This window comes from Cupriavidus sp. 86D6 (genome assembly GCF_057815095.1).
Genome location: NZ_JBYPSB010000002.1, coordinates 285,673 through 342,395, shown reverse-complemented (window position 1 = coordinate 342,395; position 56,723 = coordinate 285,673). Strand labels below are relative to the sequence as shown.

The window sequence follows — 56,723 nt, the reverse complement described above, 5'->3', positions numbered from 1 at the left end:
TTCGATGACCTTGGCCACCACGACCGACGCTTCTTCACCAGCGTTCAGCACGATCTGGCGCAGCGGCTCTTCCATGGCGCGCAGCACGATCTTGATGCCGGCGTTCTGGTCGGGGTTGTCGCCTTGCAGCGCCGAGATGGCAGCGCGGGCGCGCAGCAGGGCCACACCACCGCCGGGGACGATACCTTCTTCCACGGCAGCGCGCGTCGCGTGCAGTGCATCTTCCACGCGGGCCTTCTTTTCCTTCATTTCGACTTCGGTGGCAGCGCCAACCTTGATCACGGCAACACCGCCGGCCAGCTTGGCCACGCGCTCTTGCAGCTTCTCGCGGTCGTAGTCCGAGGTCGCTTCTTCGATCTGGGCGCGGATCTGCTTCACGCGGCCTTCGATCGCAGCTGCGTCACCGGCGCCGTCGATGATGATGGTGTTTTCCTTGCCGATCTCGATGCGCTTGGCCTGGCCCAGGTCCTGCAGCGTGGCCTTTTCCAGCGTCAGGCCGATTTCCTCGGCGATCACCGTGCCGCCCGTCAGGATGGCGATGTCTTCCAGCATGGCCTTGCGGCGGTCGCCGAAGCCCGGAGCCTTCACGGCGGCGGTCTTCAGGATGCCACGGATGTTGTTCACCACCAGCGTGGCCAGGGCTTCGCCTTCCACGTCTTCGGCGATGATCAGCAGCGGGCGGCCAGCCTTGGCCACTTGCTCCAGCACCGGCAGCAGGTCACGGATGTTCGAGACCTTCTTGTCGAACAGCAGAACGAACGGGTTGTCCAGCTGAACAACCTGCTTTTCCGGGTTGTTGATGAAGTACGGCGACAGGTAGCCGCGGTCGAACTGCATGCCTTCCACGACTTCCAGCTCGTCGGCCAGCGACTTGCCGTCTTCCACCGTGATCACGCCTTCCTTGCCGACCTTGTCCATGGCTTCGGCGATGCGCTCGCCGATCGAGGCGTCGCTGTTGGCCGAGATCGCGCCAACCTGGGCGATTTCCTTGCTGGTCGTGGTCGGCTTGCTCAGCTTCTTCAGCTCTTCCACGGCCGAACCCACGGCCTTGTCGATGCCGCGCTTCAGGTCCATCGGGTTCATGCCGGCGGCCACGAACTTCATGCCTTCGCGCACGATCGACTGGGCCAGGACCGTAGCGGTGGTGGTACCGTCACCGGCGTTGTCGCTGGTCTTGGAAGCCACTTCCTTGACCATCTGGGCGCCCATGTTCTGCAGCTTGTCCTTCAGCTCGATTTCCTTGGCCACGGACACACCGTCCTTGGTCACGGTCGGGCCGCCGAAGCTGCGCTCCAGCACCACGTTACGGCCCTTCGGGCCCAGCGTCACTTTCACTGCGTTGGCGAGAATGTTCACGCCTTCAACCATCTTGGCACGTGCGGCGTCGCCGAACACTACGTCTTTTGCTGCCATGTTCTGAATCTCCGAATCTGGGAAGACCGCCCCGCGCATCGGGCTGGGCGGTCAGGAATCTGGGTATGTCTGGAAGGACGGGCGTCGATTACTTGTTGACGACAGCCATGATGTCTTCTTCGCGCATGACCAGCAGCTCCTGGCCATCCACCTTCACGCCCTGGCCGGCATACTTGCCGAACAGCACGCGGTCACCCACCTTCACGTCGAGGGCAATGTTGTTGCCCTTGTCATCCTTCTTGCCCGGGCCAATGGCGAGCACTTCGCCTTGATCCGGCTTTTCGGCTGCATTGTCGGGAATCACGATGCCGGAAGCGGTCTTCGTTTCATTGTCCAGACGCTTCACGATCACACGGTCGTGCAGAGGACGCAGGTTCATACGGACTCCTAAATACAAAAAAAGTGAGTTTTAATTCACAAAACGGCCGTTATCAGGGGGTGCCCTGGCACCGGTCGGCAACGGCCATCGGGTTTTCGGGTATACCGCAGGGAAGGGGCAACAGCTGGCTGTTAGCACTCTCCCCCAGCGAGTGCTAATTATAGGGACGGGGTATTTCGTTTTCAAGACGCGGGCTGAATGGGGGTTTTCCCGTACCCTGCGGTTTTTTTCTTCGCCGTGCGCCAGATCGCCACTTTCTGGCCGCATCCCCTGACAATGTCCACGAAAAGTTCCGCTGCCACGTTGGCAGACGGGTTCCCCACCGTTGTCAGCCCTTTCCGAAGTGACCGTCATGTTTCGCCAAGCCATTGCGCCGCACCGAGCCCCGCCGGGGTGGGCTGTCCTGTTCGGTCTGTTCCTGCTCGGCTTGCTGTCGTGGCAGCACGCCCATGCGGCATGCGCCGCCGGGCCGGCCAGTGGTCCCGACGGTGCAAATGGCGCCCCGTCCGCCCGGCCGCGCATCGGCCTGGTGCTGTCCGGCGGCGGCGCGCGGGGCTACGCCCATATCGGCGTGCTCAAGGCGCTGGAGCAGATGCATATCCCCGTGGACTGCATTGCCGCGACCAGCATGGGCGCGGTGGTCGGGGGGCTGTACGCGAGCGGCATCGGCGCCGACGAACTGGAAACCCGGCTGTCCCGGGTGAACCTCAGCGACATCGTGTTCGACCGCAACGAACGCGCGCAGCTGCCGCAGACGCTCCGGGAGGACAGCTTCCAGTATCCGATCGGCATTTCGGCGGGGCTTGGCAAGGATGGCGTCAAGCTGCCGATCGGCCTGGTGCAGGGCAACAAGCTGCTGACGCTGCTGCAGGACTGGACGTCGGCATGGCCCGGCGACGTCGATTTCAATACCCTGCCGGTGCCGTTCCGCACGATCGCCACCGACCTCGGCTCCGGCGCGCCCGTGGTGCTGGACCACGGCTCGCTGCCCCGTGCCATCCGCGCCAGTGCCGCCGTGCCCGGCCTGTTCGCGCCGTTCGCCGTGAACGGACGCACGCTGGTCGATGGCGGGCTGGTCAGCAACCTGCCGGTGCAGATGGCGCGCGACATGGGCGCCGACATCGTGATTGCCGTCAACGTGGCCACCCCGCTCGACGATCCGGCCACGCTGGACTCTCCGGCAGCCGTCACCCAGCAGATGGTGACGATCCTGACCAACCAGAACGTAGCCACGCAAAAGGCGCTGCTGGGCCCGCGCGACGTCCTGCTGGAGCCCGATCTGGGCAAGCTGTCCTTCACCGATTTCTCGCACGCCGGCGACGGTATCGGGCTGGGTTATGCCGCCACCACCGCCATCGCGCCCCGGCTGGCCGGGCTGGCCCTGCCGCGCGAGGCCTGGGACCAGTACATCGCTTCGCGTGCCGCGCACGTGGCCACCGCGGAACCGCGCCGGGTGGACGCGATCGAGGTACACACCTCGGGCCGCATTCCGGCGTCGTACGTGCGCCAGTACCTGCGCGTGCGCGAAGGTGACCGCTACGACACGGCCGCCGTCAACCACGACCTGACCCAGTTGTCGACCAGTGGCGATTTCGAGAGCGTGACGCAGGAACTGGTGACCGAGGACGGCCGCTCGGTGCTCAAGGTCGATGCGCACGAAAAGTCATGGGGCCCGCAGTTCCTGCTGTTCGGCTTCGGACTGTCCACCACGTTCGATGGCAAGGGCGCCTTCAACCTCCAGCTCGGCCACCGCTACCCGTGGCTGACCCAAGGCGGGCTCGAATGGCGCAATGACATCGTGCTGGGCAGCAACCAGGCGAAATGGCATACCGAACTGCGCCAGCCCGTGTTCGACCGGCTGGGCTTCTATATCGCGCCCTATCTGGAATACGCCCGCAAGCACGTGGACATCTACCCGGACAATGGCGACAAGCGCAATGCCACGCCGCTGACGGCCGTGCGCGTGGACACCGCTCAGGCCGGTATCGACTTCGGGCTGCCCATCGGCCGCCTGGGCGAGTTCCGCCTCGGCGCGAACTACCAGCAGGTGCGCTACGCCTCGGATTACCTGCTCGCCGGCGCGCCCAACGGCCGGTTCAGTGCCCGGGTGCGCCAGCCCGTGGTGCGCGCCCAGCTGACCATCGACCAGCTCGACGACCCGCTCTTCCCGCGCAAGGGCTATTACCTGTACGCGGTGAACCAGCTGTCGTTCGGCGGGGCCGACAACAGCTTCGACGACGTCCACGCCAAGGCGCTGTGGGCTGGCAGCTACGGCCGCCACACGCTGAACCTGGCCGCCGAAGGTGCCATGACGTACAACGACCACCGCTCGAACAACAGCGTCAGCGGCGGCCTGGGCTTCACGCTGGGCGGCTTCCAGCGGCTGTCGGCCTATGCGCCGGACCAGTTCTCGGGCAACTACCTGCTGTATGGGCGGCTCACCTATCTGAACGAACTGCGCGAGTTCACGCTGCCGGGGCTGCGCAGCACGGTCTTCGGCACCAGCCTCGAAATCGGCGATGTCTGGCTCAGGCGGCGCAACTTCGGCAGCGGCCCGTACAAGTCCAGCGCCAGTGCGTTCATCGGGGGGAACAGCGTGATCGGCCCGCTTTACTTCGGCTTCGCGGCGGCCCCGAAGGGCGTCTGGAACCTCTATCTGCAGCTGGGCCGCGTGTTCTGACGGGTGCCTCCCGGCATGCTCAGACGGCCTGGCCCGCCAGCGCCGCCGGGCTGGCGACCGCCATCGCCGAGCGGTATTCGACGGCCGCGATGCGGCCATTGCGCAGCTGCAGCGTCTGGGTGCCATGGCCCTGCATCGGCGTGCCGTCGAACAGATACGACACGCTGATATCCACCTCCACGGTCTGCCCGTCGATACGCGGCGCGCCCGCCACGTCGATGCGGATCGTGTCGCCAGCCAGTTGCGCCAGGCGCTGGAACAGGCCGATCACGGCATCGCGGTCGCCATACTCGCCGGCCAGCGGGTGGTCGCCCACGTGCCGCCAGACGATGGCCGGATCGAGCTGCGGATAGATGGCCTCGAAATGGCGCGACGTCAGCGCGGCCAGGTAATCCTGCACCAGCGCCTGCACGGCCTCCGCTGCCATCGGCGCCTCGACGGCGCGGCGCGTGCGCGCGCGGCCGGCGCCAGCGTCGAGCCCGAGGAATCCGGCCACGCTGGCCATCACCTGCTCGCGGTCGTTGTCCACGCAGATCATGTGGTAGCTGTTCTCGACCACCACGCCTTGCACCTGCGGCACGTTCGCCAGCAGGAAGTCCGCCGACCGCACCGACGTCAGTTCGTCCTCGCGGGCATGCACCACCAGCGTCGGGCAGGCCACGCGCCGCGCGCCGTCGAGCACCCAGCGCCGCAGGCGGTCCACCTGGCGGATGCAGGTCAGCGGCACCCATCGGTAGTGGAAATTGTCGCCGCGCTCGAACTTGGCCTTGACGATGGCGCGCACCAGATCGTTCTTGATGCCGAACGGCTCGTTTTCCTCGACCTTGATGCGGCCCGGCAGCACGGGCAGGTGGTAGACCACGTGCCGCAGCCAGCGGTACGGCGGGGTTGACCAGCCGTCGATATAGACCGGCGCGGACAGCGCCACGAGCTTGCCTTTGCGGTGCTGGCGCCGTTCGGCCAGCGCCACCGCCAGCAGCGCCCCCATGCACATGCCGATCACGTGGAACGTGTCGTACTGGTCGACCAGCGCGTCGTAGGCCTGCGTGACCGACGCCATCCACTGCTCGGCCCGCACGTGCAGCAGGTCTTCCGGCGTACCGCCGTGGCCCGGCAGCGTCACGGCGTGGGTTTCCACGCCGCCGCGCCGCAGTACCTTGTGCATCGGCCCCAGGTCATACTGGGTGCCGCCCAGCCCATGGATCAGCAAGGCCCCGACGCGCGGTGCCTGTTCGGTCGTCATGCTGCGCGCCGCCCCTCGGTGTCGTGGCTGGCGACGATGCGCCAGGCCCCGGCGATCAGCGCCACGGAGTCGTCGCCGTCCAGCAGCGGGCCGCTCATGTCCACCACCGTGGTGGTGGCGCCCGCCGGCAGCAGCAGCCGGAAGGTCAGATCCCCGCGCACTTCCCCATCGCTTTCGCGCAGCCAGCGCCGGCGTACCTCGGCGCGGTCGTCGGGATGCACGCAGGCCAGCACGTCGTCCAGCGTGGAGAAGGCCGGCTCGGCCATGCCAAACGCCTGTTCGACACTGCCGCTCCAGCGCAGGCGGCCGCTATGCGGGTCGAGGTTGTACACCAGCTGCCCGCTGGCGGCCAGCGCCAGTTCCACGTCGTTCTGACGGCTCGCCGCCGCCTCGTGCAGCTGCTCGCGGGCCGTGCGCAGCGTGCTGATCAGCAGCGTGAGCAGCGCCGCCACGGCCAGGTAGAGCTGGGCCACCAGCAGCGAATTGCCGTGGTAGACCGCCGTGTCGGCGAACGGGCCGTCGCCCTGGGCGGTGTTGACCAGTACCAGCGCCGACAGCAGCGCCACCGCCACCGAGCCGCCCCGTCCGCCCAGCAGCAGCGCCGCGATCGCCACGAAGAACAGCGGGATATAGGTCAGCGCATAGGCCACGTCCAGCGACAACTGCACGATGCGGGTGCCGTCGAACACCACTGCGGCGGTCACCAGCACGGCCAGCAGCGCGGCGATACCGGCCAGGAATTCGCCCCGGCGCCGGCCGCCAGAACGGGCCGCGCTGAAGCGCGCCCAGCCCGCGAATACCGGTGTGACGATCAGTACACCCACGAAGTCGGCGGCGGCCCAGACCTTGGCGGTGGCCCAGAATGGCACGTCCAGGAACAGCCAGAACCAGCCCGCCCCGAACACCGCGCCGCCCACGCTGCTGACCACGGCGGCCACCAGCACGCCGCGCAGGAAGGCCAGTCCTTCGAGCGAGAACCGCATCATGTGGACCAGTGCCACGGCCAGCGCCGCAAAGCCGATCTCGTCCAGCGAGAACAGCACCATGCGGAACGGATCGCGTCCTTCCACCACGCCCAGCAGCATCTGGGCGGCCAGGAAGGCCAGCCCCAGCGGCACCCAGCGGCGGGCCGGCGCCAGCATGAAGGCGGCCACGGTCACGCCGGCCGGCAGCCAGATATAGCCGGTGGCAGAGAACGGCCCGTTGATCTGGTGCGACGCGTAGCCGAAGACGAAATACAGGATCGCCCACAACGGCAGCGTCACGATCCGGTTCGAAAATTTCACGGTGGATTCCTGATGCAAGGCGCAACCGGCAACGGCCGGTCGCCCTGAATGAACGGAGAACCACGCCGGCCAGTTGACCGGCGCCCTCAAAAAAGCGCCTGAAGCAGCACAGTCAGTTCAGGCCGCTGCGATCGACGAATTCCAGCGCCTCACGCACCGCCCGGCGCGCCTTGAGCGCATAGCAGACCTGGTGGTCGCGGATGACCAGCGCCAGCACCTCGGCCTGGACCATCTCCTGGAAATGGTGGGCAGCGCGGCGCAGTGTCACGCCGGACGCTTCGGCCAGCGCAATGGCGGGCAGGCAATCGTCGCCGGCCTCCAGCAGCGCGCGGCAGATGGCCGCGCGGGCCGGCACCGTCAGCAATGCGAGGGTCAGGGTGCTTTCCTGGGTTTCCATGGTGGTCTGCCTGAGAGAAGTTGGCCGCAAGCCCGATGATGCACGACTGCCCTGGCATCGTACGCTGAAACAGGCAGTCATACGCCCTTCGTATCCCCGCATGTCGCGGGGCAAGGTGCGCATCGTATCCTTGTCGAGTCAGGCGGTGGATGTCCCACCCAGGCCTGCAATGGTCCCGCCCCGCCGCCAAACGTGCGGCGCCGCGCGGGGGGTACGACGACGCCCGGGCGCTCTCCCTCTCTCCCGTCCCGGCTCCCGACCGCTACGCCACGCTGATCGTGCCGCTCATGCTCTCGTGGCCCGAGCCGCAGAAGATGTCGCACAGGAAGGTGTAGGTGCCGCGCTGCTTCGGCGCGGTCATCCGCACCTCTACCGCCTTGCCCGGAGGGAGATCGGCACGGACCGAGAAGTCCGGGGCCGAGAAACCCATGATGACGTCCTCGGCGGTCACCGCCAGCACGACGGTCTCGCCGGGCTTGAGCGTCAGCTTGTCGGGGATGAACACGAAGCGCCGCGCGCGCATCGGAATCACGCGCGGCGCGGCGGCCCCGCCCATCGCGGGCACGACGGCGGCGGCCAGCACCAGGCCCATGACCTGTGCCAGCATCCGGCGCCGGCCCGCGACGGCGGGCGGGGCGGCCTGGGCGGCCTGGTCGGTCGGCTCCGCCGGATCGGTCGGATGGTTCGTCATCACGCGCTCCCGATTACCGGCTGCTCGGCCAGCTGGAATGCATCCTTGCCCGGCGACGCCGTGGCGTTCACCTCGCGCCAGCCAAGGCCCTGGTACGGATGCGCGGCATCCCAGGGCACCGGCAGCCGGCGCGGCTGCGACCCCGCCACCGGCAGCGGAAACATCAGCGAGCGCGCCGCGTGGTGCGCGATATGCCCGGTCATGCGGTGATGTTCCTGGTGGATATGCCCGTAGAACACCGTCACGTTCTGGTACGGCATCAGCTGGTCGATCACCTTGGCGCCGTCGCGCGTGGCCCAGTCCCACTGTGGATACAGGTCGAACAGCGGCCGGTGCGTGAAGAGCACGATACGCGCGTCGCGCGGCTGCCTGGCCAGGTCGGCGGCCAGCCAGGCCAGCTGGGCCTCACCCACCTGCCCGGCCGGGTCCGACACGTTGTCCAGCACGATTGCGTGCAGGCCCTTGTGGTCGAACGTGTAGTGCGTGGGCCCGAACAGCTCCTGGTAGGCCGCGCCGTTGTCCAGGCTGGCATCGTGCTCGCCCGGCATCAGGTGGACGGCCCCGGCGCGCAGCGGGGCGATGAGGTCGCGGAATTCGCGCATGCGGCGGCGGCGCTCGGCCGGGTCGTCGGTCGTGTGGGTCAGGTCGCCCGTGAACATCACGAAATCGGGCGGCTGCGGCAATGCGTTGACCGCCGCCACGGCCTTGGGCAGCGTGCCGCGCGCATCGGGATTGGGCGGCCCCTCGAACCCCCAGTGCGCATCGGACAGCTGGACGAACACGAAGTCGTCATCGCGCCCGGCTGCCCAGCCCGGCAGGGCCGATGCGAACACGGCGCCGCCGGCCGCACCCGCCAGGCGCAGGATGTCGCGCCGGCTCCAGTTTCCATTCATGACCGTCTCCGTTGGGTGGATGGTGACTGTCATACCGGCGCGGCCCGGCGTTTATTCCCTGCGGGTCTGCCCCGTTGGCGCGCGGCGGCCGGCGGGAATAGAATCGGCCCAGCGCCGGTAATACACGGGAGACGCCCCATGCCGCAGTGCCCTGCCGATCCGCCCCTAGAGGACTGACTTGGACGCCGCCAACACGCGCCGCAGATTCGACACCCTGGTGCTGCCGCACCTGGATGCCGCGTACAACCTGGCCCGCTGGCTGTGTGGCAATGCGGGCGATGCCGACGACGTGGTGCAGGAGGCCTTCCTGCGCGCGTTCCGGCTGTTCGGGGGCTTTCGCGGCGACCAGGCCCGGCCATGGCTGCTGGCCATCGTGCGCAACACGTGGTTCACCACCTGGCAGAAGCGCCGCGCGGCGGCGGAAACGGGCTACGACGAATCGCTGGTCGATGCCGACCTGCCCGACTGGCACGGCGCGCCGGGCGATCCGGAACAGTGGCTGCTGCGCGACGAGGACGTCCGGCTGGTCCACGCGGCGCTGGAGCGGCTGCCGGTGGCGTTTCGGGAGGTGCTGGTGTTACGCGAACTTGAGGAACTGCACTATCGCGACATCGCGCGCATTGCCGACATTCCGGTAGGCACCGTGATGTCGCGGCTGGCGCGCGGCCGCCGCATGCTGGCCGCCGCCGTGGTGGCGCTGCGCGATGGCGCGCCGCAGCCGGCGGCCAGCGGCTTGCCGGCCGCCACCGGCCTGAACCCCGACGACCCCATTCCCCCCGCAGGAGACCGGCGCCATGGATTGCAATGAAGCCCGCCAGCTGCTGCACGCCACCGCCGACGGCGAGGTGGGCGCGGCCGACAGCGTGCGGCTGGAACGGCATCTCGAAGACTGCGACGGTTGCGTGGACGCGCTGAGCCACCTGCAGGCGCTGCACCGTGCCACGCGGCGCGGCGCCACCTACCACCGCGCCCCGGCCGAACTGCGCGCCCGCATTCTCGACGCCCTGCCCGACTCCGCCGACAGCGCGCCCGCCGATCCGTCATCCGACGCACCGGCCGGCTGGCGGCGCTGGTTCGCGTGGTCGCCGCCGGTCAATGCCGCGCTGGCCGCCGTGACGGCGGCGGCCGTCGGCCTGAGCCTGTTTCAGTACAACACCGCGCCGTCGCCGGACGACCTGCTGGCCAGCAGCATCGTCGCCAGCCATGTGCGCGGGCTGATCTCGAACCGGGCCAGCGATGTGGTCTCGACCGACCAGCACACGGTCAAGCCGTGGTTCAACGGCCGCATCGACTACGCGCCCGATGTCCGCGACCTGGCTTCGGCCGGTTTTCCGCTGGTCGGCGGCCGGGTGGACTTTGTCGACGGGCAGCGCGTGGCCGTGCTGGTCTATCAGCGCCGCCAGCATCCGGTGGACGTCTTCGTGATACCGGGCGCGGGCGCCCGCGTGGAGGAACGGGTGCGGCAGGGATACCAGCTCGAAAGCTGGACGGCCGGCGGCATGCGCTACGTGGCGATCACCGACGCGTCGGCCGGCGACCTGCGCAAGTTCGTGCAGGCGTGGCGCAATGCGGGGGATCAGTAGTAGCTCGAATCACCGCTATCCGGCTCCCCTCTCCCACGCAGTGGAAGAGGGGTTGGGGGTGAGGGCAACGCGGCTCATCCCGCGACACAACGCAATTTGAATCGCTGCGCCCTCTCCCCCTGCCCCTCTCCCGCCTTGCGGGAGAGGGGAGCACACAAGGGCAGGAAGAACCCGCCTCAGGCCATCACGAACGGCAGCTGACGCTGGCGCTTGCCCGTGAGGCGGAACAGCGCGTTGGCCACGGCCGGGGCAATGCCGGGCGTGCCCGGTTCGCCAAGGCCGGTCGGGTTGTCGTTCGACGGCACGAAGAACACGTCCACCACCGGCGCGTCAGGCATGCGCGGCGGCGGATAGTCGGGGAAGTTGCTGTTCTTGACCATGCCGTTTTCCATCTCGATGGCAAAGCCCGGCTTGATCATCGACAACCCGAACACGCAGCCGCCCTGGACCTGCGCCTCGGCGGTCAGCGGATTGACCACGCGGTTCGCATGCACGCCGGCCGTCACGCGATGCACGCGCGGCTCGCCCTTCACCACCGACACGTCGACGATATAGGCCACCACCGAGCCGAACGACTCGTGCACGGCCACGCCCCAGGCATGCCCCTTCGGCAGCTTCGTCTTGCCATAGCCCGACTTGTCCACGGCCAGCTGCAGCGCGGCGCGATGGCGCGCGTGCTTCTTCTCGTCCAGCCGCGCCAGGCGCCAGGCCACCGGGTCCTGCCTGGCGGCCGTGGCCATCTCGTCGGCCAGCGTTTCCTTGACGAATGCCGTGTGCGTGTTGCCCACCGAGCGCCACCACAGCACCGGCACATCCACCTTCGGATGATGCACGTGCACCTGCAGCGGCAGGTCATAGTCGTTCTCGACGATGCCTTCGGTCATCGTGGCGTCCACGCCGTTCTTGACCATCATCGGCTCGAACGGCGTGCCGGTGATGATCGACTGGCCGACGATGGTGTGCTGCCAGCCCACGACCTTGCCCTGGGCGTCCACGCCGATGCGGGCGCGATGCACGTGCAGCGGGCGGTAGTAGCCGCCCTTGATGTCGTCCTCGCGGCTCCACATCACCTTGATCGGCTCGGTATGGCCGTTGGCGACCCAGGCGCGCAGCACGTTGGCCGACTCCACGAGGTAGTCCGACGTCGGCACGGCGCGGCGGCCAAAGCCACCGCCGGCCATCATCGTGTTCAGCGTGACCTTTTCCGGCGTCAGTTGCAGCGTGCGCGCGATGGCGCCCTGGTCGATGGTCTGGAACTGCGAGCCCACCCACACCTTCACGGCGGTCACCTTGTTGCCGGCCACCTCGGGCTGCAGCGTGCAGTTCAGCGGCTCCATCGGCGCGTGGGCCAGGTACGGCACGCGATACTCGGCGTCGATGACCTTGGCCGCGCCCGACAGCACGGTGTCGATATTGCCGCCTTCGAGCGGCCTGGCCACGATACCCGGCTGCGCGGCCAGCTTGCTGAACTGGTCGAACAGCGCGGCCGTGCTGACCGTCGAACCGGCGTCTTCCCAGACGATCTCCAGCGCGTCGCGCGCGGTCTTGGCCGGCCAGTAGCCGTCGGCCACCACCGCCACGCCCGAACCGCCGCGATCGGTGTTCACCAGCATCACATCGGCCACGCCCTTGATCTTGCGCGCGCGGTCCGCGTTAAACGACTTGACCTTGCCGCCGAAGCGCGGCGGGTGCGCCACCACGGCCACCTTCATGTCCTTGAGCCGGACGTCCATGCCGAACACCGGGTCGCCGTGCAGCTTCGATGCGGCGTCCAGGCGCGGCGTGGGCTTGCCGACGATGCGGAACTGGGCCGGGTCCTTGAGCTTGACCTGGGCCGGCACCGGCAGGCCCATGGCCGCCTGCGCCAGTTCGCCGTACGTGGCGCGGTTGTTGCCCGACGTGACCACGCCCATCGACGCGGTGCAGCTGGCCGGATCGACCTCCCACTTCTGCGCGGCGGCGCCGATCAGCATGGCCCGCGCCCGGGCGCCCAGCTCGCGGTACTGCTCGAACGAATGGTTCAGCGCCGTCGAGCCGCCGGTCATCTGGATACCGAACATCGGGTCCTTGTACGCATCGCCGGCCGGGGCCAGGATGGCGCGCACGTTCTTCCAGTCGACGTCCAGTTCCTCGGCCAGCGCCATCGGCAGCGCCGTATGCACGCCCTGGCCGAATTCGAGCCGGTTCACGGCGATGGTCACCGTGTTGTCCGGCGCGATGGTCAGGAACGCCTGCGGCGGTGCCGCCGGCCTGGCCGGCGCCTGCTGGGCCAGCGCGGCATCCACGCCGACGATGCCGAGCGCAAACCCGCTGCCCGCCAGGCCCGATATCTTCAGAAAGCTGCGCCGCGACAGCGTGGCCGCCGCTTCCGGTTGCGCAGCGGGCACGCCGCTGCCGCCCGCCAGGGCTTCAATCCCTCGAATACGCATGGCAGCCCCTTATGCCTTGACAGCGATGGCGCGCGAGGCGTCCTTGATCGCCGCACGAATCCGTTGATAGGTGCCGCAGCGGCAGACGTTGCCGGCCATGGCCTGGTCGATATCGGCATCGGTGGGCCGCGGCTTGCTGCGCAGCAGGCCCACGGCGCTCATCACCTGCCCGTTCTGGCAGTAGCCGCACTGGGCCACGTCGTGCTTGAGCCACGCCGCCAGCACGGCCTTGCCGACCGGGTCGTCGCCCATGCTTTCAATGGTGTTGATCTTGCTGCCGGCCGTGGCCGAGATCGGCATCACGCAGCTGCGCGTGGCCTGGCCGTTGATATGGACGGTGCAGGCGCCGCACGCGGCCATGCCACAACCGAACTTGGTGCCGGTCATGCCGAGGTTGTCGCGCAGGGCCCACAACAGTGGCGTGGACGGATCGGCGTCCACCTCCACGGTCTTGCCGTTGAGGGTGAGGGTCGTCATTTGGGGGTGCTCCTTGGGTGCTTGGCCCAGTCGGTTATTCGCGCGTCACGCCGGGTCAATGGCAAAAGATCCCTGGCCACCCGGCGAACCCGTGGAGCATAGTAGAAATATGAAAAGCTTGCGCAGTCCCGCTCACATCATGCGGTGCGCACCATAACCGGGATTATTTCTGGCTCAGGAACAGATAGAGCGCCTGCAGGTCGGTGTCGTTCATTTTGGCGAAGGCGGTGAACGGCATCACGCGGCTCACGTCGGTGCCGTCGGGCCGTTTGCCTGTGCGCATCATGGTCACGAACTGGTCGGCTGCGGGGTAGTGCTTCATCGCCCCGCCCGGCTGCAGGTTGGCGGCAGGCGGCCAGTCGGGCGGCGCGCCGGGGATATGGCCGCCGCGCAGTTGGGTCCCGTGGCAGCCCTTGCACGAATTGGCCACGTATGCGCCGTACTGGGCGTTCACGGCGGCCACCACCGGCGCGGCCGGCGGCAGGCTGTGGTCGATCTTCCCGGCGGCGTCCTGGATCACGCCGGCGCCATACATGCCCCGGATGAACCATGGCAACTGCACCTCGCCGGGACGCCCCGGGCCGGGTGGCAGGCTCTGGACATAGGCCACCAGCGCGCCAAAGTCTTCGTTGGACAGCCGGTTGTAATCCTCGCTGGGCATCACCAGCAGCGGCCGGCCCGACGGCGCCACGCCATGCCGGATGGCACGGTCCCAGTCCTGGGGCTGGAATCTGGCGATATCGGGGTTGGCGCGGGTCAGGTCTGGGGCGAATACCCGGAATCCGTTGGATTCATCGAACACCTGGCGGCCGTTGCCCTTGGCGCCGTGACAGTCCGCGCAGCCGCGCGACTCAAATAGATACCTGCCATGGGCGATGGCCGTGGCGTCGGTCGGGATCGTCACCGGCTGCACGGCCACGTCGATCTTGCGCTGGAGCTTGCGGCCGCCCCACCAGTACGTGCTGCCCACGGCCAGCACCACGAACACCACGAAGGCAACCAGCGCGGCGCTGGCAATGCGGAAGAATCGCTTGACGTCCATGGGTATCCCCCGTGAGCGGCCATCGAGAAAGCGCAGATTGCGCCGCCCGATTGAAACGGGCGCGCGCTTCGCGTTCCGTGCGGGATCGTACAGAAGCTGCGCCGGCGCCGCCAGTCCGGGGGATACGCGCGGCGGTCAGCCCGCCAGGCCGGCCGGGGCGCGGTCGATGAAGCCGGTCATGCCGGCCAGGCGGCCATCGTCAGCAATCGTGGCAAAGTCGGTGCCCACCACCAGCGCGGCTTCGCCGGCCGGCCCCAGTTCCCAGGTAAAGCGCAGGTTGGCGCCGTGGGCGTCCACCGGCGATACGCGGCGGAACACGAAGCCGGGGAAGCGGGCTTGCACGCCGGCAATCATGGCGTCGATGCCGGCGTGGCCGTCGCCGCGCATCAGCGGGTCCACGTATACAGCCGACTCGGTCCAGGTCCGGCCGATCAGGGCGCGGCGGCGGACGGCGTCGGTTTCGTTCCAGGCGGCCAGGTAACGGTCGGCCAGTTCTGCCAGGTCGGTCGTGGCGGCGCTGGCGTTCGGGGCGATGGTGGCGGTCATGGCGTTGCTCCTTGTGGTTGAGGACCTGCAGGGGGTTGATCACGTCATGGCCTCATCATGGATGCCCGCCGGCCGCAGCACGATTACGCCTCAGGTAATCGCCACGATTCCTCCGCCAGGCGCCGCCCACGCCGCAAGGCGCCGCCCGCCATACCAGCTTTCGGCCTGCGGCGCCAGTCCCAACAAAGCCATGCAGATGCCCCTATCCCGGCCGTCAGATTCCGCCTGGCGCGACTACAGTGCCACCTACGCTGGGCAGGGTGCGGCCATTGCATTCCTGCCGGCATGGCTTTCGGCGCGCCAGGCGCGCCCCAGGAAACCCAAATCTGATGACGCCTGACAGGGCCGCGCCCCCTTCGAACCTTCCGTCCATCGCACGCCTCGGCAACTGGCGTCCGCTGCTGCTGGCGGCTGCAGGCTACTTCGTGCTGGCGCTGGCCGGCCTGTGGCTGGCGCGCGTTCCGGGTCACGCGGCGGCCGTGTGGCTGGCCAACGCCTTTGGCCTGGGCATGCTGCTGCACCGCCCGACCCGCGAGGCGCCGGCGCTGCTGGCAATCATGCTGGCTTCCAATATTGCCGCCGACATCGTCGTCGCCGGGCATCCGCTGGGCGCCGCGCTGCTGCTGTCGGCCGCCAACCTGGCCGAACTGGCCGGGTCGGCCGTGCTGCTGCAGGTCATGGTCGGCCGCCATGCGCTGGCCCGTCCCGGACAACTGACCACTTTTGCATTGACGCTTGGCATTGCCTCGACCGTCGGGCCGGCCCTGAGCGGGCTGCTGGGCGCCTCGGTCATCTCGGCGCGCTATGGCACGCCGTTCCCCACGGTCTGGTGGAACTGGTGGAATGCCGGCGCGGTCGGCATGGTGATGCTGCTGCCGCTGATGGTGTCGCTGTCGCGCGAACGCGTGCGCGCCACCTGCCAGCGCCCGATGCTGCTGCGGCTGGCCGGGCTGTTCGCGCTGTGCGTGGGCATCGGCGCCGGCGCCATCCGCGCCGGTCACGACCCGTTCGTGGTGATGTCGTTGCCGCTGGTCATCGTCGCGCTGGCCAGCAACCCGTTTGCCACGGCCCTGCTGGCGCTGCTGTCGGCGGTGGCCGCCGAATGCATCGGGCTGGTCTCGGGCACGGAATTCCTGGCCTCGCGCTCGGTGCCGTTGTCGGGGGCGCTGGTCATGGTGTTCCCGGTCTGCATTGCGTTCATGACCGAGCAGAACCGCAAGGGCCGGCTGGAACTGCGCAGCAGCGAGCGGCGCTTTCGCCAGGCGCTGGAGCATTCGGCCATCGGCATGGCGCTGGTGGGCATGGACGGGCGCTGGCAGATGGTCAACCGCGCCATGGTGGACCTGCTCGGCTACAGCGCCGACGAACTGCGCGACCTGCCGTTCCAGCTGATGACCCACCCCGACGACCTCGCGGCCGACCTCAGGCTCGTAGAACGGCTATTGGCCGGCGAGATCGACTCGTATCGTCTGGAAAAACGCTACCGCCACAAGAGCGGCCATTACCTGTGGACGCTGCTGGCGGTGTCGCTGGTGCGCGACGACAACACCGGGCGGCCCGACCATTTCATCGCGCAGGTGGAAGACATCCACACGCGCAAGCTGGCGCAGGAACAGCTGGAACAGCTGACGCGCCGCACCCAGCTGGCCGTGGAAGCGGGCGGCGTGGGCATCTGGGAATGGGATTTCACGCAGGCGGCGATCACCTGGGACACCCGCATGCACGCGCTGCACGGCACCGCGCCCGAGCTTGGACCGCCCACGCTGGCCCAGTGGATCGCGATGGTCCACCCCGAGGACGTGAGCCGCGTCAGCACCGAAATGCGCCAGGCCATCCGCGGCGTGCGCCGCTTCGACACCGAATACCGCGTGGTGCGGCCCACCGGCGAGATCCGCCACGTGCGCGCCATGGCCACCATCTCGCGCCACGAGGACGACACCACGCGGGCGCTGGTGGGCACCAACTGGGACATCACCGAGCAGCGCAACCTGAACCGGGCGCTGTTCGAGGAGAAGGAACGCCTGCAGATCACGCTGCGCTCGATTGGCGATGCCGTGATCTGCACGGACCGCGTGATGCGCGTGACCTTCATGAACCCGATTGCCGAGCAGCTGACCGGCTGGAACCTGGACGCCGCCATGGGGCAGCCGCTGGACCAGGTGTTCCGCATCGTCGACGAAGACACCGACCTGGCCATCCCCAGCCCGGTCGAGCAATGCCTGGAAACGCTGCGTCCGGCCTATCTGCAGGAAGGCGCGGTGCTGCAGAGCCTGACCGGCGAACGCCATGACGTGCAGGATTCCGCCGCGCCGGTGCTGGCCAACGACGGCAGCGTGCTGGGCGCCGTGCTGGTGTTCCAGGACATCACCACGTCGCGGGCGCTGCAGCGCGAACTGGCCCACTCGGCCACGCACGACGCGCTGACCGGCCTGCCCAACCGTGCCTGGTTCGAAAAACGCCTGCGTGAAGCCTGCGAGAGCGCCCGGCTGCACGGCCATCGCGCCGCACTCTGCTTTATCGACCTGGACCGTTTCAAGATCGTCAACGACACGGCCGGCCATGGTGCGGGCGACGTGCTGCTGCGCGAACTGGGCTACGTGATCCGCCACCAGGTGCGGCCCGACGACCTGCTGGCCCGCCTGGGCGGCGACGAATTCGCGTTGCTGCTCAAGGACTGCAGCATCGAACACGCCGAGCAGGTCTGCATGAAAGTGATCGACGCCGTGCGCGAGCGGCGCTTTCCATGGAACGGCCGCGTCTACGACGTGGGCGCCAGCATCGGCATCGCCGCCATCGACAGCGACGTGCCGCCTGTCAGCGAACTGATGAGCCGTGCCGATGTGGCCTGCTACGCCGCCAAGGCGGCCGGGCGCAACCGCGTGTCGGTCTATCGCCGTGACGAAAGCGACGCACGCCGCCATCACCGCGAACTGGAGGTGGCCGCCGGCATCCATTCGGCGCTGGAAGCCAACCGCTTCCGGCTGTACGCGCAGGAAATCTGCTCGCTGCGTCCGGGCGAGGACGATTCGCGCCACGTGGAAATCCTGGTGCGGATGGTGGACGAACAGGGCACGCTGATCATGCCGGGCGCGTTCATCCCGGCTGCCGAACGCTACGACCTGATGGGCCATATCGACCGCTGGGTGATCCGCAACGTGCTGCAGCAGTACGGCGACCGCCTGGCCAGCGTGCCGGGGCTGTCGGTGTCGATCAACCTGTCGGCCAATTCGCTGGGCGAGCCGTTCCTGCTGCCCTTCCTGCACGCCGCGCTGGAAGACTCGGCACTGCCGGCCGACCGCATCCGGCTGGAAATCACCGAGACCGCGCTGATCAACAACATGACCGCCGCCAGCCGCGTGGTGGCCGACATGCGCAGCGCGGGCTGCACCGTCGCGCTGGACGATTTCGGCGCCGGCCTGTCGTCGTTTGCCTATCTGAAGCAGTTCCCGGTCGACTATCTCAAGATCGACGGCAGCTTTATCCGCAACCTGGCCAAGAACGCCGTGGACCGCGAGATCGTCAGCTCGATCAACGACATCGGCCATCGGCTCGGTGTGCGCACCGTGGCCGAATGGGTCGAGGACGAAAGCACGCTCCATACACTGCGGGCCATCGGGGTCGATTACGCGCAGGGCTACGCCATCGGCAAGCCGATGCCGCTGGAAGCCTTTCTCGACACCTGCGAGGGCCTGCCAGCCTGATCCTTCCCGCGCACGGCCCGGAGCTTGCGCACTGCAGCATGCGCCGGACACCACATTCACGCGCAACGCCGTTCGGAAATCCGGACGGTGTTTTGCGCCCGGCGTTCGGATTCCCGAACCGTGCGCCGGCGTCGCTTCAAAAATCCCTTTGTATTCATCGTTTTACATCTGTATCCAAGTGCAACCGGGCTGGCACGGCTCGTGCAATCTAGCCGCCGCCGTATGACATCCGGTCCCGGGTGCGCAGCCCTCCCCCAGGGCCGTTCGTGCGCCCGGTCCGGCACAAAGGAGGATGTACCCACGATGACAAAACGACTGCCAACCCTGATTTTCGTTGCGATGCTGCTCGGCGTGATCGTCGGCAGTGCCGCGCACAACATGGCCCCGGACGCGGCCATGGCCAAGTCGATCGCCGATCACCTGTCGATCCTGACCGACGTGTTCCTGCGGATGATCAAGATGATCATCGGCCCGCTGGTGTTTGCCACGCTGGTGTCGGGCATTGCCAGCATGGGCGACGGCAAGACCGTCGGCCGCATCGGCCTGAAGGCCATGGCGTGGTTCATGGCCGCATCGATCACGTCGCTGCTGCTGGGCCTGCTGATGGCCAACGTGCTGGCCCCGGGCCATGGCATGAACCTGCCGCTGCCGGCCGCCGACGCCGCGTCGAACCTGAAGACCGGCGCCCTGAACCTGCGCGACTTTGTCGCCCACATGTTCCCGAAGAGCTTTGTCGAGGCGATGGCCACCAACGAGGTGCTGCAGATCGTGGTGTTCTCGCTGTTCTTCGGCTTCGCGCTGGGCACGCTCAAGGACGGCGTGGGCAAGCCCGTGCTGGCCGCCATCGACGGCCTGGGCCACATCATGCTGAAGGTCACCAACTACGTGATGGCGTTCGCGCCGCTGGGCGTGTTCGGCGCCGTGGCGGCCGTGATCACCGCGCAGGGCCTGGGCGTGCTGGTGGTGTACGCCAAGCTGCTGGGCAGCGTGTACCTGTCGCTGGCGCTGCTGTGGATCGCGCTGATCGCCGGTGGCTACTACTTCCTGGGCCGCGACATCTTCAAGCTGATCCGCCAGCTGCGCGCGCCGCTGATGATCGGCTTTGCCACGGCCAGCAGCGAATCGGCCTATCCGAAGGTCATCGACCAGCTGAACCGCTTTGGCGTGAAGAGCCGCATCACCAATTTCGTGCTGCCGCTGGGCTATTCGTTCAACCTCGACGGCTCGATCATGTACACGTCGTTCGCCGCGCTGTTCGTGGCGCAGGTGTACGGCATCCAGCTGTCGCTGTCGCAGCAGATCACGATGCTGCTGGTGCTGCTGGTGACCAGCAAGGGCATCGCCGGCGTGCCCCGCGCATCGCTGGTGGTGGTGGCCGCCGTGCTGCCGATGTTCGGCCTGCCAGAGGCCGGCATCCTGCTCGTGCTGGGCATCGACCATGTCCTGGACATGGGCCGCACCGTGACCAATGTGCTTGGCAACGCCATTGCCACAACCGTTGTCGCCAAAAGCGAGAACGCGATTGGCGCGCCGGAACTGTCTGACGAGGCAGATACCTCGGCTGACGACGCCGGCCTGACACCCGTTCAGGCCCTGGCCAGCAAGTAAGCTGGCTGGAGGCGTGCCAGGGGCCCGGCTGCCGATCAGGCGGCCGGGCCTTTTTGCGTTTACGGATGCCGGCACGGCGGCAGGCAGCGTGACCCGAACGGGTGAACCCTCGGGGCGCCGCTTCGGACGGCGTGGCTGCCGGCTGTGGTAAAACGTCGCCTTGCCGAACCGCAGCGGGCAATTCGCGAGTGGCCCTCCGATCACATGCCCCGCCCCATACGCTACACGGCAACGTCCGCATTCCCGAATCCGCATGATCGTGTCCCCCTCCGACGGCGACCAGGCGTCCCTCTCGCCCTGGCGCCGCATGGCTCCCTTTGTCGCCCTGCTTGCGCTGGCCGTGCTGGTCACCGGGGCCGGCTGGCTGGGCTATCGCTATACCTACGATGCCGCGCTGACCCGCCAGGCCGAGCGCGGCCAGGTGCAGATGCGGCTGTACGCCCAGGCGCTGGAAAGCGAACTGGCCCGCTATGACTACGTGCCCAGCCTGCTGTCGCTGGACGCGCGCATCGACACCCTGTTGCGCCATCCCGGCTCGCCCGAGCGCGTCTCGCAGGCCAACGCCTACCTGGCGGCCCTGAACGGCCGCGCCGGCACCCGGGTCATCTATCTGCTCGACGCCCGCGGCAAGGTGCTGGCGACCAGCAATTTCCAGCGGCCGGACAGCTATCTGGGCGAAGACCTGAGCTTCCGCCCGTACTTCCGCACCGCGATCGAAGGCCAGCTGGGGCGCTTCTACGGCGTGGGCACCACGCGCAGCGAGTCGGGGTACTACCTGTCGGCGCCGCTGGGCGACCGCGATCATCCGGTGGGCGTGGCCGTGGTCAAGATCGGGCTGGAACCGCTGGAAAACCGCTGGCAGGGCAACGACAGCCAGATGCTGCTGGCCGACGAGAACGGCGTGGTGATCCTGGCATCGGACCCGTCGTGGAAGCTTGCCGCGCTGCGGCCGCTGTCGGACGACCAGCGCGCGCGGCTGGACCGCAGCCTGCAATACAACCGCGCCCCGCTGCCGCAACTGGCGCTCACCACGGTGCGGCCGCTGGCCAATGGCCCGTCGCAGGGTGGCGACGCGCTGGTGCGGCTGCGCCAGGGCCCGCCGATGCTGGCCCAGCACCTGGCCCTGCCGGGCACCGACTGGGACCTGACCCTGCTGACCAATACGTCCCAGGCGCGCGTGGCCGCGCTCAACAGCGCCGCGCTGGCCGGCGTGCTGGCCGCCTTCGTGCTGCTGCTGGGCGCCGCCTGGAATGTGCGGCGGCGCATCGTGGGCGAGCGGCTGGCGGCGCGCGCCGCACTGGAAGCCGCCAACAGCGAGCTGGAACGCAAGGTGGCGGAGCGCACCGCGGACCTGTCCGCCACCAACCAGCAGTTGCAGGCCGAGGTTGGCGAGCGCATCCGGACCGAAACCTACCTGCGCCAGGCTCAGGACGGGCTGATGCAGGCCGGCAAGCTGGCTGCCGTGGGACAGATGTCCGCCGGCATCGCTCACGAACTGAACCAGCCGCTGGCGGCCTTGCGCACGCTGTCGGGCAACACGGGCAAGTTCATCGCCCAGGGCGACTATGACACCGCGCAAGGCAACCTCGAACGGATCATCGGCCTGGTGGAGCGCATGGGCCGTATCACCGGCGCGCTGAAGTCGTTTGCGCGCAATCCCGCCGCTGGCCAGGGCCACAGCGCCCGGCTGGCCGATGCCGTGGACAACGCGCTGTTCCTGCTGGAAACGCGCGTGGCCGACGTGGGCCCGCGCATCGAGCGCGATATTGACGCCTGCCTGACCGTGCGCTGCGACCCGAACCGTCTGGAGCAGGTGCTGGTGAACCTGATCGGCAATGCGCTCGATGCGCTGAAGGGCCGGCGAGACCCGCGCCTGTCGCTGCACGCCTACGCGTCGGGCGGCATGATCCACCTGACCGTGCGCGACAACGGGCCGGGGCTTTCGGAAACCGCGTTCGCGCGGTTGTTCGAGCCGTTCTTCACCACCAAGCCCGCCGGCGAAGGCCTGGGGCTGGGGCTGACGCTGTCGGCCGGCATCCTGAGCGAAAACGGCGGCACCCTGACCGCGATCAATCACCCCGACGGCGGCGCCTGCTTCACGGTCGCCCTGCCGCGCGTTACCGAGGAACTGCGCCATGTCGGCTGAACCGGGCCACGTCATCGAAACGGCCGGCGCCCACGCCGCGCTGACGGTGCTGATCGTCGAAGACGATGCCGACGTGCGGCTGGGCTGCGAACAGGCGCTCAGGCTCGAAGGTATCGCCACGCGCGCCGTGGGCAGCGCGGAAGCGGCGCTGCGCGAGGCAGAGGCCGGTTTTGCCGGCATCGTCGTCAGCGACATCCACCTGCCCGGCGCCGATGGGATGGCCCTGCTGCGCGAACTCGGCGCACGCGATGCGGCGTTGCCGGTGATCATGATTACCGGCCATGGCGACGTATCGCTGGCGGTACAGGCCATGAAACAAGGCGCCTACGACTTTCTTGAAAAGCCGTTCTCGCCGGAGCGGCTCGTGGCCACCTGCCGCCGTGCGCTCGACAAGCGCCGGCTGGCCCTGGAAGTGGCCGACCTGCGCGCCCGTCTGGCAGGCCGCGAGGGCCTGGCCGCGCGGCTGATCGGCCATTCGCCGGCCATCGAGCGGCTGCGCCAGATGATCGCCGGCATTGGCGACACGGCGGCCAACGTGCTGATCCACGGCGAAACCGGTACCGGCAAGGAACTGGTGGCGCGCTGCCTGCACGAAGCCAGCGGGCGCCGGGCAAAACACTTCGTGCCGATCAACTGTGGCGGCCTGCCCGAACAGCTGTTCGAGTCGGAGATCTTCGGCCACGAGGCGGGCGCGTTCACGGGCGCGGCCAAGCGCCGGATCGGCAAGATCGAGCACGCCGAAGGCGGCACGCTGTTCCTCGACGAGATCGAGAGCATGCCGATGCCGATGCAGATCAAGCTGCTGCGTGTGCTGCAGGAGCGCGTGGTGGAGCGGCTTGGGTCAAACCAGCCGGTGCCGGTGAACACGCGCGTAGTGGCAGCCACCAAGGCCGACCTCCGCGCGCTGGCCGATGCCAGTCAATTCCGCGCCGATCTCTACTATCGCCTGAACGTGGTCACGCTCGAACTGCCGCCGCTGCGCGAACGCCGCGAAGACGTGCCGTTGCTGTTTGAACACTTTCTGGCGCAGGCCGCGTTGCGCTTCGAGCGCGAGGCCGTTCCGCCCACGCCGGCCGAAATGGCGGCCCTGGTGGCCTACCCGTGGCCCGGCAACGTGCGCGAACTGCGCAACCTGGCCGAACGGCATGTGCTGGGACTGGGCTGCGATCCCGCCCAGGGCGGCGCCGCCCCCGAGGCGCTGCCATTGCCCCAGGCCGTGGAGCAGTTCGAACGTGCGTTGATCGCCGATGCCTTGCGACGTCACGCTGGCAACCTGACGCGTGCCGGCGAAGCCCTGGGCGTGGCCAAGACCACGCTGTTCGACAAGGTGCGCAAGTATGGCCTGTCGAGCGGCGGCGCAAGCTGAGTACAACGCCACCGGCGCAAATGTGTCAAATGTATATAACCAGGGAACCTGAACGTCGCGTGCGCAGTCTGTTGATCCGGTACGCGACGCCTGCGGCATAAATGTCGGGCGTCATGCCGTTTGTCCATCGCTGTCTACCGAATTGCAACGATGTTCGTTAAACAACAAAAGTGTGACGCCAATCATTGCTTTCCCTGTAGCAACGAATCATCTTGAAGCCATACTATTGGCATCCGGCAATCGGGCGGCGCCACAAGCGTCGCGGCGATGACTGGCCAGGCGACAAAGATCGCCACTGCAGCAAGCGGGCAACGGCTACCTGAAGCCGTTGCTACGTCAACAGCAACAAAGCAACAAAGACCGGCCGGGGAGCGGGTCGACAGCAATCAGGGTCAGTAAAAACAGCAGCCCGGTCATTTGACCGACGTGGCGTGTCCGAGGACGCCCGTGCGGCACGCGCGTCGTGCTGTGCTGCTGATCGACACTACGGGTGATTGGATGAAACTGGATCCAGAACTGGCTGAAAAGCCGTACTACAGCACGCGAACCGCTGCAAAACTTCTCAACGTATCGCTGGGCACCGTCCAGAAAATGGTGGAACGCGGTGAACTTGGCGCCTGGAAAACCAATGGCGGCCACCGGCGCATCCACAAGGAAACCGTGCATCGCCTGCTGGCAAACCGTGCCATGCCGGATGTCGGCATCGAGCACAATCTCGACCTCGTGGTGTTCCACCCGAACCACACCGAAGCGCAGCGTATCAGTGCCCAGCTGGGCAAATGGTCGCTGCCGCTGAAGACCCAGGTACTGGAGGACGTGGTGGACACCGTCATTACTTCGGTCGATGCGCGACCTCGCGTGGTGCTCTACTACGTGGAGGAACTCAACGACGCGGAATCCGCCACGATCGAAAAACTGCAGAACTTCTTCTCGCGGCAGCGCGTGATCTTCGCGGTCATCACCAACCGCCAGGCCTACGACGGCGTGGCGGACGCCCTGCAGCAATGGGGCATCATGGTGTTCCTGAAGACACCGTCGCTGGAGGAAATCAAGGGCTTCCTGCGTGCCCAGCTGATGATGGGGCGCACCGGCGCTTAAGGTTTCATTAAGGTTCGACGTGCAACGGCCCGGACACACCGCGTCCGGGCCCTTTTTTTATGACGCGGCCATCAGGCGGATGCGACGGCCTCGCTCGGCTGCACAGACATCGCCCCGCTATCGGCCTGCATCATCCACCCATAGAGATCGCGCGGGTCCGGAGGCATGGCCACAAGCGCCACGAAGCGGCCCGCATCGCGCTGCGCCGCGGCCGCATGCAACCACCGCAGCGCCGCATAATCCTCCAGCGCAAAGCCGACCGAATCGAAAACGGTCACCTCCCCGGCATGCGCGCGGCCGGGCGCCGCACCCGAGAGCACCTGCCACAGCTCGCTGACGGGCGCCTCGGGCCACTGCTGGATCTCGCCTTCGATGCGTGACTGCGGCGCATACTCCACCACGATGCGCGCGCCACGCAGGATATCGACGTGCAACTCGGTCTTGCCCGGACAGTCGCCGCCCACGGCGTTCAGATGCATGCCCGGTTGCACCATGTCAGGCGTCAGGATGGTCGCGCGCGTCTTGTCGGCGGTGACCGTGGTCACGATGTCGGCACCGGCCAGTGCATCGCGCACCGATCGTACTGGCACGATCTCCAGACCTGGCACTTTCGCCAGATTGCGCATCAGCCGCGCCGTGGCCGACGGATCGATATCGAAGGCCCGCACGGTCGTGATGCCCGCGATGGCGTGAAATGCCAGCGACTGGAACTCGGCCTGCGCACCGTTGCCGATCAGTGCCATGGTGCGTGCCCCCGGCCGGGCCATGGCCTGTGCGGCCAGCGCGGAAGTGGCTGCGGTGCGCAGCGCCGTAGCCAGGGTCAGATCGGCCAGCAGCAGCGGAAAGCCGGTCTGCACATCGGCCAGCATGCCGCACGCCATGACCGTGGGCAGCGCGAACCGTGCATTGCGCGGATGCCCATTGACGTACTTGTACGCGAACCGCGTGCCATCGCTGACCGGCATCAGTTCGATCACGCCCACTGCCGAATGGCTCGCCAACCTCGCAGATTTCTCAAATTCGTGCCAGCGCAGGAAGTCATCGCGCACACAGCCGGCCATCTGCACGATGGCTTGCGGGACGCCCACGCCGCGCACCAGCGCCGCGACATCGTCTGCATCGAGAAAGCGCGTCAGCACGTTCGCTTCCCGGGTCAATTCCGTGTTCGTTCTCATGGCGGATCTCCTTCAGGCCGCAGCGGCACGCCGCATGGGCGTGCTGGCGCGGTCGAGCCGCAAGGTCATGCAGTACGCGCCGCCGCCCGACAGCATGTACGGCGTCAGGTCCACCTCGTGCAGCCGATACCCGCGCCGACCCAGTTCATGGCGTAAATGCGATGTGGTGCGCGTCATCACCACGTGGTCGTCCAGATTGACCGCGTTGACGCTGAAGTGGCGCAGGTCGTCCTCGGTGGCCTCGATGCGCTGGGCCATCGGGACGCGTGCGCGCAGCGTGCGCAGCGCGTTCTCGGTGAAGGCCGGCGGGTAGTACAGCACTTCGCCACCCGATAGCGGACAGAAGCACACGTCGAGGTGATAGCTCTGCTCGGTGGCCAGTTCCAGCGCCACCACCTCCTGGTCGAATTCGCGCGCCATGGCGTCGGCTGCCTCGCGCGACGAGCGCGGCCCGTAGCCGGCCCAGAAATGGCCGCGCCGCGCATCCCAGATGCAATCGCCGGCCCCTTCCTGAAAACAGCCGTCGGGCAGCAGCGCCACGCTGTCGATCAGGCCGCGCGCGCGCAGGTCGTCGAAGATCGCCGCGAACGGCTGTTCCTCGCCGCGCCGCTGCGGATAGCGAAAGCGCGCCAGCACCGCCTTGCCATCGAGCACCACGGCGGCATTGGCCGGGAACACCATGTCGGGCTGGCCCGCCACGCCCTCGGCCACTTCCACGGCAAACCCGGCACGACCCAGCGCATCGTGCAGCGCGTCGAACGACGCCAGCGCGCGCCGATGCATGCCGCCGGGGTCGCGCGCCCAGGCGTCGGGGTCCATCCACGGATTGATGCTGTATGACACGTCGTAGAACGTGGGGGCCACCAGCAGGATGGTCGGGCGCATAAGGGGGCGGATAGTCGGGGGATGTGTCATGGCGGCTCTCCTCTGTTCTGGATGAATGGCGATGTCGTGAGTGCATTGTCCTGCCCGTTGGCGCCAACGAATAGTTAGCAAACTGGACAAATCGCTATGTACGTTTGACAATTTGTCGGCATTGGATGGCAATCTGCCAAGACCTGCCGGAGAGACGCCATGGACGCGACCGATCGACAACTGCTGGGCCTGCTGCGCGACAACGCCCGCACGCCGGTGACGGCGCTGGCCCGCGCCCTGCGCGTCTCGCGCGCCACGGTGCAGAACCGGATCGAGAAACTGGAGAAGGAAGGCCAGATCGTCGGCTATACGGTGCGGCTCAAGCCGGAGGCCGAACCGCACCGCATCCGCGCATGGATGACGGTCGCCGTGGAGGGCAATAAGGCGCGCCAGGTGCTGCAGGCGCTACGTGGCGCCCCCAACGTACAGACGCTGCATACGACCAACGGCCGCTGGGACATCATTGCCGAACTGCGCGCCGATACGCTGGAGCAGTTCGACCGCACGCTCGACCGGATCCGGCTGGTCGATGGCATTTCGGCCACCGAGACCAGCATCCTGCTGTCGAGCTACAAGCTGTAGAGCCGGATCAGGAATCCCGACGCACCGGTGGCTGCGCCGAATATCATGCCGTGATACATTGCGGGCTCGGCCAATGCGCCACGACGCGCCCGCTCGGCCAATGCGCCGTGTCGCCCCCAACCCTCCAAAGCCGCCCCCGCTTTCGATGCCCGCTGCATTCGACCCGACCTCCACCGTCGCCGAGGCCCGTGCCTGGCTGCGCACTTTTGTCCCGATGCCGATCGCCGCCAACTGGCGCGAGCGGCTAAAGAGCTGCCTGGGCGCCCTGATCGGCCTGGCGCTGACTGAATGGATCTGCCGCCAGTTCCTGCTGGGATTCAACCCATGGTTTATCGCGCCGATGGGTGCGTCCGCCGTACTGCTGTTCGGCGTACCGTCCAGTCCACTCGCCCAGCCGTGGTCGATCATCGGCGGCAATATGGTGGCGGCTACCGTGGGCGTGGCCTGCGCGAAATGGATACCGGACCCCGGCCTCGCGGCGGGCGTGGCGGTGGCTGGCGCCATTGCCCTGATGTTCCAGCTGCGCTGCGTACACCCGCCCAGCGGTGCGGTGGCCGTCACTGCCGTATTTGGCGGGCCTGCGGTGCAGGCGCTGGGCTTTGGCTTCGTGGTGATTCCGGTGGCCGTCAATTCGATGCTGCTGCTGCTGACCGCCCTGGCCTTTAACAACCTCGCCCGGCGCCGCTATCCGCACCGCCCACCCGAGCCGGCGGCGCAGCACCACACCCGGGACGTGCCGCCCAGCAAGCGCGTGGGCTTCACCCGGGCCGACCTCGATGCGGTGCTGGCCGCGCGCGGTGAATTCCTGGATATCGAGGAAGACGACCTGGAGGCCATCCTGGTGGCGGCCGAGCTGCGCGCCCATTCGCGCCGCTTTGGCGAGGTGCTGTGCGGCGACATCATGTCGCGCGACGTGGTGGCGGTGCGGCCGGGCCAGCTGGCCGCCGATGCGTCCGCGCTGATGACGCGCCATCACATCAAGGCGCTGCCCGTGATGGATCGCCAGCGCCGTCTGCTTGGCATTCTCACGCAAAGTGACTTTTTCCGCGCCTATCGCGTGAACTCGCGCCGCGTGAATGGGGCGGTGCGCGACCTGATGACCCGTGCCGTGATCACCGCGCGCGCCGAGCATCCGATCGTCAGCCTGGCCCAGGCGTTCTCCGACGGCGGCCTGCACCATGTGCCGGTGCTGGACGAACGCAACCGCGTGGTGGGCATGGTCACGCAATCGGACCTCGTGGCCGCGCTGCTGCGCCAGAGCGACCGGGCCATGGACATGGCCGAAGCCGGCAAGCCAGCGGGGTGATTCGCCGCCGGGCGCCTCGCCCGGCAATCGTTGACCCGGCAAGGGATTACCCGGAACCCGCATCGAATTCCGCTATGCTTACGGCGTTCTCGCAACATGGGCGCCGGACTGGCGTGCAACGATGAGTTCCGGACAACTGATTGAAAAGCTCGCCGCGGTCTTTGCGCTGATCGCCCTGATCGGCGGGTCCCTGCTGGTACTGGCCCCGTTTGCCACCGCGCTGGTCTGGGGCGCGATCCTGGCCTACAGCTCGTGGTATCCCTACACCGTGCTCACGCGGTGGCTGGGCAACCGGCGCGGACTGGCCGCGCTGATCTGCGTGCTGATCGCCACGATCATCGTGCTGGGCCCGTTCGTCTATGCCGGCGCCAGCTTCTCGGCCCATATCGACGAACTGACCGGCCTGGTCAACCGCTACGCCGAACGCGGCATCCCGCAACTGCCTGAATGGCTCAGCAGCCTGCCCTATGTGGGCCCGCAGCTGCAATCGAACTACGACCAGATCATCCACGCCGACTCAGAAATGGTGGCCAACCTGCGCAAGCTGATCGCGCCGGTGGGCCATGCGGTGCTGGGTGCGGGGCTGTCCATCGGCGGCGGCCTGGGCCAGCTGGCCCTGTCGATCATCCTGGCGTTCTTCTTCTATACCGGCGGCGAACTGGCCGTGGACTGGCTGCGTGGCGGCATGCGCCGGGTGGCCGGCGAGCGCGCCGACCACCTGATGGCGCTGGCCGGCGGCACCATCAAGGGCGTGGTCTACGGCGTGCTGGGTACCGCGTTCGTGCAGGCCGTGCTGGCCGCCATCGGCTTCTGGATCGCGGGCGTGCCCGGCGCGGCCATCCTGGGCCTGATCACGTTCTTCCTGTCGGTGGTGCCGATGGGCCCGCCGCTGGTGTGGATTCCGGCCGCGCTGTGGCTCTATCACAGCGGCGACACCGGCTGGGCCATCTTCATGGTGGTCTGGGGCGGCGCGGTGGTGGGCATGGCCGACAACGTCATCAAGCCGCTGCTGATCAGCAAGGGCACCAGCCTGCCGCTGATCTGGATCATGATGGGCGTGCTGGGCGGCGCACTGGCGTTCGGCTTCCTGGGCGTCTTCCTGGGCCCGACCGTGCTCGCGGTGGCCTACGCGCTGCTGCGCGACTGGACCATCGGCTCGCAGGAACGCCCCGGCGTGACCGACGTGACGCCGGCGCCGCCCTCGCAATTGACGCCGGACGCATGACGCCGGACGCGCACGTCTCGTCCCCGCCCCCGGCGCAGGACCTGCACCGGCTTGTGGCCTGCGAGTATTGCGACGCGCTCTACGAGCGCACCGCGCTGGCGCCGGGCGAGCGCGCCACCTGCCTGCGCTGCGGCGGCGTGCTGTACCGCGAGAGCAGCCGCGCCTACCAGCGCCTGCTGCCGCTGGTGGTCACCGCGCTGATCCTGTTCCTGGTATCGAACACGTACCCGATCGTCGAGATGGACCTCAAGGGCGTGCGCACCGAGACCACGCTTTGGGGGGCGGTGCAAGCGCTGCACAGCGACCACATGACGCTGGTGGCGATGCTGGTGTTCGGCACCACGATCCTGTTCCCGCTCGCCGAGATGCTGATGATGTGCTACCTGCTGGTGCCGATGGCGCGCCATCGCATGCCGCCCGGCTTCGACCGGATCGTGCGCGGCATCCGCCAGACGCGGCCGTGGGGCATGATCGAGGTCTTCATGATCGGCGTGCTGGTGACCGTGGTGAAGCTGTCGACCATGGCCCAGGTGATTCCGGGCGTGGCGCTGTGGTCGTTTGGCGCGCTGGTGGTGGTGCTGGCCGCAATGCTGTCGTTCGATCCGCGCGACCTGTGGCACTACCTTGAGCCGGCCGGCGCCGACGAGGCCCCGCCCCGGGAGGACACCGCGTGACCGGCCCGCGCCCCTCGCGCACGGCCCAGGCCCGCGAACAGCTGGCCCGCTCGCGCCGCATGGCCGCCGACGTGGTGGCCGAGCTGACCGACGACGACGAACGCACGCCCCTGGCGCAGGTGCCCACGGCGACATCGCGCGGCCTGCTGTCCTGCCACGCCTGCGACCTGGTCAGCCCGATCGCGCTCGCGGGCCAGCCCTGCCCGCGCTGCGGCGCCACGCTCCACCAGCGCAAGCCGGCCAGCCTGGCCCGTACCTGGGCCTTCCTGCTGTCGGCGTTCATCCTGTATATCCCGGCCAACCTGCTGCCGGTGATGGTGACCGAATCGATCCTGGGCACGCAGCGCGACACGATCATGTCCGGCGTGATCTACCTGTGGCTGTCGGGCTCGCACATGCTGGCCGGCGTGGTGCTGATCGCCAGCATCATCGTGCCGCTGCTGAAGATGCTGATCCTGACGCTGCTGCTGGCATCGGTCCATTTCAAATCGACATGGCGCATCCGCCAGCAGACCCGGCTCTATGGCCTGGTCGAAATCATCGGCCGCTGGTCGATGCTCGATATCTTCGTGGTGGCCCTGCTGGCGTCTCTGGTACGCGCCGGCGCGCTGGCCACCATCATTCCCGGGGGCGGGGCGCTGGCCTTTGCTTCCGTCGTGGTCATGACCATGCTGGCGTCGCTGTCGTTCGACCCACGCCTGCTGTGGGATTCGCTCGACCCGTCCGCCCCTTCGAAATTGCCGGAATCCGACAATGCCCGATCCTGATACCCCTACCCCATCGCCCGGCGTACCCCAGCCCGCACGCAAGCGCCGCGCCCCGTGGCTGCCATCGCTGGTCTGGCTGATCCCGATCGTGGCGGCCGTGGTGGGCATCTCGCTGCTGGTCAACACGCTGACGTCGCGCGGCCCCGAGATCACCGTCACCTTCCGCACCGCCGAGGGCCTGACCCCGGGCAAGACCGCCGTGCGCTACAAGGACGTGGACATCGGGCTGGTCAAGTCGGTACGGCTCGCGTCCGACCGGTCTCACGTGCTGGCGTCGATCGAGCTGACCAAGGACGCCGAGAACTTCGCCGTCAAGGACACGCGCTTCTGGGTGGTGCGGCCGCGCTTTGCCATCAGCGGCGTGTCGGGGCTGGAAACCCTGCTGTCGGGCGCCTATATCGGCGTGGATGCCGGCAAGTCCCCGGAAAGCCGGCGCAGCTTCACGGGCCTGGAAGTGCCGCCGGTGGTCACCGCCGATGCGTCGGGGCGGCAGTTCGTGCTGCGTGCGCAGGACCTGGGATCGCTGGATATCGGCTCGCCGGTCTACTACCGGCGCGTGCCGGTCGGCCAGGTGGTGGCCTACCAGCTCGAGCCCAACGGGCGCGATATCACGCTGCGCGTGTTCGTCAACAAGCCCTACGACAAGCTCGTGACGGCCGATACCCGCTTCTGGCACGCCAGCGGCGTGGACCTGAAACTCGATGCCGGCGGCCTGAAGCTGTCCACGCAATCGCTGGTCACCGTGCTGCTGGGCGGCGTGGCATTCCAGGCGCCCGAGAACACCAGCGCGCATGAAGCGGCCGCCGAGAACACCCAGTATCTGCTGGCCGCCGACCAGGCCGAGGCGATGAAGGAACCCGAGGAACTGGCGCCGACGCTGGCCGTGCTGAACTTCGACCAGTCGGTGCGCGGGCTGTCGCCGGGCGCGCCGGTGGACTTCCGGGGCGTGATCGTGGGCCAGGTGCGCTCGATCGGCATCGAATACCAGCGCGACAGGAAGGCGTTCCGCATGCCGGTGGTGGTGGAGCTCTATCCCTCGCGCATGGGCTTCCGCGAACGCGACGTGGCCGACGAGGCGCGCAAGCGCACCATCGTGCAGGCGCTGGTCAAGCGCGGCATGCGCGCGCAGCTGCGCACCGGCAACCTGCTGACCGGCCAGCTGTACGTGGCGCTCGACTTCTTCCCGAAGGCGCCGCCGGCCAAGGACATCGACCTCGAAGCCCCGATGCCGGAATTCCCGACCACGCCGGGCACGTTCGACGAACTGCAGGCCAAGCTGGGCGATATCGTCAACAAGATCGACAAGGTGCCGTTCGAGCAGATCGGCCAGGATGCGCGCACGGCCATCGTGTCGATGAACAAGATGCTGGAAACGGCCGACAAGCTTGTGGCGCAGCTCAATGGCGACGTGGCGCCGCAGGTGCTGGCCGCGCTGCAGGATGCGCGCCGGACCCTGACGGCGGCCAACGGCACGCTGGCGTCGGATGCGCCGCTGCAGCAGGACACACGGCGCATGCTGCAGGAACTGACGCGCACGGCGGTGTCGCTGCGCGCGCTGACCGATTATCTGGAACGCCACCCCGAGGCGCTGCTGCGCGGCAAGACGGAGGACAAATGATGAAACGTTCGCTGACACTCGGCGCGACGCTGCTGGCGGCGGCATGGCTGGCCGGCTGCGCCTCGCCCGAGCCCCGCTACTACACGCTGGCGACCGGTGCCGCGGCACCGGCCGGCGCGCCAACCCCGGCCGCCAATGCCACCGCCACGCAGCCGGTATGGATAGAGGTGGCGCCGGTGCGCGTGCCCGAGCGCCTGAACCGCGCGCAACTGGTGGTGACCGATGGCAATACGGGCAATGTGAAGCTGCTCGACCAGTCGCGCTGGTCGTCACCGCTGCCTGACGAACTGCGCGATGCGCTGTCGCAGCAGTTGCAGGGCAACCTGGGGGCCGTGGACACGTACCAGCAAGGGATCTCGGATGTCTCGCCGGTGTTCCGCATCACGACCGAAGTGGTGCGGCTGGACGCCGATCCGGGCCAGCGCGCGGGGGCATCGATTGCATGGACGGTGCGCCGCCTGCCCGATGGCCGCGTGCTGAGCGGGCGCACCGAAGCCGACCTGCCCGCGCCGGGCCAGGTCGATGGCGTGGTGGGCGCCTATCGCCAGATCGTGGCCACCACGGCATCGGATATCGCTGCCGGCGTGCAATCGCTGCGCGTGCAGGGCGGCACGGCCGCATTTTCGGCCCCCGCCCCGGCCTCACCGGCCCGCCAGGCGGGCAAGTAGGCAGCTAGTCCTCCGCGTCGCCATTGGCCTGCGCCTGCGCACGACGCGCGGCGCGGCGCCGGTCGGCCCCGGCCATCTCGGCCAGACAGGCCTCGGCATCGCCCTTCACCAGCCGCACGCTGCAGGCCAGCATCAGGTTCATCGGCAGGCCGAAGTTCTCGACCACGTAGTCGTTGGCGTCGCGCGCATCGCCATCGTCGTCGGTCGACACGCGCACGCGGTCCAGCAGCGTGCCGGCATCGGCCGCGTAGCCCCACACCGGTTTCTGTAGCGCCACGGCAAAGCCGACCTCGAAGGCCGTGCCGCTGTCGGGCTCCCCGGGGCCGCGAAAGTCGTCCAGGTTCGCCATCACGATATCGGCCCGCCGGATCAGCGCGATATTGGCCTCGTAGATCCATTGCGCGGTGTCGGGCCCCGACAACCCCTTCGGGGCCGCCTTGTCCAGCGGATAGCACCCTTCGAAACCATACCGGGCGCAAAGCGCCTTCAGATGCTCGCCCCAGGCGAGCGCATCCTTGCGAAATACGTCGAAACCGGCGAGGTAGACGGTCTTCATGGCAGGTCCTCGGTTGGGGCACGCCGGAAGCATACCGCAGGCGGCATCGCCGTTTCGTTGGGTTGCCTCCTTCGTTGCGAACTAAGGAAATTTCTGATCATATATCGGCATCCCATTCAATGCCGGACGATGAATACGGCCATGGCAATTGGTTATCCGCCCAGGCCCGTAAAACCACGGCACGTTGTCCGCTCGGACGCTTCCGAAAATCAATAGAAATAGCCCCAAAAATCAAATAAATGTTTTCGGCAAATTCCAGAAAATAACGATTCAGCAGGATTATCCGTATCGGTACTGTTTGCTCCGTCAGGAAAGCGCGATGCGCAAGCCGCGTCATGCGCGCCGTGCCGGGGCGGATGCCTTGTGCATGGTTGCGCCTGATTCGCGGCATGGCTGTCCTTGCGTTTCGCCCGACCTTCCCGGTCCGGCCTGGCAGCGATCCCTCTCAACCCATGACATGAGGTCCACAGTGAACCACCATCGAACGAAAATCCTCGCAGCGTCCCTACTGCTTGCCGTGTTGAGTCCGGCCGCGTCCGCCTCTGACGGCACCATCACCTTTACCGGCCGGATCACCTCGAACACCTGCACGATCTCCGGCAATGGCGGGGGCACCGACTTCACGGTGGCCTTGCCGCCCGTTTCGGCGTCGACCCTGGCGACCGCGGGCAATATCGCCGGCCGTACGCCGTTCAACTTCCAGCTCACCGGCTGCACCCCCGCCACCGGCGACGTGGCGGTCTACTTCGAGCCGGGCGCCGCCGTGGACCTGGCCACCGGCCGCCTGATCAACACCACCGTCAGCGCGCCAGGAGTCGGCGACACCCCGGCGGTCGTGGCCGCCACCAACGTGCAGATCGGTGTGCTGAATGCCGACCTGACGAACGTCGCCGTGGGCGCTGCGTTTGCCTCGCAGAACACCCAGCAAGTGGCCATCACGGGCGGCACGGCTTCGCTGCAGTACTACGCGCAGTACGTGGCAACGGGCGGTGCGGCCACCCAAGGCACTTTCACCTCCGCGTTGACGTATTCGGTCGTGTACCCGTAACCAGCGGCGCCATCCGTGCTCGCGTCCGCCGGCATGCCCTCCCGCATGCCAGCACTACCGGCCGGCCTCGTGCCGGCCTTACTGCCCGCCGTTCATCATGCTCAAGACATCCCGCCACCGCGCAGCCATGGCTGCCGTTTTCCTGGCCTTGGCCGCGCCCGGCGCCCTTGCGTCCGTGGTCCTGAACGGGACCCGCGTCGTCTATCCGGAATCGGAACGCGAAGTCACCCTCAAGGTCACCAACGAGGGCGACACGCCATCGCTGGTGCAGGCATGGATCGACGACGGCGACGCGAACGCCTCGCCGGAGGAAGCGAAATCGCCCTTTACGCTGACGCCCCCGCTGTTCAGACTGGATCCGAAGAAGGGACAGACGCTGCGCATCATCCACCTGCAGCAGCCCCTGCCCGGTGATCGCGAGTCGCTGTTCTGGCTGAACGTGCTCGATGTCCCGCCGGTGGCGTCGGGCGCCACCGCGCAGCAGAACTCGCTGCAGTTCGCATTCCGGACGCGCATCAAGCTGCTGTTCCGCCCCGCCGGCCTGCCCGGCGACGCGTCCAGCGCGCCCGCGCGGGTCGCCTGGCGCCTGGTGCGCAAGGACGACGGTAGCCAGGTGCTGACCGCCCTGAACCCCACGCCCTATCACATCACCTACACCAGGGTGGAGGCCACCGCGCGCGGCCATGTGTACGCCGTTGACGCCGGTGCCATGGCGAAGCCCGGCGCGACGGTGGAGTTCCCGATCGACGGCACACACCCCGCCTCTGGCGAGCCGGACCAGGTGCACTACACGTTCATCAACGACTTTGGCGCCGCCGTCACGGGCACCCACAGGAAGCGGCCGGCCGCGCCAGCTGTCACGGGGCAATGACGATGCACAAGCCAAGACCAAGGCCGTCGCGCGTGCTGGCCGCGCACTGGGTACTGGTCACGTCGCTGCCGGCGGCGGCACTGGCTGGTGAGTCCGGCAAGGCGGCCACGGTCGCCACGGTGCAGTTCAACGCGCAGTTCCTGAAGCGGTTGGACGGCTCCACGGTCGATGTCAGCCGATTCGCCAACGGCAACCCGGTCTCGGCCGGCGACTATCCCGTCGACATCTACCTGAACGGCGCGTGGATTGCGCGCGAGACCGTGCGGTTCCGTCCGCAGGACACCGGCGTCGCGCCCTGCATGGACGGCGCGGTCATTGCCCGGCTCAACCTCGACGAGCAGGCGTTGCCGTCCACCAGCCGCAACGCCATTGCCCGGGCCATCCGGGGCCAATGCACCCAGCCCTCGGCGATCTCGGAGGACATCGGCTGGTCGTTCAACCTCAACGATCTGCGCCTGGACCTCAGCATTGCCCAGGCCCTGCTGCGCCGCACGCCGCGCGGCAGCGTCAGCCCCGAACTGCTTGACGATGGCGTGCCGTCGGCCACGGTTGCCTACAACCTCAACACGTTCCACACCACCGGGCATGGCGGGGGCACGTTCACTTATCTGGGTCTCGATGCAGGTCTGAACATCGGGCCCTGGCACTTGCGCCAGCGGTCGTCGATGAGCTGGCAGTCGGTCGGCAAGGACAGCTACAACTACCAGAACATCGCCACCTATGTGCAGCGGGACATTTCCGCCTGGCGCAGCCAGCTCACGCTGGGCGACGCCTATACCGATGGTGCCGTCTTCGACAGCTTCTCCGTGCGCGGCGCGAACCTGGCCAGCGACGACCGGATGCTGCCGGACTCGTCGCGCGGCTATGCGCCGCTGGTACGCGGCGTGGCACGCTCGAACGCGCGCGTCACGGTCACGCAGAACGGCAACAAGCTCTACGAGACGACCGTCGCCCCCGGCCCGTTCGAGATCAGGGATCTCTATGCCACCGGCTACGGCGGCAACCTGCTGGTCACGGTGACCGAGGCCGATGGCAGCCAGAGCAGCTTTACCGTGCCCTATGCGTCGGTCGTGCAATTGCTGCGCCCCGGCATCACCCGCTATTCGGCGGCGGCAGGCGAATACCGCACCGAGTCGAGCCTCCAGAAAAAGCGCGAGAAGCTCGTGCAGGGCACGGTGCAGCACGGCTTCAACAATCTCGTCACGGGCTACGCGGGCCTGGTGCTCTCGGAGGGATACCAGGCGGGGCTGCTTGGCGCGGCCTTCAACCTGCCCGTGGGCGCCTTCGCCCTGGACGCCACGCATGCGCGCGCCATGATCCCCGGCTTCGAGGACAGCAGCGGGCAGAGCGTGCGCATCAGCTATAGCAAGTTCGTGCCGACGACCAGCACCAACATGACCATCGCGGCATACCGCTACGCGACCCGCGGCTTCTGGACGATGCGCGATGCATTTGCCGCGCGTTCCAGCGGTGGCAACGCCCGCGCGGTGGACCGCCAGCGCAGCCAGATCCAGCTCACCTTGAACCAGGGCCTGGGCGATCGATGGGGCAGTCTCTATCTGACCGGCACGTCTGCCGAGTACTGGAACCGGCGCGGCACGGCGCTGATGTTCCAGGTGGGCTACAGCAACGCAGCCAACCTGTTGGGGCTGCCGATGACCTACAACATCGCGGCGTCGCGCCAGCGCGAACTACTGACCGGGCGGTTCAGCACGCAGGTCTTCGCCAGCCTGACCGTCCCCCTGGGAAAGGGCAGCCATGCCCCGATGCTGTCCTTCTCGGGGACGCACAACAGCGGCAACGAGTCGTCGCAGCAGATGCGGCTGAGCGGCACGGCGCTGGAAGACAACGCGGTGACCTACGGCCTGAACGTCGACCGGATGCCGCACGCGACCACGGGCGGCGGCAATGTCCAGTACCGCACGCCGTACACCACCGTATCGGCGTCGGTCAGCGGCGGCAGCCAATACACCCAGTACTCGGGCGGGCTGCAAGGGGCACTCGTGGCGCACCCGGGCGGCGTCACGCTGGCCAACTACCTCGGCGACACCATCGGCATCATCGAGGCCAAGGGCGCCTCGGGCGCGCGGGTTGCCAACGCGCCGGGCGTCAGGATCGACGCGTTCGGCTACGCCATCGTGCCGTACCTCCAGCCCTACAACATGAACACGATCGAACTGAACCCGAAAGGCCTGCCGCTGGACGTCTCGCTGGACGCAACCAGCACCCAGGTGGCACCCCGTGCGAACGCCGCAGTGAAGATCACGTTTGCGGCGCTGACCGGCCGTTCGGCCATCGTGTCCGCCACCCTGCCGAACGGCAAGCCGCTGCCGTTCGGGGCGACGGTGTCGGACGACAAGCAGGCCGATATCGGCGTGGTGGGCCAGAGCGGCATCATCTTCGCGCGCGGCATCGAGCAGGCCGGACAGTTGCAGGTGACATGGGGCACGGAGAGCAGCCAACGCTGCACCATTGCATACGAACTGCCACCACGGGACAAGAACGCCACCACGTATGCCCAGGTGCGCGCCGTATGCCAGCCTCAGCCCGATACGGAGGTCAAAGCGTGACAAGCGTGATGCCACACCCGCACCGCAGCCCATGCGTGGGCAGAGTCATCGCGTCCGGACTGCTGGCCTGCCTGCCGGCCATCGTCCACGCGCAGGATCGACCGGTTCGACAATGCACAATCCAGTCGGATGTGGCCTCCATCGCGTTCAGCGGCTTCAGCATCCCCAGGGACGCCGTGGTGGGCACCGCATTGAGCGAAGTCGTGACCACCGCTGCACACGTGACGTGCCCTGCCAATCCCGCTGACTATGGCGGCCCGTCCGTCGGCGGCCCCGGCTTCTATCTGCAACTGTTTCCCAGCCTGCGGCTTGCCACCGGCGTGACAGGGGTGTGGGCCACGGGCACGCAGGGCGTCGGCGTGCGCGTGATCTCCGTGGATTTCCGAAACTCGGTGGTGTCCAGTGTCGGCACAGGCAGCAAGACCGATTTCGGGCCACGCGTCGCGCGTCGGGCCCCCTACACGGGGACTTACCGCTTCTCGTACCAGTTGATCAAGACGGGGCAGATCGTCGGCACGGGGCATATCTCCACGGGCAACATGTTCGCCCTGCGCAGCCACAACATCCCCGCCAACACCACCTCGGCCGCACAGGCACAGGTGTTCCTGCGCGACTCGGCGTTCAACGCACTGACTTGCCGGGTTACCACGCCCAGCGTCGATGTGCCGCTGCGCAATGTCAATGTGACGGAACTCCGGACCCGGGGCGACAGTGCCGGTAGAACCAACTTCCTCATCGCGCTGCAATGCGATGCCGGCTCGGACGTCCATATCACGCTGACCGACGCGACAAGACCTGCCAACCGCACCAACCTGCTCACGCTCACCAGCGCCTCCACGGCACGCGGTGTCGGCATCCGCATCCGCAACCCTGACGACAATCCCGTGCGTTTCGGGCCGGACTCGCCCGTCGCGGGCAACACGAATCAATGGCGGGTGGGCACGTCGGACGCCACCGACAGCATCGCGATGAGCGCCGAGTACGTGGCCAGCGGCACAGTCAGCCCGGGCACGGTCCGGGCGCTGGCCACCTTCACGATGAGCTACCAGTGATTGGGGAGTAGATGCCCGTCCCGCCGGGGCGGCAACGCTGCCGATGGACGAGGGGCATTGCCCGATGGGGGTTTCAGCGCCCCCCTGTTCTTCGGTGACCGCCGAGCTGAAAACAAACAGACGTGCCGCCCCAACAGGGTCGATGTGGGGCATGGCACGCGGGCGGCGGCACCACACCTGCTGCAACTTTGCTCGATGGATTTACTGCTACCCAGCCGCTCTCCAGCGGGCGGAAGCCAGTACATGAGGGATAACATGGCAACACTTCAGACCTGTGCGCGTCGTTCTGGACGACTTCTCTTCGCAATGCTGCCGGGGCTCGTCGGTGGCCTGCTCGGCCTGACGCCGGACCGCGTCCTCGCCCAGCAGTGCACGCTCGGCCCCCAATCGTCCAGTTTCGCCTTTTCGAATATCAACGTTTCGCGCGATGCGCCGATCGGGGCCACGATCAGCGAACAAAGAACGCTGACGATTTCAGTCGGATGTCCGCGCATGAGATACAACAGCCAGGGCGTATCCGTCCAGCTGATGCCCACGCTGAATGTATCCACCACGGTGCTGGACGTGTGGGAATCCGGCATTCCAGGCATCGGCATCCGCGTCAACGCGCGCCGAACCGGCCGGGGCGGCGCGGGTGGCTATGGCGCGGCTTCCGACACGTCCGCAGGCACTTACAGGACGCTCTCCACGTACGCTTACTCGCTGACGAACGGCTACACGGGAACCTTGATCATGACGCACCAGCTGGTCAAGACCGGGCAGATCAACACCAATGGCCAGATCAACATCGGCCCCATCTACTCGCTTCGCAGTCTCAACCGGGACAACGGCAGCGCGTCGGGCACACAGGCAACCGTTTCGATGGGCAACAGCACCGTGGCATCGCGCTCCTGCCGCGTCACCACGCCGAGCGTTGCGGTTCCCATGGAACCCGCACATGCCATGGCACTGGAGGAAGCTGGCGCCACCACGGGACGCACTGGCTTCTTCATCGGCCTGCAGTGCGATACCGACACGAACGTCTTCATCACCCTGACAGACGCCACGATGCCGGGCAACCGGACCGACCTGCTTACGCTGGCCAGCGATTCCACGGCGCAAGGCGTGCGCCTGCGCATCCGGAATCCGGACAACGAGCCTGTCAGGTTCGGTCCCGACTCGGCCACGGCAGGGACGGTGAACCAGTGGCGCGTCGGTCAATCCAGCGGCGTCACGAACATCCGTATGAGCGCCGAATACGTCTCCACCGGCAACGTCATGGCCGGCACCGTCCGTGGCCTGGCGACGTTCACGATGAGCTATCAGTAGCGGGGGCCGGCGGCGGAGCGCCCGGGTGGGCGGGCCATCAGGGATTGATGGCCGGATGCTTGAGCGCGTGCGCCGCCTCGGCCATGTGCTGGCGGTAACTGCGGTCGTCCTGCACGAGCCCTAGTTCGCCGTTGCGATAGGCCATGGCGAGCGTCTGGATCGACGCGGGATGCTCGCGTTCGGCCGCCGCTTCGTACCACGCCACCGCACGGGCATCGTCCTGCGCCACGCCCTCGCCTTCGCGATAGGCATTGCCGAGCAGGAACATGGCCTGCGCCACACCGCCATCGGCGGCCACCTTGAACCAGCGTGCCGCGCTGGCCGGATCGGGCGTGCGGCCATGGCCGCCGCGATACAACAGGCCCAGGTAGTAGGCCGCGCCGATGTCGCCACCATTGGCCGCCGCATCGAGCAGGCGCCAGGCCAGCGGCAGGTCTGCCCGGCCGCTGGCCAGCGTGCCGAGCATCGCCGCCTTGCCGAGCACGAACCGGGCATGCACATGGCCGCTGTCCGCCGCCATGCGCAGCCAGCGTTCGCCCTCTGCACGCGTGGCCGCGTCGGTGCGCGACATCATCGTTTCGCCAAGTGCGGCCCGCGCGGCGGTTTCGCCGGCGCGGGCGGCCTGCTGCAGCTGATCCAGCGCGCCGGCATCGTCAGCCGATGTCGCCAGCCACTGCCACTGCGACAGTTCGGCGTGGCGCGTGTCGGACTGGTGCCGCCACATCGCTGCGCCGGCCACGCCGGCTGCGGCCACCGTCACCGCCAGTGTGGCGGCCACGAACAGCGGATGGATGCGCAACAGGCGACGCAACAGGCGGCGCGATGCGGCGCGCGCGGGCGCGGGCGCGGGCGCGGGCGAGGGCGTGGCGGAGGCGGTAGCAGAAGCTGGCATCGTGGATGGATTACTGGTTCAGATCGATCTTGTACTTCGACAGGTTCTTGCCCGAGCCGTCGTCGGCCGCGACCAGGGACACGCCGGCCACGCCGCCCGCCGCTGCCTGCGCCAGCATGCCCACGCCCGAGCTGAACACCACGTCGCCGGCGGTCGCCACTTTCGTGAAGTGCCAGCTGCGGGCGCTGCCGTTGGCGGCGCGGGTCACGTTGGCGACGGCCTTCACGTACTGGATCAGCACGTCGCGGTTGGCGTCCGGCGACGCGTAGACCGTTTTGGTACCGTCCAGGCCCGGGAAGTTGCCGCCACCGCTGGCGCGGTAGTTGTTGGTGGCCACGATGAAGTCCATGGCCGACGTGACCGGCGCCCCCTTGTAGGTCAGGTTCTTGATGCGGTTGCCCACCGTCTGCGTCACGTCGATCTCGTACTGCATGTCCGCGTCGGTGAACATGTCGAAGTTGTAGCCCGGGAACGAGCTGATCAGCGGCTGCTCGGCGGCCAGCGCCGGGTTGATCTGGTTGAATCGCCTGGCCGCGGTTTCCAGCCAGGCCTTCAGTTCGTCGCCATTGACCTTCACCGCGTAGACGGTGTTCGGATACAGGTAGAGATCGGCCGCGTTGTTGATGGCCAGGTTGCCGGACGCCACGTCGGTATAGTCGTTGCCGCCGCCGAAACCGCTCTTGAACGGTGCCGACACCGACAGCACGGGCAGCGAGGCCAGCGCCGGCAGGTTGGCGGCGATGTAGTCCTTCACGTACTTCGCCTGCGCCTGGTTCACGATCTGGATCGCGCCCGGGTCGCCCACATCGGCAAAGTAGCTGGTCATGCGGTAGTTCGTGCTGCCGATCGGCGTCTTCACGTACTGGATGGTGGCCTGGTGTTCGGTGTCGATGGCCGGTGCCACGCTGGCGTCGGCGGCCACGTAGGTCTTGTCGGCATTCTGGATCGAGCGGGCCTCAACCCTGGTGTTGGCACGGTCCACGCTCCAGTTCTTGCCGTCGTAGTTCAGCGCCAGGTTGACCACGCCCAGGTGCTTGCCCCAGTAGTTGGCCATCACGGTCGGCACGCCGTTGACCGTGCCGCGGGCCTTGTCCACGCCCGGCAGGTTGAACTGGGCCACCGTACTGGTGGCATCGGGGAAGATCTGGTGCGAGTGGCCAATCAGCATGGCGTCCACGCCCTCCACCTTCGACAGGTGATAGCTGCCGTTCTCCATCGTCGGCGAGTACGTGGAATTGTCCAGCCCGCCGTGCGAGATCACCACCACCAGGTCGGCGCCCTTGGCGCGCATTTCGGGGATGTACTTCCTGGCAGTCTCGACCACGCCTTCGGTGTAGACCTTGCCGTCGAGCCAGCGTTTGTCCCAGCTCAGGATGGCCGGCGGTGCAAAGCCGATGATGCCGACCTTGATCGGTGCCGACACGGTCTTGCCGTCCGGGCCCGTCGCCGTGATCGTCTTGTTCAGGATCGCGTACGGCTGGAACAGCGGCTGGCGCGTCTTCACACTGTAGACGTTGGCCAGCACCTGCGGAAACTTCGGCCCGGCGCAGGTCTGCTGCGCGGACGGGTCCGGCAGCCCATCGACCTGGAAGCGGTTGCCCGTGACCTGGCTCAGGTATTGCAATCCGTAGTTGAATTCGTGGTTGCCGATGCCGCCGCCGTCGAACCCGGCCGCGTTCATCACCTTGTACATGGCCAGCGTCTCGCCGCAGCCGATCGGCTTGACCAGCGCCTGGTAGTCGGACAGCGCGGTGCCCTGGATGGTGTCGCCGTTGTCCAGCAGCATGCTGTTCGGGAATTCGGCACGTGCCGCCTTGATCAGCGTGGCCACGCGCTCGAAACCAATCGACTTGTCCTCGGCGAGCTTGAAGTAGTCATAGCTGAGCACATTGGTGTGCAGATCCGTGGTTTCCAGCAGCGCCAGCGTGGACTTCGTACCGGCCGGGATCGACGTGTTGCCGTTGCCGCCGTTGCCGCCGCTGTTGCCGCTGTCCGCGTTGTTGTTGTCGTCGGCGCCGCAGGCGGCCAGCACGGCGGTGGCCACGGCCGCCAGCATGGCGGCGCGGATGCGATGGTTTTGCATGGTCTCGGATTTCCCTGTCGTGTTCTGTTTATGGTGCAGCCAGGGGAATTGTCGGAAGCCGGGATGGCAGGGAAGTGGCGAAATCGCGTCACTACCGTGACAATCCGCGCACATATGCCAAAAACGTCATATTTATACGGCACCCGGGAGCTGCCAGGACGATTTCGATCCGCTGAAGACCCTTATTCGTTGGCGCAATTGACGCTGCGTTATATAGGCGCTTATATTGCGGATGCAAACCATCGAGCACTCCACACCCTTCCGCCGCATCTGCCATGAGCCTCTATCCCTTTGCTCCCCTTGCGCGCCGCGCGGCCGCCGGCGCCGCCCTGCTTGCCCTGACCCTGGCCGCGCCGTCGGCCTTTGCCGCCGATCTGGTGGTGTCTGCCGCTGCCAGCCTGACCAACGCGTTCAAGCAGCTGGGCGAGCAATTCGAGCGCGCCCATCCCGATACCAGGGTGGTGCTGAACTTTGGCGCGTCGGACGTGCTGATGCAGCAGATCGTCAAGGGCGCGCCGGCCGACGTGTTCGCCTCGGCCGACCAGAGCGCCATGGACAAGGCCGAGACCGAAAAGGTCGTGCAGGCCGCCACGCGCAAGGACTTCGCGGCCAATGCGATCGTGCTGATCGTGCCCCATGACAGCAAGCTGAACATCGCCGCGCCGAAGGACCTGACCCGCGCCGATATCAAGCGCGTTGCCTATGGCAACCCGTCGTCGGTGCCGGTGGGCCGCTACACCAAGGGCGCGCTGGCGTCCCAGGGGCTGTGGGATGCCGTCGAGGCCAAGGGCGTGCCGGCCCAGAACGTGCGCCAGGCGCTGGACTATGTGGCGCGCGGCGAGGTCGATGCCGGCTTCGTGTTCGCCACCGACGCCGCCGTGATGCCGGAGAAGGTCAAGGTCGCCGCGCGCGTGCCGGCCGCCACGCCGGTGACCTATCCGATCGCCGTGACCACGCAGAGCAGGCAGGCGCCCCAGGCCAATGCGTTCGTGCAGTACGTGCTGTCGCCGGAAGGCCAGGCCACGCTGGCGCGGTACGGTTTCCAGAAGCCCTGAGTTTCCACGGCTTGCCCCGGGTCACCCGGTTCCCCCCAATCACCGTCTGAAATCATCGCCATGGATGCTGTCTGGGTTCCGCTGCTGCTGTCGCTCAAGGTGGCGGGGTGGGCCACCTTGCTCAATGCCGTGCTCGGCGTGGCCGCCGCCTATGCCATCGCGCGCTGGCGCTCGCGGGCGCGCGATGTGGTCGATGCCATCCTGACGCTGCCGCTGGTGCTGCCCCCTACCGTGCTGGGCTACTACCTGCTGGTGCTGGTGGGACGGCGGGGCGTATTCGGGGCCTGGCTGGAAAACCTGGGCATCGAACTGGTGTTCACCTGGCAGGGCGCGGTCCTGGCTTCGACCGTGGTGGCGTTTCCGCTGGTGCTCAAGTCGGCACGCGCCGCGTTCGAGGGCGTCGATCACCAGCTTGAAAATGCGGCCCGCGTGCTGGGCGTCTCCGAATCCGCCATCTTCTTCCGCGTAACGCTGCCCATGGCGTTGCCCGGCATCGTGGCCGGTGTGCTGCTGGCCTTTGCGCGGGCGCTGGGCGAATTCGGTGGCACGCTGATGGTGGCCGGCAACCTGCCGGGCCGCACGCAAACGCTGTCGGTCGCCATCTACGAGGCCGTGCAGGCCGGCAACGACGACACGGCGAACCTGCTGGTGCTGGTGACGTCGCTCACCTGCATCGTGCTGCTGGTAGTGGCCGCGCGGCTCGTGCCGCCGGCCCAGCGCGGCACCGGCGCCGTGTTCGAGCGCCGCAGGTTCCGGCGCGACGCCATCAGCGGGTGAGATCGACATGAGCATGCAGATCACCGTCCGGAAACGCATGGCATCGCAAGATCGCCAATTCGCGCTCGATATTTCGTTCGAATCGGATAGCCGGCGCATTGCGCTGTTCGGCCCGTCCGGCGCCGGCAAGAGCCTGACGCTGCGGGCCATTGCCGGTTTGATGGCGCCCGACAGCGGCCGCATCGTGCTCAATGGCCGCACGCTGTTCGACAGCGACACCGGCATCGACGTTCGGCCGCAGGAGCGCCGCGTGGCCTACCTGTTCCAGGATTACGCGCTGTTCCCGCACCTGACCGTATCGCAGAACATTGCGTTCGGGCTCAGGCGGGGCTGGCGCAATCCGGCGCGCCGCGCGCTGCCGCCCGAGGCCGCGCGCTGGGTCGAGGCATTCGGCCTGGAGGAGATCGTCAACCAGTATCCGTCGCAGATTTCAGGCGGGCAGAAGCAGCGCGTGGCGCTGGCCCGCGCCCTGGTGGCACGGCCCGACATCCTGCTGCTGGACGAACCGTTTTCGGCGCTGGACCCCGCCTTGCGCACGCGGATGCGCGAGGAACTGCGCGCGCTGCAGGAAAGCCTGGATGTGCCGATGCTGATGATCTCGCACGACCCCGAAGACGTCGAAGTGCTGGGCGACCACGTGCTGGAAATCCGCGAAGGCCGCATCCACGCCAGCGGCCGCGCGCACCGGCACCCGCAGGTCTACGCGCCCGCGAGCACCCACGCTGTGTAGCGGTCAGGCACCCTGCTGGCGCAGCAGGTCAAGGTAGGCGCCCTCGATAAGCGCATCGGGCGCCACGCCCAGCCGGGCCATCAGCGCGTGGGCCTCCGCCACGCCGGCATCCACCGCCTCGCCGTCGCGCAGCACCACTTCCAGCTCCAGGAAATCGCCCAGCCCTTCCACGCGGTCCAGATGCACGCGGGTGCGGCCCACCAGAAACAGCGTGCGCACCTTGCGCACCCGGCCGATAGTGCCGTGCGCAGCGGTCAGCGCGTCGCGCAGCGTGTCGGGCGATGTGGTGGGCGACAGGATATAGAAGCTCTCCTTGGGCCCGGCCTGATCGGGCCGCGCGTAGAAGATCAGCTGGCCCGACGTTGCGTCGAACGCGCGCAGCTTCAGGCGCCCGTTCGGGCAAGGGAAGAAGGTGTCGTCCTGCTCGATACGTTCCGGGCCCTCGGTGGCGATGGCCGCAGCACGCGGCACCAGCGCGCCGACGCTGCCGATGCGCGCCTTGATTTCCACATTGCGTGCCATGGCTCAGATCATCGTCCCAAGTATCACGCTCGATGCCTTGAAGATCGCCAGCGCGCGCACGCCTTCCTTCAGGTCCAGGTCGGCCAGCGCCCCGTTGTTGATGATGGCCGCCACGGTGCCGCCGCCATCGAGTTCGAGTACCACCTCGGCATTGACGGCGCCGGGCACCACACGGGCGACCGTGCCGGGCAACTGGTTGCGCGCGGAGAGCCGCGCGGCGGGGTCCGGCAGCCCGATCAGCACCGACGACGCCTTGACCAGCGCGAACGCCTCGGCGCCCGGCGCCAGGCCCAGTGTTTCCACGCTCTCGTGCGTGATCGTGGACACGATACGCAGGCCGCCCGGCAGCGCCAGCGTGACTTCGTCGTTGACGGCGCCGGCCCGCACGGCCTCCACGCGGCCGAACAGCTTGTTGCGCGCACTGGTCTGAATCATCATGCGTTGGATCAGATGGATATCTTCGGGATTGGCGTCGGACATCGCCCCGGCCCGCTCCAGGTGAGCGATGAACCGGGCGTGCTCGGCTTCCATTGCGCGGTAGGTGGCGATCAGGCGCGCGGCCCGCTCGGTCAGCCGTGTGCCGCCGCCGCCCTTGCCGCCGGCGGCGCGTACGACCAGTGGCTCGCCAGCGCTGTTGTTCATGGCATCGATGGCATCCCAGGCACCCTTGTAGCTGATGCCCACTGCACGCGCGGCGGCCGTGATCGAGCCGTGTTCACCAATGGCCGCAAGCAGCGCGATGCGGTCGCGGCCGCCCCAATCCTGCTTGCCGGCACGAAACCAGATGGCGCCCTGGAGTTCGAGCATGCGCTGACCTGTGTGTAATGAAGGGAACGCGTATGGTACCGCCAGAAGCACCCGGTGCGGCCTGCCAGCGGTCCGCGTCAACTCTGGTGGGCCGGGATGTACCAGCGCATGATGCTGCCGGCAAAGTACTGCTTGTCGAACTGCCGCAGCAGGCGCCAGCAGGTGAACGGGTCGACCGCCAGGTCCACCCACGCCCAGGGGTGATCGGCGTCGCCGTCGCGCACGATCTCGACGGAGTTCACCGTGGCGTAGTCCTTGAGTTTGTCCCGCAGCATTTCCTCGGTCACATCACGATGCAGCCCGCGGATCAACACCTGCATGGCAGCCTCTCCCGCATTGGAAAGTGGTGATGCATGTATTCTAGGCCGCGCTTTGCCACGTGGCGGCCGGCCGATGCGGCAATCGCACGTTTCACGCCATGATGTGTACGCCACCGTCCACGTACACCGTATTGCCCGACACGCGGCGGGCATACGGCGTGGCCAGGTACGCGGTGGTAAAGCCCACATCCATGATGTCGACCAGTTCGCCCAGCGGCGCACGGCCGGCTGCCTCGGCCAGCAGGACATCGAAATCCTTGAGCCCGGACGCCGCGCGCGTCTTGAGCGGCCCTGGCGAGATGGCATGCACGCGGATGCCCTTCGGCCCCAGCTCGTAGGCCAGGTAGCGGCAGGTGGCCTCCAGCGCGGCCTTGACCGGCCCCATCAGATCGTAGTTCGGCACCACGCGGTTGGCGCCGTCATAGCTCATCGCGAACAGCGTGCCGCCCTGCCCCATCAGCGGCACCGCCCGGCGCGCCATGCGGATGAACGAATGGCATGACACATCCATGGCCCGCGCGAAGCCGGCGGCCGACGACTGCAGCAGCCCGCCCTGCAGGTCGGCCTTGGGCGCGAAGGCGACCGAATGCACGACCGAATCGAGATGGCCCCAGACTTCGCCGATGCGCGCGAACAGCGCATCCATCTGCGCGTCGTCTTCCACGTTCAGCGGCATCAGGATCGGCGCCCCGATCTGCTCGGCCAGCGGCGCCACATGCGGGTAGGCCTTGTCGTTCAGATAGGTCAGGGCCACTTCGGCGCCCATCTCGCGAAACGCACGTGCGCAGCCCCACGCGATGGAATCCTCGTTGGCAACGCCAACGACGAGCACGCGGTTGCCGGACAGCGGGGGACTAGGGACCTGGAGCATGCGCAAACCTCCCATTGTTTGCTCTTTCTGCTGGCTTCGCGGCCGCGCCTTTCGCGGGCAAGGCAGGAAGCCAGCGACATACCGCTACGCCCGCGCTTCCTGCGTGGCCTTGCCGTTGCCGTGGTCGGTGCCGAATATCTCGGCAACCTCGCGGTAACGGGCCAGCCATTCGGCATCGAGCGGCCCACCCACGGTCAGCACGCGATGCGCCAGCACCATGATGCGGCGGCGTTCCTTCATCTCGGGTACCAGTGCCGGCAACGCCCGGATGGCCCCTTCGGGGTCGAGGCTGACGATATAGCTTTGCCGGCGCACGGCGTCCTTGAATTCCGCCAGCGTGATGCGCTGCTCCGGCGGGTTCTCGCGGGCCAGCTTGCGCAGCAGGTTGAACGGCCGCTCCTCGATGGCCGAGCGGCCCTGCGTCACATAGGACAGCACGCGCAGGAAGGCATCGAGCGGCGTACCGGTGTCGATCTCGCGTTCTGCCTCGCGCCGCCGCAGTTCGGCCACCTCCTTGCGCAGGGCCGTGATGGCGGGCGACTCCGGGGCCTTTGGCGTGGCCGTCATGCCCAGCATCGCCGGCAGCCACGGCGTGGCGTAGAGCGATTCGAACACGCGCTCCTGCCAGGCATCGCGCGCATCGCGATACTGGTCGAGCGAGCGCACGATCTGGTCGGACACGGCCTGCTGCATCGCCAGGAACGGGTTGTCGGCGGACACCGGCTGGCGCGCGTCACGCACCGCCGGCGCCATCGTCGCAACCCACTGCATCCATGGGTTGCTGTCGGCAAACAGCGAGCGTTCGAGCCGCGACGGGTGAATCGCACGGATACCCTCGGCCGTGGCCTCGTTCGAGATGGCGCGTACGAATGGCGATGCGTAGGTATCGTAAAGATGCTGGTTGATCTCGGCCACGCGGCGCACCACTTCGAACGGCTGCTCGTCCTCGCGGCCGTCGTCCAGGGCCAGGATGTCGTCGATGGTCCGACGTTCGAAACGCACCAGGTAGCGGCCTTCGATCAGGTCGGTGTGCGGGGACCCGGGTGCAACGTCCTCGATCTTCGCTTCATACAGCCCCGGGGGCAGCACGTCGATCAGGTCGAGCGCGCAGAACAGCTCCGAGTGCTCCTTGTTGGCCACGCTGCCCGAGACAAAGATGCCCAGGTGACCGATGGACGGATGCAGGCAATAGACGATGGTCTGATCGTTGGCCACCAGTTCGTCCACGCTCGCGTAGAGATCGGGAATCCAGTTCAGCGCCTGCTGCGGCGGCGTGATGTTGTCCCCCCAGGAGGCGAACACAATCACCGGCGAGCGCACGTTGCGCAGGTCGATCACGGTCTGGCCGTCGCTGCTGCGCACCTCGCCCGCCGTCAGGTGGTTGCCGACAAACAGGTTCTGCACGATCCAGTCGATTTCGCCGCGGTTCATCAGGAAGTGGCCGCCCCACCAGCGTTCGAACTCCAGGAAGCGGGGTCCTTCCGTATCGACCTTGGCATAGACGTTGTACAGCTTTTCCCAGAGCGTGTTCGACGGGTTCAGCTTCTCGAAATTCTGCACCAGCCAGGCGCCGTCGAAACGGCCATTGCCCAGGTCGGCCGCCAGCGACGACAGCCACGTGCCACCGAGCAGGCCGCCCGAATAGCGCATCGGATTCTTGCCGCGCACGCCCGACCAATAGGCCACGGGCGCGCCGGCCAGCAGGATCGGGCCCGTCGCTTCCGGCGATGCGGCCGCCAGGATCAGCAGCGCCCAGCCCGCCTGGCAATTGCCCACGACGAACGGCTTGCCCGGCGCATCGGGATGCCGCTCGGCCACGGCCTGCAGGAACTTGCCCTCGGTACGCGCCACATCCTCGATCGTCTGGCCCGGGCACGGGTCGCGGAAGAACGTGATGAAGTAGCACGGATGGCCGGTGCGGATGGCGTTGCCGATCTCGCTGTCAGCCTTGAAGCCGCCGATGCCGGGGCCGTGACCCGCGCGCGGGTCCATCACCACGAACGGGCGCCGGGTCATGTCCGTGGGATGCGCGGCCGGCGGCACGATGCGCAACAGCGCGTAGTTCACCGGCCGGGGCAGATCGCGCCCGTCCATCAGCACCTCGTAGTCGAAGACCAGCACGGGCGGCATGCCACCGCGCTCGTGCTCCGCGGTCTCGTTGCCCCGCTGGCGCAGCACGTCGAGAAACAGGATGGAACGCTGCCAGGCGTCGAGCCCGTATTCCCAGGCGGCCTGCGCCACCGGATTCATCGGCACCGGCGGGAACATGGCGGACGGGAACATCGCGGAAGGAAAGGGGGAACCGGGGAGGGTGGCCTGGGCAGCCGATGCGGCTGGATCAGCCGGCTTGCCCTGCGGGGCGGCCTGGGCGGGGGCGTCCTGTCCGGATGCTTGCCCCGGAACAGGTTGGCGTGCATTCATTTCCGTTTCTCCTTGGGGATTGGCGGAGTCAGATGGCATGCAGCGTGGCGCGAACATCGCTTGCTGCGATGCAACAGTAAAAATCTACCAGCCCCGGGGCGCGCTGACAACCGTTACCAAAGTCCAATGCGTCGGACCGCTTCGCCCGTGACAGAACCAAGTCATCGATACGGCGCCCGCGTTGGCCTATACTGGCTCGGAACGTTTGCGCAACGCAGCATCCGCATGCCCTGCCGGGTGCTGTCCCGATGGCTCACCAGGTACCTGCCCATGCCGACCCCATCGTCCGACGACAAGTACGCCCGGCTGCTCGCACGTTGCGAGGGCCTTCCGCCCATCCCGACCGCCGTGGCGCATCCCTGCGACTATTCTTCGCTCGATGGCGCGCTGGAAGCGGCGCGCCTCGGGCTGATCGTGCCTATCCTGTGCGGCCCCGCGGCCCGCATCCGCGCCGTGGCCGAGGAGCATGGGCTGGCGCTGGGCGACACCGAGATCATCGACGCGCCGCACAGCCATGCGTCGGCCGATTGTGCGGTCGAAGCCGTCCGCACGGGGCGGGCCGAACTGCTGATGAAGGGCAGCCTGCACACCGACGAATTGCTGCATGCGGTGGCGCGCAGCGCCAGCGGCCTGCGCACCGGGCGGCGGCTGTCGCACGTGTTCGCGATGGATGTGCCGAGCTATCACAAGCCGCTGTTCATTACCGACGCCGCCGTCAACATCTTCCCCACGCTGAACGAAAAGGCCGACATCGTGCGAAATGCCATCGACCTGGTGCGCGTGCTCGGGGTCGAGCGGCCCAAGGTGGCGATCCTGTCCGCCGTGGAGACCGTCACCGACAAGATCCCCTCGACGATCGAAGCCGCCGCGCTGTGCATGATGAGCCTGCGCGGGCAGATCGAGGGCGGCCTGCTCGACGGGCCGCTGGCGTTCGACAACGCCATCAGCAAGGCCGCCGCCGATACCAAGGGCATCAAGTCGGAGGTGGCGGGCGACCCCGATATCCTGCTGGTGCCGGACCTGGAAGCCGGCAACATGCTGGCCAAGCAGCTGACGTTCCTGGCCGGCGCCGAGGCCGCGGGCATCGTGCTGGGCGCGCGTGTACCGGTCATCCTGACCAGCCGCGCCGACAGCGTGCGCGCCCGCATCGGCAGCTGCGCCATCGCGGTGCTGCTGGCGCATTCGCGGCGCACCGCGCAAACCGCCGTACCGGCCTGAGGAGACCCTGGCGTGAGCACACCACATCCCGTCATTCTCGTCGTCAACGCAGGTTCGTCGAGCGTCAAGGTATCGATCTACGTGGTGCCCGACGCGGCGCACGAGAACGTCGATATCCAGCCGTCGCTGGCCGCGCATGGCCAGATCGAAGGCATCGGCGTGGCACCGCGCCTGGTGGCGCGCATGGCCGACGGCCGCGAAGTGACCGATCAGAAATTTCCCGTCGAGCAGGTGCCCGACCACGACGCCGCCTTCCGGCTGATCCAGCTGACGCTGAGCGTGGCGCTGCGCGACACGCCGCCGGTGGCCATCGGCCATCGCGTCGTGCATGGCGGCGGCGACTTTGCCGATGCGGTGCGCATCGACGACGCGGTGATCGCCAGGCTGGAAACGCTGGTGCCGCTGGCGCCCTTGCACCAGCCCCACAACCTGACGGCGATCCGTGCCATCCGCGCCGCGGCACCCGACCTGCTGCAGGTGGCCTGCTTCGACACGGCGTTCCACGTCGGCCGCGACGAGCTGGCGCAGCTGATGGCGCTGCCCTATGAATACTACGAGCAGGGCGTGCGGCGCTACGGCTTTCACGGGCTGTCATACGCGTATATCGCGCGCCGCCTCAAGCAGGTGGCGCCCGATTTGGCCGAAGGCCGTGTCATCGTGGCGCACCTGGGCAACGGTGCCAGCCTGTGCGCGATGCACGGCGGCAAGAGCGTGGATTCGACCATGGGCCTGACCGCGCTCGACGGCATGCCGATGGGCACGCGCTGCGGGTCGATCGATCCCGGCGCGGTGCTGTACCTTGCCGCGCAGGGCATGAGCCCCGATGCGATCCAGTCGATGCTGTACGGGCAGTCAGGCCTGAAGGGCATCTCCGGCATCAGCAGCGACATGCGGGCGCTGCTGGCCAGCGACAGCCCGCGTGCGAAGCTGGCCGTCGATTTCTACGCGTATCGCGCGGCCCAGGAAATCGGCAAGCTGGCGGTCACGCTCGGCGGCCTGGACGCCCTGGTCTTCACGGCCGGGGTGGGCGCCAACTCGCCCGACATTCGCGCCCGCATCTGCGCGCACCTGACCGAACTGTTCGGCGTTTCGCTGGACCCCACCGCCAACGGCGACAACTGCCAGCGCGTGAGCCGCGATAGCAGCCGCATCCCGGTACTGGTGTTGCCGACCGACGAGGAAGGCATGATCGCGCTGTCTACGGCGCGCATCCTGCGCGAGAGCGGCGGACCCTGAGACTGGGGGGTTGGCCTATGGCGCGAGGTAGTGGGCCCGCAGCAATGCGGTGTCCACGCCGAGGTCGTCGGAAAGAAAGCGCTCCAGGCTGCCGTATGTCGCGGTGATCGCATCCATCGATGCCTCGATGTACTCGGGGCGCACTTCCAGCAGCGGCAGCATCGCCTCGGCCGTCACGCCGATCTGCGCGACGCCGGCCAGCATCTTTTCATTGAATCGCTGGTTCCAGTGGTTCGACTCGAGGTAGTTGGCCACGATATCGTCCTGGGACACGCCGAGTGCGCCCAGCAGCAGCAGCGACGCAAAGCCGGTGCGGTCCTTGCCAGCCGTGCAGTGGTAGTAGAGCGTCTTGCCCGCTTCCGCGTGCCGCAGGAACGTGCGGAAAGCGTCGCGGTAGCGCACCGGAAAATCGCGATACACGTCGAGCATGAAGCCGTGCATCTGCGCGGCGTTGCTCGCACGCAGTCGGGGCAGCAATACGTCCATCGACATCGCGCCATCGAGTACCGGCACCGCCAGCCACGCGAAACGCTCGCCAAATGCCTGCTCGCCCGGTGACTTCTCGCCGGACGACCGGAAATCGACAACGATGTCGAGCTGCAACGCGTGCAGCTTGTCGAGATCCGCGGCGCAACCGAGTGCCGGATTGGCGCTGCGGTACAGCTTGTTCTGACGAATCCGGCGCCCGGCATGTCCGGTCAGCCCGCCCAGGTCGCGAGCGTTGGCGATGGTTTCCAGGTCCAGACAGGGCCGCATTGTGGCGGCCGCGCTATATAGGTTATCGGTCTGCATGGCTCTTGAAAATGTTCGGCATTGGCGTCGATTATTTCAGATCGCCAACGGCGACGACACCCTGATTATCACCAGATACCCTCGGCGCGGGCGCGCGGGCGCCCCTGGCCCTCACCCGGGAGCGGCCGGAAAATCGGGTATCGCGCCTGGCAATGGCACAATACGCGCCATGCAACGTATCTGGTCCGCCTTCGTCAAGTTCGTGCTGCTCGCCGTGGTGGGCGGCACGTTGCTGGCTGCATTCGCCGTATTGATGGCCAACCGGCAGTTGCCGTCGCTCGACGCCATGCTGGCCTTCCGGCAGACGCCGGGCTACGTCAGGCTGGCGGACTTTCCCCACACGCTGCCCGAAGCCGTCGTGGCCATCGAGGATGACCGCTTCTACCTGCATGATGGCGTCGACTATGTGGGCGTGATGCGCGCCGGCATCGCCAACCTGTCGGACGAACTGTCGCAGGGCGCATCCACCATCACCATGCAGGTGGCCCGCAACTTCTTCCTGTCGCGCAAGAAGACCTACACGCGCAAGCTCTACGAAATCCTGCTGGCGTACCGCATCGAAAACGCGCTGAGCAAGGACGAGATCCTAGAGCTCTACCTGAACAAGATCTACCTGGGCCAGGGTGCCTATGGCTTCTCGGAAGCCGCCGACACCTACTTCGGCAAGCCCGTGGACCAGTTGTCGCTGGCCGAATGCGCGATGCTGGCCGGTCTGCCCAAGGCACCGTCGGCCAACAATCCCGTGGTGAACCCGCGCCGGGCGCGGCAGCGGCAGAGCTACATCCTGCTGCGGATGATGGAACTGGGCCGGATCACGCGTGCCCAGTACGACGCCGCGCTGCTGGAGCCGCTGCGTCTGCGCTGACCGTCTTGTCAGCGCGCGCCCGACGGCGCCGCCCTGCCCCCGCATGCTAGCCTGCCCCAGCCAAACACGCCTGGGTGGAGACAGCCATGGAAGGACTCTGGGGCGATATCTACGGTACGCTGCGCTCGGAATTTGCCGACGTGCCGGACATCAAGGAACTCACGCGCATCCTGCTGCGCCTGACGCTGGCCGTGCTGCTGGGCGGGCTGATCGGCTACGAGCGCGAAGCGGCGGGCAAGCCGGCCGGCCTGCGCACGCACATGCTGGTGGCCATGGGCTCGGCGCTGTTCGTGCTGGTGCCATTGCAGGCCGGCGTGCCATTGCCGGACATGAGCCGCGTGCTGCAGGGCCTGATGTCCGGCATCGGCTTTCTGGGCGCCGGCGCGATCATCAAGCTGAACAGCGAGGAAGATGTGCGCGGCCTGACCACGGCAGCCAGCATCTGGACCGTGGCGGCCATCGGCGTCGCCTGCGGGCTGGGCCGCGAAGCGACGGCCGTGATCGCCACCCTGTTCGGGCTGGCGATCCTGCAGCTGCTCTACCGGCTGAGGAAGTAGAAAGCGCCGCGAAGACGAACCTCAGGCCGCCGCCCGCAGGACGATCTGGAGCATTTCGGGATGACGCGCCACAGCTTCCACGACGATGGGGTGCACCCCCTCGCCGCCGGCTTTGATATGCGCCAGGAACGCCCGCTTCATGCGGGGCTCCCAGAACTTCTTGATATGCGAGGCGATATCGGCCAGCGCCTCTTCGCGATCGGGCATCGCCTCGAAAAAGCTGCCGATCTGGTTGGCCATCTTGACCAGGTTCTCGATATGCAT

51 protein-coding genes (1 of these 51 running past the window's edge) are annotated in these 56,723 nt (G+C 67.5%); 27 read left to right on the top strand and 24 right to left on the bottom strand.

Translation table 11 applies throughout. The features are described 5' to 3' along the window. A protein-coding gene (gene groL / locus AC3G88_RS06595; RefSeq protein WP_092595012.1) for a chaperonin GroEL crosses the window boundary here: on the bottom strand, window positions 1–1,413 show its 5' portion. Its footprint begins 231 nt before the window's first position; 1,413 of the gene's 1,644 nt are visible here — the first part of the coding sequence; its start codon is at window positions 1,411–1,413; the stop codon falls past the left edge of the window. Between the two features lie 88 nt (window positions 1,414–1,501). Then, a complete protein-coding gene (gene groES / locus AC3G88_RS06590) occupies window positions 1,502–1,792 on the bottom strand; it encodes a co-chaperone GroES (RefSeq protein ID WP_008644494.1) in 291 nt (96 codons plus the stop codon). A gap of 352 nt (window positions 1,793–2,144) precedes the next feature. Here groES and AC3G88_RS06585 point away from each other — a divergent pair, with 352 nt between their 5' ends. Continuing rightward, window positions 2,145–4,472: a patatin-like phospholipase family protein gene (locus tag AC3G88_RS06585; protein ID WP_488771029.1), complete on the top strand. Its 2,328-nt coding sequence runs from the start codon at window positions 2,145–2,147 to the stop codon at window positions 4,470–4,472. A 19-nt stretch (window positions 4,473–4,491) separates the two neighbouring features. On the opposite strand, the gene AC3G88_RS06580 is transcribed toward AC3G88_RS06585, so the two are convergent. From AC3G88_RS06580 to AC3G88_RS06560, 5 genes are all read right to left on the bottom strand, one after another. Then, on the bottom strand, window positions 4,492–5,715 hold the full coding sequence (locus AC3G88_RS06580; protein WP_488771028.1) for an alpha/beta fold hydrolase: 1,224 nt from the start codon (window positions 5,713–5,715) through the stop codon (window positions 4,492–4,494). Next, window positions 5,712–7,001, bottom strand: coding sequence for an MASE1 domain-containing protein (locus tag AC3G88_RS06575; protein ID WP_400395072.1), 1,290 nt, complete (start codon window positions 6,999–7,001; stop codon window positions 5,712–5,714). Before AC3G88_RS06575 ends, AC3G88_RS06580 begins: the two co-directional genes overlap by 4 nt. Before the next feature lie 112 nt (window positions 7,002–7,113). After that, window positions 7,114–7,398, bottom strand: coding sequence for an ArsR family transcriptional regulator (locus AC3G88_RS06570; protein WP_400395069.1), 285 nt, complete (start codon window positions 7,396–7,398; stop codon window positions 7,114–7,116). Window positions 7,399–7,660: 262 nt separating this feature from the next. Next, window positions 7,661–8,005 carry a cupredoxin domain-containing protein gene (locus tag AC3G88_RS06565; RefSeq protein ID WP_488771358.1) on the bottom strand — a complete coding sequence of 115 codons (345 nt, stop codon included), beginning with the start codon at window positions 8,003–8,005 and terminating at the stop codon, window positions 7,661–7,663. An 83-nt stretch (window positions 8,006–8,088) separates the two neighbouring features. After that, on the bottom strand, window positions 8,089–8,982 hold the full coding sequence (locus tag AC3G88_RS06560) for a metallophosphoesterase family protein (protein ID WP_488771027.1): 894 nt from the start codon (window positions 8,980–8,982) through the stop codon (window positions 8,089–8,091). A gap of 178 nt (window positions 8,983–9,160) precedes the next feature. On the opposite strand from AC3G88_RS06560, the gene AC3G88_RS06555 reads away from it, so the two are divergent. Continuing rightward, window positions 9,161–9,790 carry an RNA polymerase sigma factor gene (locus AC3G88_RS06555; protein WP_488771026.1) on the top strand — a complete coding sequence of 210 codons (630 nt, stop codon included), beginning with the start codon at window positions 9,161–9,163 and terminating at the stop codon, window positions 9,788–9,790. Continuing rightward, entirely contained in the window at window positions 9,777–10,565 is a 789-nt protein-coding gene (locus AC3G88_RS06550) for an anti-sigma factor family protein (protein WP_488771024.1), read from the top strand. Before AC3G88_RS06555 ends, AC3G88_RS06550 begins: the two co-directional genes overlap by 14 nt. A gap of 176 nt (window positions 10,566–10,741) precedes the next feature. Here the strand turns inward: AC3G88_RS06550 and AC3G88_RS06545 are convergent, their stop codons facing one another. The 4 genes from AC3G88_RS06545 to AC3G88_RS06530 form a co-directional block, all read right to left on the bottom strand. Further along, window positions 10,742–12,994, bottom strand: a complete 2,253-nt coding sequence (locus AC3G88_RS06545) for a xanthine dehydrogenase family protein molybdopterin-binding subunit (RefSeq protein ID WP_488771023.1) — start codon at window positions 12,992–12,994, stop codon at window positions 10,742–10,744. 9 nt (window positions 12,995–13,003) lie between these two features. After that, window positions 13,004–13,471 (bottom strand): (2Fe-2S)-binding protein, encoded by a 468-nt coding sequence (locus AC3G88_RS06540; protein WP_066739323.1) that lies wholly within the window; start codon window positions 13,469–13,471, stop codon window positions 13,004–13,006. A 163-nt stretch (window positions 13,472–13,634) separates the two neighbouring features. Next, window positions 13,635–14,513: a c-type cytochrome gene (locus AC3G88_RS06535; RefSeq protein WP_488771022.1), complete on the bottom strand. Its 879-nt coding sequence runs from the start codon at window positions 14,511–14,513 to the stop codon at window positions 13,635–13,637. Between the two features lie 135 nt (window positions 14,514–14,648). Next, on the bottom strand, window positions 14,649–15,059 hold the full coding sequence (locus AC3G88_RS06530) for a nuclear transport factor 2 family protein (protein ID WP_400395272.1): 411 nt from the start codon (window positions 15,057–15,059) through the stop codon (window positions 14,649–14,651). 329 nt (window positions 15,060–15,388) lie between these two features. Between AC3G88_RS06530 and AC3G88_RS06525 the strand changes: the two genes are divergently transcribed. The 5 genes from AC3G88_RS06525 (at window position 15,389) to AC3G88_RS06505 (ending at window position 24,978) form a co-directional block, all read left to right on the top strand. Continuing rightward, the gene (locus AC3G88_RS06525; protein ID WP_488771020.1) at window positions 15,389–18,760 is read left to right on the top strand and encodes a diguanylate cyclase; all 3,372 of its coding nucleotides are present in this window, start codon (window positions 15,389–15,391) and stop codon (window positions 18,758–18,760) included. Window positions 18,761–19,063: 303 nt separating this feature from the next. Further along, window positions 19,064–20,368, top strand: coding sequence for a dicarboxylate/amino acid:cation symporter (locus AC3G88_RS06520; protein WP_400393869.1), 1,305 nt, complete (start codon window positions 19,064–19,066; stop codon window positions 20,366–20,368). 253 nt (window positions 20,369–20,621) lie between these two features. Next, a complete protein-coding gene (locus AC3G88_RS06515; RefSeq protein ID WP_488771019.1) occupies window positions 20,622–22,514 on the top strand; it encodes a sensor histidine kinase in 1,893 nt (630 codons plus the stop codon). Next, a complete protein-coding gene (locus AC3G88_RS06510) occupies window positions 22,504–23,880 on the top strand; it encodes a sigma-54-dependent transcriptional regulator (protein ID WP_488771018.1) in 1,377 nt (458 codons plus the stop codon). Before AC3G88_RS06515 ends, AC3G88_RS06510 begins: the two co-directional genes overlap by 11 nt. A 498-nt stretch (window positions 23,881–24,378) precedes the next feature. Further along, window positions 24,379–24,978: a helix-turn-helix domain-containing protein gene (locus AC3G88_RS06505; RefSeq protein WP_153946709.1), complete on the top strand. Its 600-nt coding sequence runs from the start codon at window positions 24,379–24,381 to the stop codon at window positions 24,976–24,978. Between the two features lie 71 nt (window positions 24,979–25,049). Here AC3G88_RS06505 and ocd read toward each other — a convergent pair whose 3' ends face one another. Together ocd and AC3G88_RS06495 are read right to left on the bottom strand one after the other, a co-directional pair. Then, window positions 25,050–26,153: an ornithine cyclodeaminase gene (ocd, locus tag AC3G88_RS06500; protein ID WP_488771017.1), complete on the bottom strand. Its 1,104-nt coding sequence runs from the start codon at window positions 26,151–26,153 to the stop codon at window positions 25,050–25,052. A gap of 12 nt (window positions 26,154–26,165) precedes the next feature. Next, complete coding sequence (locus AC3G88_RS06495; protein ID WP_488771016.1) at window positions 26,166–27,068, bottom strand: dimethylarginine dimethylaminohydrolase family protein; 903 nt, start codon at window positions 27,066–27,068, stop codon at window positions 26,166–26,168. Between the two features lie 159 nt (window positions 27,069–27,227). On the opposite strand from AC3G88_RS06495, the gene AC3G88_RS06490 reads away from it, so the two are divergent. The 7 genes from AC3G88_RS06490 to AC3G88_RS06460 all read left to right on the top strand — a co-directional run bounded on the left by AC3G88_RS06490 (window position 27,228) and on the right by AC3G88_RS06460 (window position 33,908). Then, window positions 27,228–27,650, top strand: a complete 423-nt coding sequence (locus tag AC3G88_RS06490; RefSeq protein WP_488893245.1) for an Lrp/AsnC family transcriptional regulator — start codon at window positions 27,228–27,230, stop codon at window positions 27,648–27,650. Window positions 27,651–27,795: 145 nt separating this feature from the next. Next, the gene (locus tag AC3G88_RS06485; protein ID WP_488893244.1) at window positions 27,796–28,956 is read left to right on the top strand and encodes an HPP family protein; all 1,161 of its coding nucleotides are present in this window, start codon (window positions 27,796–27,798) and stop codon (window positions 28,954–28,956) included. Between the two features lie 121 nt (window positions 28,957–29,077). Then, window positions 29,078–30,181, top strand: coding sequence for an AI-2E family transporter (locus AC3G88_RS06480; RefSeq protein WP_488771014.1), 1,104 nt, complete (start codon window positions 29,078–29,080; stop codon window positions 30,179–30,181). Continuing rightward, on the top strand, window positions 30,178–30,855 hold the full coding sequence (locus AC3G88_RS06475; RefSeq protein WP_488771013.1) for a paraquat-inducible protein A: 678 nt from the start codon (window positions 30,178–30,180) through the stop codon (window positions 30,853–30,855). The genes AC3G88_RS06480 and AC3G88_RS06475 overlap by 4 nt, the downstream gene beginning before the upstream one ends. Before the next feature lie 59 nt (window positions 30,856–30,914). After that, window positions 30,915–31,622 carry a paraquat-inducible protein A gene (locus AC3G88_RS06470; protein WP_488771356.1) on the top strand — a complete coding sequence of 236 codons (708 nt, stop codon included), beginning with the start codon at window positions 30,915–30,917 and terminating at the stop codon, window positions 31,620–31,622. Beyond that, entirely contained in the window at window positions 31,609–33,240 is a 1,632-nt protein-coding gene (locus AC3G88_RS06465; protein ID WP_488771012.1) for a PqiB family protein, read from the top strand. Before AC3G88_RS06470 ends, AC3G88_RS06465 begins: the two co-directional genes overlap by 14 nt. Next, on the top strand, window positions 33,237–33,908 hold the full coding sequence (locus tag AC3G88_RS06460) for a PqiC family protein (protein ID WP_488771011.1): 672 nt from the start codon (window positions 33,237–33,239) through the stop codon (window positions 33,906–33,908). Before AC3G88_RS06465 ends, AC3G88_RS06460 begins: the two co-directional genes overlap by 4 nt. A gap of 4 nt (window positions 33,909–33,912) precedes the next feature. Here the strand turns inward: AC3G88_RS06460 and AC3G88_RS06455 are convergent, their stop codons facing one another. Together AC3G88_RS06455 and AC3G88_RS06450 are read right to left on the bottom strand one after the other, a co-directional pair. Beyond that, window positions 33,913–34,464, bottom strand: a complete 552-nt coding sequence (locus AC3G88_RS06455; protein WP_488771010.1) for a nucleoside 2-deoxyribosyltransferase — start codon at window positions 34,462–34,464, stop codon at window positions 33,913–33,915. Window positions 34,465–34,561: 97 nt separating this feature from the next. Continuing rightward, a complete protein-coding gene (locus AC3G88_RS06450) occupies window positions 34,562–34,855 on the bottom strand; it encodes a hypothetical protein (protein WP_488771008.1) in 294 nt (97 codons plus the stop codon). Window positions 34,856–34,933: 78 nt separating this feature from the next. On the opposite strand from AC3G88_RS06450, the gene AC3G88_RS06445 reads away from it, so the two are divergent. The 5 genes from AC3G88_RS06445 to AC3G88_RS06425 all read left to right on the top strand — a co-directional run bounded on the left by AC3G88_RS06445 (window position 34,934) and on the right by AC3G88_RS06425 (window position 41,313). Further along, window positions 34,934–35,512 (top strand): fimbrial protein, encoded by a 579-nt coding sequence (locus AC3G88_RS06445; RefSeq protein ID WP_488771007.1) that lies wholly within the window; start codon window positions 34,934–34,936, stop codon window positions 35,510–35,512. Between the two features lie 97 nt (window positions 35,513–35,609). Further along, the gene (locus AC3G88_RS06440; protein WP_488893243.1) at window positions 35,610–36,383 is read left to right on the top strand and encodes a fimbria/pilus periplasmic chaperone; all 774 of its coding nucleotides are present in this window, start codon (window positions 35,610–35,612) and stop codon (window positions 36,381–36,383) included. A 2-nt stretch (window positions 36,384–36,385) separates the two neighbouring features. Next, window positions 36,386–38,953, top strand: a complete 2,568-nt coding sequence (locus AC3G88_RS06435; protein WP_488771005.1) for a fimbria/pilus outer membrane usher protein — start codon at window positions 36,386–36,388, stop codon at window positions 38,951–38,953. Window positions 38,954–38,988: 35 nt separating this feature from the next. Continuing rightward, window positions 38,989–40,005 carry a fimbrial protein gene (locus AC3G88_RS06430; protein WP_488771004.1) on the top strand — a complete coding sequence of 339 codons (1,017 nt, stop codon included), beginning with the start codon at window positions 38,989–38,991 and terminating at the stop codon, window positions 40,003–40,005. A gap of 195 nt (window positions 40,006–40,200) precedes the next feature. Continuing rightward, the gene (locus tag AC3G88_RS06425; protein WP_488893242.1) at window positions 40,201–41,313 is read left to right on the top strand and encodes a fimbrial protein; all 1,113 of its coding nucleotides are present in this window, start codon (window positions 40,201–40,203) and stop codon (window positions 41,311–41,313) included. Window positions 41,314–41,350: 37 nt separating this feature from the next. Here AC3G88_RS06425 and AC3G88_RS06420 read toward each other — a convergent pair whose 3' ends face one another. Both AC3G88_RS06420 and AC3G88_RS06415 read right to left on the bottom strand, forming a co-directional pair. After that, window positions 41,351–42,205, bottom strand: coding sequence for a tetratricopeptide repeat protein (locus tag AC3G88_RS06420; RefSeq protein ID WP_488771002.1), 855 nt, complete (start codon window positions 42,203–42,205; stop codon window positions 41,351–41,353). Window positions 42,206–42,215: 10 nt separating this feature from the next. Next, window positions 42,216–44,288 (bottom strand): bifunctional 2',3'-cyclic-nucleotide 2'-phosphodiesterase/3'-nucleotidase, encoded by a 2,073-nt coding sequence (locus AC3G88_RS06415; protein WP_488893241.1) that lies wholly within the window; start codon window positions 44,286–44,288, stop codon window positions 42,216–42,218. 275 nt (window positions 44,289–44,563) lie between these two features. Here AC3G88_RS06415 and modA point away from each other — a divergent pair, with 275 nt between their 5' ends. The 3 genes from modA to AC3G88_RS06400 are packed head-to-tail and all read left to right on the top strand — an operon-like array spanning window position 44,564 to window position 46,850. Next, window positions 44,564–45,343, top strand: a complete 780-nt coding sequence (modA, locus tag AC3G88_RS06410) for a molybdate ABC transporter substrate-binding protein (protein WP_488771000.1) — start codon at window positions 44,564–44,566, stop codon at window positions 45,341–45,343. A gap of 60 nt (window positions 45,344–45,403) precedes the next feature. Continuing rightward, the gene (modB, locus tag AC3G88_RS06405) at window positions 45,404–46,120 is read left to right on the top strand and encodes a molybdate ABC transporter permease subunit (protein ID WP_488770999.1); all 717 of its coding nucleotides are present in this window, start codon (window positions 45,404–45,406) and stop codon (window positions 46,118–46,120) included. Between the two features lie 7 nt (window positions 46,121–46,127). Continuing rightward, complete coding sequence (locus AC3G88_RS06400; protein ID WP_488770998.1) at window positions 46,128–46,850, top strand: sulfate/molybdate ABC transporter ATP-binding protein; 723 nt, start codon at window positions 46,128–46,130, stop codon at window positions 46,848–46,850. Between the two features lie 3 nt (window positions 46,851–46,853). Here the strand turns inward: AC3G88_RS06400 and AC3G88_RS06395 are convergent, their stop codons facing one another. The 5 genes from AC3G88_RS06395 to AC3G88_RS06375 form a co-directional block, all read right to left on the bottom strand. Then, window positions 46,854–47,372, bottom strand: a complete 519-nt coding sequence (locus tag AC3G88_RS06395; RefSeq protein WP_488770997.1) for a class IV adenylate cyclase — start codon at window positions 47,370–47,372, stop codon at window positions 46,854–46,856. A 3-nt stretch (window positions 47,373–47,375) separates the two neighbouring features. After that, window positions 47,376–48,179 carry a TOBE domain-containing protein gene (locus AC3G88_RS06390; RefSeq protein WP_488770996.1) on the bottom strand — a complete coding sequence of 268 codons (804 nt, stop codon included), beginning with the start codon at window positions 48,177–48,179 and terminating at the stop codon, window positions 47,376–47,378. Window positions 48,180–48,256: 77 nt separating this feature from the next. Then, a complete protein-coding gene (locus AC3G88_RS06385; RefSeq protein ID WP_153946688.1) occupies window positions 48,257–48,499 on the bottom strand; it encodes an RNA recognition motif domain-containing protein in 243 nt (80 codons plus the stop codon). 91 nt (window positions 48,500–48,590) lie between these two features. Further along, window positions 48,591–49,370, bottom strand: coding sequence for an enoyl-ACP reductase FabI (gene fabI / locus AC3G88_RS06380; protein WP_488770995.1), 780 nt, complete (start codon window positions 49,368–49,370; stop codon window positions 48,591–48,593). 84 nt (window positions 49,371–49,454) lie between these two features. Continuing rightward, on the bottom strand, window positions 49,455–51,653 hold the full coding sequence (locus AC3G88_RS06375) for a DUF3141 domain-containing protein (RefSeq protein WP_488893350.1): 2,199 nt from the start codon (window positions 51,651–51,653) through the stop codon (window positions 49,455–49,457). 408 nt (window positions 51,654–52,061) lie between these two features. On the opposite strand from AC3G88_RS06375, the gene AC3G88_RS06370 reads away from it, so the two are divergent. Then, complete coding sequence (locus AC3G88_RS06370) at window positions 52,062–53,009, top strand: bifunctional enoyl-CoA hydratase/phosphate acetyltransferase (RefSeq protein WP_487523258.1); 948 nt, start codon at window positions 52,062–52,064, stop codon at window positions 53,007–53,009. A gap of 12 nt (window positions 53,010–53,021) precedes the next feature. Then, on the top strand, window positions 53,022–54,245 hold the full coding sequence (locus AC3G88_RS06365; protein WP_488770992.1) for an acetate/propionate family kinase: 1,224 nt from the start codon (window positions 53,022–53,024) through the stop codon (window positions 54,243–54,245). A 15-nt stretch (window positions 54,246–54,260) separates the two neighbouring features. On the opposite strand, the gene AC3G88_RS06360 is transcribed toward AC3G88_RS06365, so the two are convergent. Continuing rightward, the gene (locus AC3G88_RS06360; protein ID WP_488770990.1) at window positions 54,261–55,037 is read right to left on the bottom strand and encodes a tyrosine-protein phosphatase; all 777 of its coding nucleotides are present in this window, start codon (window positions 55,035–55,037) and stop codon (window positions 54,261–54,263) included. A 169-nt stretch (window positions 55,038–55,206) separates the two neighbouring features. Between AC3G88_RS06360 and AC3G88_RS06355 the strand changes: the two genes are divergently transcribed. Then, the gene (locus tag AC3G88_RS06355; protein ID WP_488893240.1) at window positions 55,207–55,902 is read left to right on the top strand and encodes a transglycosylase domain-containing protein; all 696 of its coding nucleotides are present in this window, start codon (window positions 55,207–55,209) and stop codon (window positions 55,900–55,902) included. Window positions 55,903–55,988: 86 nt separating this feature from the next. After that, window positions 55,989–56,459 carry an MgtC/SapB family protein gene (locus AC3G88_RS06350; protein WP_488770988.1) on the top strand — a complete coding sequence of 157 codons (471 nt, stop codon included), beginning with the start codon at window positions 55,989–55,991 and terminating at the stop codon, window positions 56,457–56,459. A 21-nt stretch (window positions 56,460–56,480) separates the two neighbouring features. Here the strand turns inward: AC3G88_RS06350 and AC3G88_RS06345 are convergent, their stop codons facing one another. Then, window positions 56,481–56,723: a formate dehydrogenase subunit delta gene (locus AC3G88_RS06345; protein WP_488770987.1), complete on the bottom strand. Its 243-nt coding sequence runs from the start codon at window positions 56,721–56,723 to the stop codon at window positions 56,481–56,483.

Bases quoted from the DNA above. Each gene is read 5' to 3' on its own strand.
- groES (WP_008644494.1), bottom strand. From the start codon at position 1,792: ATGAACCTGCGTCCTCTGCACGACCGTGTGATCGTGAAGCGTCTGGAC.
- AC3G88_RS06585 (WP_488771029.1), top strand. From the start codon at position 2,145: ATGTTTCGCCAAGCCATTGCGCCGCACCGAGCCCCGCCGGGGTGGGCT.
- AC3G88_RS06580 (WP_488771028.1), bottom strand. From the start codon at position 5,715: ATGACGACCGAACAGGCACCGCGCGTCGGGGCCTTGCTGATCCATGGG.
- AC3G88_RS06570 (WP_400395069.1), bottom strand. From the start codon at position 7,398: ATGGAAACCCAGGAAAGCACCCTGACCCTCGCATTGCTGACGGTGCCG.
- AC3G88_RS06565 (WP_488771358.1), bottom strand. From the start codon at position 8,005: ATGCTGGCACAGGTCATGGGCCTGGTGCTGGCCGCCGCCGTCGTGCCC.
- AC3G88_RS06560 (WP_488771027.1), bottom strand. From the start codon at position 8,982: ATGAATGGAAACTGGAGCCGGCGCGACATCCTGCGCCTGGCGGGTGCG.
- AC3G88_RS06550 (WP_488771024.1), top strand. From the start codon at position 9,777: ATGGATTGCAATGAAGCCCGCCAGCTGCTGCACGCCACCGCCGACGGC.
- AC3G88_RS06545 (WP_488771023.1), bottom strand. From the start codon at position 12,994: ATGCGTATTCGAGGGATTGAAGCCCTGGCGGGCGGCAGCGGCGTGCCC.
- AC3G88_RS06540 (WP_066739323.1), bottom strand. From the start codon at position 13,471: ATGACGACCCTCACCCTCAACGGCAAGACCGTGGAGGTGGACGCCGAT.
- AC3G88_RS06535 (WP_488771022.1), bottom strand. From the start codon at position 14,513: ATGGACGTCAAGCGATTCTTCCGCATTGCCAGCGCCGCGCTGGTTGCC.
- AC3G88_RS06530 (WP_400395272.1), bottom strand. From the start codon at position 15,059: ATGACCGCCACCATCGCCCCGAACGCCAGCGCCGCCACGACCGACCTG.
- AC3G88_RS06525 (WP_488771020.1), top strand. From the start codon at position 15,389: ATGACGCCTGACAGGGCCGCGCCCCCTTCGAACCTTCCGTCCATCGCA.
- AC3G88_RS06520 (WP_400393869.1), top strand. From the start codon at position 19,064: ATGACAAAACGACTGCCAACCCTGATTTTCGTTGCGATGCTGCTCGGC.
- AC3G88_RS06515 (WP_488771019.1), top strand. From the start codon at position 20,622: ATGATCGTGTCCCCCTCCGACGGCGACCAGGCGTCCCTCTCGCCCTGG.
- AC3G88_RS06510 (WP_488771018.1), top strand. From the start codon at position 22,504: ATGTCGGCTGAACCGGGCCACGTCATCGAAACGGCCGGCGCCCACGCC.
- AC3G88_RS06505 (WP_153946709.1), top strand. From the start codon at position 24,379: ATGAAACTGGATCCAGAACTGGCTGAAAAGCCGTACTACAGCACGCGA.
- ocd (WP_488771017.1), bottom strand. From the start codon at position 26,153: ATGAGAACGAACACGGAATTGACCCGGGAAGCGAACGTGCTGACGCGC.
- AC3G88_RS06495 (WP_488771016.1), bottom strand. From the start codon at position 27,068: ATGACACATCCCCCGACTATCCGCCCCCTTATGCGCCCGACCATCCTG.
- AC3G88_RS06490 (WP_488893245.1), top strand. From the start codon at position 27,228: ATGGACGCGACCGATCGACAACTGCTGGGCCTGCTGCGCGACAACGCC.
- AC3G88_RS06485 (WP_488893244.1), top strand. From the start codon at position 27,796: ATGCCCGCTGCATTCGACCCGACCTCCACCGTCGCCGAGGCCCGTGCC.
- AC3G88_RS06480 (WP_488771014.1), top strand. From the start codon at position 29,078: ATGAGTTCCGGACAACTGATTGAAAAGCTCGCCGCGGTCTTTGCGCTG.
- AC3G88_RS06475 (WP_488771013.1), top strand. From the start codon at position 30,178: ATGACGCCGGACGCGCACGTCTCGTCCCCGCCCCCGGCGCAGGACCTG.
- AC3G88_RS06470 (WP_488771356.1), top strand. From the start codon at position 30,915: ATGGCCGCCGACGTGGTGGCCGAGCTGACCGACGACGACGAACGCACG.
- AC3G88_RS06465 (WP_488771012.1), top strand. From the start codon at position 31,609: ATGCCCGATCCTGATACCCCTACCCCATCGCCCGGCGTACCCCAGCCC.
- AC3G88_RS06460 (WP_488771011.1), top strand. From the start codon at position 33,237: ATGATGAAACGTTCGCTGACACTCGGCGCGACGCTGCTGGCGGCGGCA.
- AC3G88_RS06455 (WP_488771010.1), bottom strand. From the start codon at position 34,464: ATGAAGACCGTCTACCTCGCCGGTTTCGACGTATTTCGCAAGGATGCG.
- AC3G88_RS06450 (WP_488771008.1), bottom strand. From the start codon at position 34,855: ATGCCGCGAATCAGGCGCAACCATGCACAAGGCATCCGCCCCGGCACG.
- AC3G88_RS06440 (WP_488893243.1), top strand. From the start codon at position 35,610: ATGCTCAAGACATCCCGCCACCGCGCAGCCATGGCTGCCGTTTTCCTG.
- AC3G88_RS06435 (WP_488771005.1), top strand. From the start codon at position 36,386: ATGCACAAGCCAAGACCAAGGCCGTCGCGCGTGCTGGCCGCGCACTGG.
- AC3G88_RS06425 (WP_488893242.1), top strand. From the start codon at position 40,201: ATGGATTTACTGCTACCCAGCCGCTCTCCAGCGGGCGGAAGCCAGTAC.
- AC3G88_RS06420 (WP_488771002.1), bottom strand. From the start codon at position 42,205: ATGCCAGCTTCTGCTACCGCCTCCGCCACGCCCTCGCCCGCGCCCGCG.
- AC3G88_RS06415 (WP_488893241.1), bottom strand. From the start codon at position 44,288: ATGCAAAACCATCGCATCCGCGCCGCCATGCTGGCGGCCGTGGCCACC.
- modA (WP_488771000.1), top strand. From the start codon at position 44,564: ATGAGCCTCTATCCCTTTGCTCCCCTTGCGCGCCGCGCGGCCGCCGGC.
- modB (WP_488770999.1), top strand. From the start codon at position 45,404: ATGGATGCTGTCTGGGTTCCGCTGCTGCTGTCGCTCAAGGTGGCGGGG.
- AC3G88_RS06400 (WP_488770998.1), top strand. From the start codon at position 46,128: ATGAGCATGCAGATCACCGTCCGGAAACGCATGGCATCGCAAGATCGC.
- AC3G88_RS06395 (WP_488770997.1), bottom strand. From the start codon at position 47,372: ATGGCACGCAATGTGGAAATCAAGGCGCGCATCGGCAGCGTCGGCGCG.
- AC3G88_RS06390 (WP_488770996.1), bottom strand. From the start codon at position 48,179: ATGCTCGAACTCCAGGGCGCCATCTGGTTTCGTGCCGGCAAGCAGGAT.
- AC3G88_RS06385 (WP_153946688.1), bottom strand. From the start codon at position 48,499: ATGCAGGTGTTGATCCGCGGGCTGCATCGTGATGTGACCGAGGAAATG.
- fabI (WP_488770995.1), bottom strand. From the start codon at position 49,370: ATGCTCCAGGTCCCTAGTCCCCCGCTGTCCGGCAACCGCGTGCTCGTC.
- AC3G88_RS06375 (WP_488893350.1), bottom strand. From the start codon at position 51,653: ATGTTCCCGTCCGCCATGTTCCCGCCGGTGCCGATGAATCCGGTGGCG.
- AC3G88_RS06370 (WP_487523258.1), top strand. From the start codon at position 52,062: ATGCCGACCCCATCGTCCGACGACAAGTACGCCCGGCTGCTCGCACGT.
- AC3G88_RS06360 (WP_488770990.1), bottom strand. From the start codon at position 55,037: ATGCAGACCGATAACCTATATAGCGCGGCCGCCACAATGCGGCCCTGT.
- AC3G88_RS06355 (WP_488893240.1), top strand. From the start codon at position 55,207: ATGCAACGTATCTGGTCCGCCTTCGTCAAGTTCGTGCTGCTCGCCGTG.
- AC3G88_RS06350 (WP_488770988.1), top strand. From the start codon at position 55,989: ATGGAAGGACTCTGGGGCGATATCTACGGTACGCTGCGCTCGGAATTT.
- AC3G88_RS06345 (WP_488770987.1), bottom strand. From the start codon at position 56,723: ATGCATATCGAGAACCTGGTCAAGATGGCCAACCAGATCGGCAGCTTT.